A 57,671-nucleotide genomic window follows, 5' to 3' on the forward strand; every position below is an offset into this window, starting at 1 on the left:
GAACCATCATTTTCGATATCTCGGGTTCGAATCCCGATACCGCGGGGGCCAGATGTGCGAAAGGGGCCACTTGGGGCCCCTTTCTGGATCTGGCGGAGAGTGAGTCCGTCGATTTAGTGTCCGTGGAGCACATTAACGTCCTAATTCGCACTATTTGTCAGTTACTTGTGGCACAATTGGGTCCGAAGAGGTCCGCCGAGTTCCAAATTCATTGGGGGACTCTGTGGGGGACCATAAAGCAGGATAAGGACTCCACATGGCGCTCCACAAGCTAAGTGCACGGAAGGTAGACGCAGCCGCGCCCGGCAAGCATGAAGATGGCGGCGGCCTGCGCCTTGTCGTATCGCCAACGGGAGCCAAGAAATGGGTACTACGCGTAACCATCCGGGGCAAAAGGCGAGAGATGGGACTCGGCACCTATCCCGACGTAACGTTGGCCACCGCCCGGGATGAGGCCGTGCGTTTCCGCTCAATCGCCAAAGCCGGCGGCGACCCCATTGCAGAACGCACGGCAGGAAAACGGCAAACGCCTACCTTCACCTCGTGCGCCGCCCAGTACATCCGAAGTCAGAGGCACGGATGGCGAAACGCGAAGCACCAGCGGCAATGGGTACGGACACTGAAGACCTACGCGCGACCGGTGATCGGCAAAAGGCTAGTGAACGAAATCACCACCGAAGACATTCTCCAGATCCTCTCACCCATCTGGACAACCAAGAATGAGACAGCCAAGCGCGTGCAGGGCCGCATTGAGAACGTCCTGGATTTTGCCGCCGCTCACGGCTTCCGAGCCGAAAGCAACCCCGCACGGTGGCGCGGCCACCTGGACAAGCTCCTGCCCAAACCGACCCGCGTCCGCTCCGTCACTCATCACCCCGCGATGCCCTACTTCGACGTTCCCGCGTATATGGACGAGCTCCGGAGCATGGACGGGATTGCACCCAAGGCCCTCCGCTTTCTGATCCTCACCGCCACTCGAACCAACGAGGTACGATTTTCCACATGGGGCGAGATCAACCTGACAGACGGGACATGGATCATTCCTGCCGGCAGGATGAAGAGCCGTCGCGAACACCGCGTACCGCTCGCATCTGAAGCTATGGAAATCCTGGACGAACTGCCAAACCTACAGGACAACCCCTATCTCTTCCCCGGAATGCGCGAACGTCGCCCTCTATCCAACATGGCACTCCTGAATACAATGCGCAGATCTGGGTTTGGTGTGGGAGGTGTTCGCGGCAACTACGTACCACACGGCTTCCGATCGAGTTTCCGGGACTGGTCTGGCGAGGTTTCCTCCTTCCCACGGGATGTCGCCGAAATGGCGCTCGCGCACGTGATCCAGAACAAGGTGGAAGCAGCCTACCGTCGAGGCGACCTGTTCCAAAAGCGGCGCACAATGATGCAGGAATGGGCTGACTACCTGACCACCCGCGATTAGCACCGGCGCTACCGACGATCTCGAATCGACCAAGAAAAAACCCCGGCGCAAGCCGGGGCTGAAGGGAATGGATCAAGCTATTCCGCCTAACATCCGGAATATCGTGTCCGCGTACTGCTGTTGCTCTTCCGGGGAATATCTCCCGGCTGGTAGCCAGATCTCAGATGAGATCCACTGGTCGTCGTCATCATCCAGGTGCAAAACGAGTTGGATCTGGATGCCCACCTGCCTCCAGTCATCACTCGGAATCCGTCGGTCATAGACACTGATCCCATGCGCCTTGAGCTGGGCGGCGAATGCATCGGCCCTCCCACTGCTCAGCAACTGAGCACGAGCCAATCGCTCGACGAGTTCCCTGCGGGGGTGGGAAATGCCACGCAGTGACGATGATTCATTTGAACGCAAGCTTCTCATGAGTACTCCTCGGTTTGGGGGTTCATCCCCCTATGGAGGCCTCAGTGACAGCAGCCCTTACGAAACGGAAAAACCCGGGCAATGATGCCCGGGTTCGAATATGAACCTCCTGTTGGTCCGATGGTGAATTAAGCGGGTGCCAGCCCGCCAAGCGTCCTGGTTTACGTGCAGGTGCCAGCCTGCAAAACCGTTCAGTTGAATGCCTCTTGCTATACCAATCGACGGAAAATACCCGTCGCTTCCGCTGGTTCCTTTCGAGTGCCATCCTGGCTCCAGAGTCGCTTCGGTCATATCGCGACATCCGTCTGACTCTACTCAGAACCGCTCCCCTCCTTGCCTCTCGTCGGTGCCACCCGAGTCGAAGAGGGTTAGGAGTTCCCGCGTTAGCTAGCCTCTACTGCGCGAGCAATCGCCACCGTGCTCCGTCATCCAGATAACTAGTGCTATGCACCTCACCTCGCCTTTCGGTCGCGGTTTTCGGGGGGCCGAGATTCCAAAGCGCCTCCCCTACTCCCGGATCACTTCAACGCACATAACCAGGGCCCTCAGCCCATGGCTACTACTCGCTCTGCATAGCACCGTCCTGCGGTGCATTTACACGTTTGAGCTATACATCGACCTTCGCGGCTTGCGCCAGGAAGTGCCGCCGACCCGAGTTTTCACCTGGTCGGCTCAATACCGTTTCCGGCACTGCTGAAGCCATCGTGTGCAGCACGCGTTCGACTCTCTCGAGCCGCCCGCGGGGCGGACTGATTACCGCCTTTCGTCGACTAGCAGGGTCTTCTCCTGTCACCAGGAGCCCCGTTTCCGCGTCGCCCAAACTCACCCTGGGATTGGGTCGAACAGCGCATTGCAGCACTGAGCGCCCATCGCATCGCAGCGAGCCCAATTACGGGCACTGCGCTACAGCAGAACAAGCTATCCGGGTGGCGCCCGAATGCTTGTTGGTACAGCAAGCGGGGTGGCAGCCCCGAACTTCATGGGGGCTGGCACACCCGGCATTCACTCACCCTATGCGGAGTTGCGTGACAGCCATCGGAATCTCTAGACCTCCACACACAGCGTCCTGCGCGTAATCAGTTCTTATCCGATCACAGAGGTGTCATTCAGGCCTGCATAAGGAGAGCAGGAGTCGTCGTTGTTCTCCTCGCTCCCGCGGCTGGTTCACAACGTCTCCTTCGAGTGCGGCCGCCAATACCCGACGGCCTATGGACAACAACACGGAGGTAGCGCATGCATTCGCGTAAGACAGTAGTGATGCAGCGGCTTCAGGATCTGGTCAGGGTGGGATACAGGTACTGGACCAGCGGGACAATCCCTGCCGACAAGGTGAAGCACCTGAGGGTCAAATTTGACGAGAAATATGGAACAGAGGCGGACAGGGTTCGGCGGCAGCGTAGAAAACGACATGGAGTCGGGAATGCGTACCTAGTCGTCTGGTGCCCCAAGGGCTCAGTTCGAGCACGCTGGTGGTTACTGGCGGAGGACGGACACGCCGCTCTGGCGGTGGAACAGATGAACGATGCGGGCGAGCGCCCGACTCGCCTTACGATCGCGTCGGAGGTCGCCGGCACTGAACCAGACTACGAACTGGTACGAGTAGACGGACGCTGGACCTGGCGGCTTACCGAGTTCGCGATCAGTCGATGGCGCCGACGGATCCGAGAAGCCGTCACCGAGAAGGATCGAGAGCGACGCGCTCAACTGTGGCGGCAATTCTGCTGGTCGATCAGGCGAATGCCCGGGTTCCGAGGAGTTCGCCAGGGTGCCTGGGACGTTATCCGGCGAGCACGTGGCGAGTGGAAGCGTCACTGTCGCGGGGCGGCGCCATGCCAGCCTTCACTGCCAAGGTACTTGCGTCGCCTACCGCACCGCGTCGAGTAAAGCTGAAGCGTTGGCGACAAGCATTGGCGCCGCATGGTGTGCCGCCGCAGTCGGGTCGGAGCTTGAGATGCCGATAATGCATAATGCGGCGCATTACCGGAATCCCAGTCTCAAGGCCAAGGAATATCATGCTGAAGACCGTCAAAGACGCGTGCGACCTGCACCCCACGACACTCGGCTACCAGAGCGCGGAAGGTGTTGAAGAGCTCTCATCGACCATCTCCAGTGATGACAGAGGCACCGCGTTCTTCCAGCGCAACTACATGACTCGTGGCATGGAGGCCCTTCTGGACGGAGGGCTCCGCCGTCTGGCTGGCCAGAGCGGCCAAGCGGTCTTCGAGCTGGCGCAGGCGATGGGTGGGGGTAAAACCCACTTGATGAGCGCGCTGGGCCTGTTGGCGCGCTTCCCGGAGCATCGATCAGCAATCTTGCCCGAAAACACCCAGGAAGCAGTGGGTGATGTGACCGCGCGGGTCGCGGTGTTCGACGGGAGGAACAGCCATCCGAAGCACCTTTGGGGCACGCTGGCCGAACAGCTTGGAGGCCAGGCCACGGAGGTCCTCCGGCCCTTCTGGGAGGACAATGCCGCCCCCGGGAAGGATGATTGGCTGCGTGCCCTGGGTGACGAGCCAACGCTGATCCTGATGGACGAGATTCCTCCGTACCTGAAGTACATTTCGACTCGCACGATGGGCGCGGGAACCCTGGCCGATGTCGCCACTCGTGCGGTGGCGAACCTCTTCGAAGCGGCGCTGGCGAAGAAGAACTGTTGCGTCGTTCTTTCTAATCTCGTCAATACATACACCGACAACTCGGGGCAGATCGGCAAGTTGGTCAAGGACCTTCAGGCAGAAGCGAACCGGCAAGCCACCTCCATCACCCCTGTATCGCTAGACGGCGACGAGGTGTACGCGATCATCCGCAAACGTTTGTTTTCCGAGATCCCGGATGAATCCACGATCGGCGAGGTAGCAGAGGCATTTGCAGAGCAGGTGCGAAAAGCCGAGGACAGCGGCTATTTCAACGCCCGCTCCCTCGTTCAGATCGAAGAAGAGATTCGCACCACCTACCCCTTCCACCCGAGCTTCAAACACCTCGTTGCCCTATTCAAGGACAACCCCAATTTCCGCGAAACACGCGGGTTGCTCGAGTTTTCGGCCCGCGTCGTGCGCTCGGTGTGGAATCGCGACAGCAACGACGTCTACCTGATCGGCACCCAGCACATGGACCTGAACGACCCGCTGGTCTCCAGCCAGGTTGACGGCATTAATCGCGGCCTGAGAAACGCCGTAGCACGCGATGTAGCGGATAACGGGGCGTCCCACGCCGAAGCGATTAATGATCACCTGAACAGCGATGCGGGCACTCAAGTCGCCAACCTGATCCTTTCCGCTTCGCTCTCCGAGGCGGTTCACGGGCATTCCGGCCTGCATGAACATGAGGTCATCGAATACCTCATCGACCCGCAACGAAAGGCCGAGGAATTCAAGGCGGCAATCACCGAACTGCGAAAGACCGCGTGGTATCTGCATACCGACGCCAGCGAGAACCTGCTGTTCAAGGACACGGAAAACCTGATCAAACGGCTCCAGAAGGACGCCGACAACCTGCCTCAGGACCGGGTGGACGATCAACTGCGAAAATGGCTGGAGCGGGCGCTAGAACCTCGTTCGAAACAGGCGTACCAGAAGGTCCTGGTGATGCCGTCACTGGATGCAATTGCCGAGGAGATCAAGCATGGCCGCGTGCTGGTCGTAGCGAAACCCGACGGCAGCACGCCATCGGAGGACATCCAGCGGTTCTTTGACAGCGTGGAGCACAAGAACAACCTCCTGGTCCTGACGAGTCACGACAGTCATCTCCTTGGCGATGCAGAATCGCGTTTCCGCGAACTACTGGCCCTCAAGCGCATTCAGAAGGACATCCAGCGTGGCGGCAATGAAGCCCAGATCCGGGAGGCTGGGGACCTGAAGGAAACTACCGAAGAAGGGTTCATCCAAAGCATCCAGAGCGTGTTCAACCGCCTGTACTACCCGGGTACGGAAGGATCGCTGGACCCGGCCACGATCGACAATGGGCTGAAATTCGGAAAGGACGAGCAGGCACCCGAAGCGCAAATCGAGAAATATCTCGCCTCAACACGGTGCGACCAGAAGCTCATTACGGACCTGGATAGCGAAATCGACTCTGTGATCTCGATGGCTGAGGCGATGCTCTGGCGTGAGGGCCAGAAGCGCGAGCCGTGGAAAGATATCCGCATGCGTGCGGCGGCAAAACCCGAGTGGCCCTGGCTACCGGGAAGCAAGGGCCTCGACCAGGTCAAGGCCAGCGCGCTGGGGCGGGGTATGTGGCGCGAAGGTAGCGATGGCTATATCGAGAAAGGGCCTTTCGCGAAGGATAAAACCAGTGTCAGCGTGACCACGAAATCCACGGACGAGGCGACCGGCGAGCTAATCCTCCAGATTGTACCCAAACACGCCGGGAATACGCCTCGGGTTCACTATCGAACCGACGAGGAGGTCTCCGAACAAGATCCAGTGGCGGACAACCTCGAAGAGTTCCGAACGGCCGAGCCGACCCTGTATTTCCTGGCGATCGACCCGGACGGCAAGCACGAAACCGGTGATGCCACGCTCTGGAAGGCACCGATCAAGATCCGGCATGAAGTCCATAGCAAACCGGATCATCGCGTGGTCGAGCTTCAATCGACACCCAAGGCGGATCTCTACTACACCACGGACGGTTCCGGCCCGCGCGAGGGGTTTGAGTACACCGGTCCGTTCCCGATTGAGGACGGCCGTGTCTTGGTTCAGGTCTACGCCAAGGCCGGGGCAGCCGAGCAGACCGAGAAGTTCACGATCCAGCCCAGCGGCGACGACGATGGGCGCCCGGAGATTGATCCGCACCAACCCGTTCGGCTTCAAAACTCCAAGGTTCGCTTGGATACAACCCAGTCAGTCTTTCAAGTCCTCGTGGACTTCAAGGACCGGAACGTCAGCTTCACTCAGGTAAGGCTACAGGTTGGTGAGGGCGAGGAATCCATTGAGGTGAACTTCAACTCGCGGGCGGTCACGCCAGCGGTAATTGAGTCGACCATCGAATCTCTGCGAAAGGCCACTAACGATTCAGATGCCGAGGTTCAGATGTTCATTCGCAACGGCGGCGGAGACTTCGCCACGGGCGAGGACCTCAAACGCTTCGCGGAGATTGCTGGCCTTCAACTCAAGCACGACAACGTGAGCCAATAGGAAGGTTGTCATGGCCGCTGCAATGGAACAGGTGGAGTCGATGCCCAAGGGCAAAAAGACCAAGCAATATGCGCACGACACGGCCGGTTTCGGGGTCCCCAAGACGCTGGCACCACACCACTTCGTGGTCGAGATCCCGCGCGGCAATAGCCAGCCCGTTCTCATTACCGAGGACCTGGGTGTCGCGGGCGAAGCTCGCGGCCACGAAGTTCTGGACCGCGTGGTGGTCCCACGCCGCAACTGGACCGAAATCCAAGTGGCGGTAAAACGCGCATTCAATGAGCGTCTCAAGACGCATGACCTTGCGCCGTCGCAGTGGAAGGTCGGCACGACCCCCGTGGACCGCATGCTCGGCAAGGAGCTGTGTGTGCTGGCTTGGGCCATTGAGGACATGCCCCCGGAAGATGTGCCCTACGCGCTGCGGAACTGGCTCGCACTGCGCCCGGAAGAACGCTGGTGGCTGTTCGACATGGTCGCGGCCACCGTTGGTGGCCCGAATGGAAAAGGTCGCGGCTGGCGTATGGCGCTTCGGTACGCCCTAGGGGATACCCCCGAGGCCACCGTGCGCTCGGCGCGCTTCGGGGACGAGTCGAAATCTTCCATCAAGGCCAAGTCGGAACCAACCTTGGGCCTGTTCACGGATGACAAGGAATAAGCATGGACGCGAAGCAGGCCAATCTTGAACCCCTAAGCCTCAAGGACGCTCCGACGCTGATCGAGCGGGTATTTCCGGCGCAGAAGGTGTCGGCGGAGGCGCAAAAGGAGCGGAAAGCTGGACCTGGTAGCAACCTCACAACCTTGGGTTCCTACTGGAAGGGGCGCAAGCCGCTGATCATGGTCCGGGCCATTGTTCTCGCCAGCCTTCTGCCGGCGACCGAAGATGTGGAAGCCGACCTCGACATCTTCGAGAAACTGATGGCGATGGATGACGCGGCCTTCGGACGCCGGGAACCCAAACTGACCCCATGGGAGATCGCTGAAAAGGGCATCCTGCAAAACCCTTCGGTCTTCTTCGATTTCACGATCTCCGGCGATCAGATGGACGAGGACGACATCCGATATCTGTCCTTTCCGATCAAGCGAGATGATCATCCCGGCCTAAACATTCGCTGGAAGCGTGGGCTAGATGCAGATGCGAAGGCTGCGGTTCTTGTTCAGGCCATGGCAGGCATGCCCTACGAAGATAAGGTCGCGATGACCCGGCGCCCGGAGGAGGTGGATTCGGACACCCTGTACAGCCCCATCTGGCCGGAGGTGAACAAGCATTTCGGTCGTTTCGGGATCGAATCCCATTCCCACGACGAACTGGTTGAGCAGCTTGGCATCCTCCGTTACGGCCGTCGTCCGCGTGTCGGGGATACCTTTTGCGGCGGGGGCTCCATCCCATTCGAGGCAGCTCGTCTAGGCTGCGACGCGTATGCCTCGGATCTCAATCCCATCGCCTGCATGCTGACTTGGAGCGCCTTCAACATTATCGGTGCCGACGAGAATCAGCGGGCGCAGATCGAGCAGGAGCAACAGAAGGTTGCCGATGCCATCGACACCGAGATCACCAGCCTCGGTATCGAGCACAAAGAAAACGGGGATCGGGCTAAGGCCTACCTCTATTGTTTGGAGACTCGCTGTCCAGAGACCGGCTGGATGGTGCCTGTGGCGCCAAGCTGGGTGATCTCCAAGAGCCGCAATGTGGTCGCGAAACTCGTCCCCAATCGTCAAGAACATCGCTTCGACATTGAAGTCGTCACTGGTGTATCGACTGCGGAAATGAAGGCAGCCGAGAATGGCACTTTGAAGGACGGCAAGCTGGACTACGAACTGGACGGAAAACGGTACACGACGCCCATTTCCACGCTACGCGGTGACTATCGTGACAAAGACGGGGTTCGCCGCAACCGGCTCCGACAATGGGAGCTGCACGACTTCAAGCCCCGGGAGGATGACACCTTCCAGGAACGGCTTTATGCCATCCAGTGGATCAAGGCCGGCACCCTGGATCGCTCACGTCCCGAAACCTACTTCGCCTCGGTCACGGACGCCGATCTGGCGCGCGAGCGCAAGGTGGAGCGCATCGTCTCCGAGAACCTGGCGGACTGGCAGGAGCAAGGCCTGGTGCCGGATATGTCCATCGAATCTGGCGACAAGACGGATGAGCCGATTCGTACGCGCGGCTGGCGGTATTGGCATCAGTTATTCAATCCGAGACAGATCCTTCTCCACGGCCTGCAACGCAAACATTCAACGGCCGTAACTTATCCTAACTCCGCGAATGCGTTGAACTGGAATTCGAAGCTGAGTCGCTGGGACTCGTATAGAACCGGAGAAGTCAAAGACACTTTCTACAGCCAAGCAATTAACCCCTTGGCTACCTATTCCGCACGAGGGTGGTTTTATCAAAGCTACATGCTTCGTCCTTACTCATTTAACGCGCCAATCCGATCCGAACATGCAGAGGTATATAGCGAACCAGCCAATCAGCCATCTAGGAGCTCGGATATCTGGGTAACCGACCCTCCCTACGCGGATGCCGTCCACTACCACGAGATCACCGAATTCTTCATCGCCTGGCTGCGCAAGAACCCCCCCGCCCCCTTCGACGAGTGGAACTGGGACTCCCGGCGAGCACTGGCAATTCAGGGCACCGGAGAGGATTTCCGTCGCGCCATGGTCGAGGCCTACTCCGCTATGGCCGAGAACATGCCGGAAAACGGCCTCCAGTGCGTAATGTTCACGCACCAGGACACGAGCGTCTGGGGCGACATGATCTCGATCTTCTGGGCAGCCGGACTTCAGGTTGTCGGCGCTTGGTACATCGCCACCGAGGCGAGCACCGCCCTGCGCTCCGGCGCCCACGTCCAGGGAACGGTCACCCTGATCCTACGCAAGCGCGGCGAGGGTTCCGGCGAAGCCTTCAAGCGCCAGCTCTTCCCGAAGATCCGCAAAGAGGTCGATACACAGGTCTCGGAGATGATGCGCCTCAATGACCAGGCCAAGGCACACGGGCGCAGCGTGTTCAGCGACGCCGACCTCCAGATGGCCGGCTACGCCGCTGCGCTCAAGGTGCTTACCGGGTACACGAGGATCGACGGCAAGGAGGTCAATAGCTTTGCCCTCCAGCCCAAGCGTAAGGGCGAGAAGAACGTGGTCGACGAGATCGTCGAATACGCCTCCGAAATCGCTAACAATGCGCTCATTCCCGAAGCGCTGAAAGCAATCAACGAGGATACTTGGGAACACCTGTCGCCCATCGAGCGCTTTTACGTGCGGCTGCTGGCCATCGAAGCAGACGGCCAATTCAAACTGGACAACTATCAGAATTTCGGAAAGGCGTTCCGCGTGGACTATCAGCCATTGATGGCATCCATGAAGGCAGACAAATCCCGCCTCAAAGGTGCCGAGGACTTTAAAGGCCGGGAGCTGCTGAACGGCGATCTGGCCGGAACTCGCCTCGGGGAGGTTCTGCTGGCAATCCGCGAGCTGATGGATGACAAGGACCCTAAGACGGTGCTGGCGGAGATGCAGTCGAACCTTGGTGCCACCTACATCCCACAGCGCCCCCATCTGATGGCCATAGCCGAATTCATTGCCAAAATGGTCGCTGAACGGCGGCCCGAAGAAGCAGAAAAGGCAGAGATACTCGCGAACCGGATTCGGAACGAGGGCTGGTAAGGTATGACGGAGTCTCCGATCCGGCGCTACTCCACCCGACAGGACCCGATCGATGTGACGGTCCTGACAAACGAACTGCAACGGGCGCGGCGTTACGACCGGATCGCGGGGTACTTCACCTCGTCACTGTTCGAGATCGCAGGGGAGCAGCTATCCCGAATCGGGCAGGTGCGCATCGTCTGCAATGCCGATGTGGCCGCCGAAGACCTTCAGGTCGCCAAGAACCGGGAGGCGGCGTTGCTCGGCCGGCTCCACGAGGACCCAGGTCTGGACGCGCTGCTCCACCAGGATCGCTATCGTCTTCTGGATGAGTTCCTTCAAGCGCACCCCGATGCGATCCGTGTAGTGCCCAACACGGTCTGCGGCCTAGTCCACGGGAAAGCCGGGGTGATCGAGCGCGAGGACGGCAGCCAACTGGCATTCATCGGCTCGATGAACGAGACCCGCATGGGCTGGAAGGGCAACTACGAGATCCTCTGGTCGGATGAATCGTCCGACGGGGTCAAGTGGGTGCAGGACGAGTTCGACTGGCTTTGGGAGCGATCAACCCCCCTCCCCCGCGTCGTACTCCAGGAGATACAGCGCCGCTCGAAGCGCGTCGAGGCCTTGATCGATGATATCGAAGACCCCGAAGACATTGGGCCTGCGGCTGTCGTCGAATCGCCGATGTATCAGGAAGGGTTCTCTCTGAGCCCATGGCAGCGCTCTTTTGTCAGCGAAGCACTGAAGCACCGGGAATGGTTCGGCGTGGTCCGTCTACTTCTGGCCGATGAAGTCGGCCTTGGCAAGACGCTCTCGCTGGCAACGGCGACCATTGTGCTCGCCCTGCAATCCCATGCGGATAAGAGCACGCCGAAACGACGCCGGGCCAAGCCTATCGCGATCTTCGCGCCCGCCACTCTCACCGAGCAGTGGCAGGTCGAGTTGCTGGACAAGCTCGGCATTCCGGTAGGCCGCTGGAGTTCTTTCCACAAGGCATGGATCGACCCGCAAGGCCACATCGTCTCACCGAAGGGGCCAGAAGAGATCGCTCGTTGTCCATTCCGGATCGGGGTGGTCTCGACGGGGCTGCTTTCCCAGCCCACGAGGGAGCGCGAGATCCTGGAGAACCTCCAGTTTGAGACCGTGGTACTGGATGAATCGCACAAGGCCCGTGAGCGCCAGGGGCTTGGCAAGGGCGCAGGCGAAGCCAACGTGCTGCTTCAGTACGCCCGCCGGTTTGCCCAACAGGCCGACAACGTTTTGCTCGGCACCGCCACGCCCATGCAGACGGAGATCGCCGACCTGTGGGGTCAGCTCGGAGTTCTGCACCAGGGTAAAGGCCGGTTTGTTCTTGGGACCGATTTAAGCCCTTGGCATAGACCGGATCGCGTGATCCCGTTGCTCACGGGCCAGGAACAGCCGCTCGATTTCGAAGACGCCTGGTCCTACCTGCGCTCGCCTATCCCACCTACGGACAGTTCGCCGTTTGCCAGTTATCGGCTGATGAACGAGAAAATCCGGCGGGATCTCGAGATGAAGCTCCACGAATTTGAGCCACCCCGCAACACATCTGCGGCCGATCTGGATCGCGACACCAAAGAGAAGATCGAAGACGAACTCGAACGCCGAATCCACGGGACCACTTTTTTCCAACGACACAACCCAATCGTGCGGCATGTGGTCCTGCGCAAGCGAGCGGACTTGGAGGAGAAGGGCCTGCTTCAGAGGGTCGGGGTGATTCTCCACCCTGCCCCTGATCGAGTCACGCAAGAAAGTGGGTATTACGCGCTTTTCGAAGGCAATGCGCTGCGTACCCGCGACGCCTTCGACAATGCCTATGAAGCGGCAAACCGATTCGGCAAGGCTTACGGGCAGCGCAAGCAAGCCGCCGGATTCATGACCAACCTCATGCGCCAACGGCTCTGCTCCAGCCCTTATGCCGCTCGCACGACGGCCGAGAAGCTACTTAAGGGACAGGAACTCGAAGAGGATCTTCTGGAGGATGGAGAAACCGAAGTCGACATCCCGACCGACGAGGAGCGCGATGCCCTGACGTACCTGATCGAACAGGTGGACCTTCTGGGTGGCGAGGACCCGAAAGTCGCCGCCGTGCGCCACTACCTTGCAGACGAAGGCTGGGCCGACCTGGGATGCATCATCTTCTCGCAATATTACGACACCGCCGCATGGATCAGCAGCCAGGTTGCGGAGCTATTCCCAGATGAGCCGATTGGTCTCTACGCTGGTGCAGGCAAAAGCAAGCTCATTCGCGGTGCGCAATCCACTTCGGCGGATCGAGAAAGCCTCAAGCGGATGGTCAAGGAGCGTGAAATTCGGCTCATGGTCGCCACAGACGCAGCTTGCGAGGGCCTCAACCTCCAAACGCTCGGCACGCTGATCAACGTCGACCTCCCGTGGAACCCGGTCAAGCTGGAACAGCGAATCGGTCGAATCAAGCGGTTCGGACAAACCCGCGACAACGTGGACATGCTCAATCTGGTGTACCAGGACACGGTCGACGCCACGATCTATGACCGCCTCTCTGAGCGCATGCAGGATCGCTACGACCTGTTCGGTTCCCTTCCCGACACGATCGAGGACGAATGGATCGAAAACGAAGAACGGATGGCTGAAGAGATGGACAAGCGAATCGAGAACCGGAAGAAGGTCAATGGCTTTGACCTCCGTTACAACGACAGCGTGCTAGTCGCGGGAGACGATCCTTGGAGGGACTGCACAGCGGTCCTGTCCCGTACCGAGCTGGACGATATCATGCGCAACTCGTGGTCATAGCGAATCGAAGTACCAATCGTTTCGTAACGGGCTAAGAACAGGTTCTACCAACCCCGATCTGAACCACTCGCAATAACGCACTAAGCAGTTGCGTCGTTCTCGTGCCCACTACAAAACTATCGAACGATTCTCCTGACTTCCCAAGAAACGATCCACTCCTTAATGGTTGCATTATCAAATAATATTCTCGACATAGCGCCAGCCGCAGATAAACCACCCTGCATCGCCAAGGAACAAACACAAAAGGAAAGATTACCAAGATGAACAAGCAATGGGAAACTGACAATTGCGCGGAAATGCGCGCCCATTACACAGTCTACTCCATTCCGCAAGCCGCCGCCCTATGGTGCGGAATACCCGAAAATGAAGTCCTAGATATTCTCAACGAAGCCCAACAAATCTCTCAAACAGGGATTGGCAGGAGTATCTGGCGACATCCTTCAGTGGGTTGCCTGGAGCCGAGAAGCCGCGCAATTGCTGAAGCCATCGAGAGCGGTGAGATTCCACACGGCCGCGAGGACGGGAGACCCGTAGCTCCAGGGGAACACGTCGCACACGAGCGACGCCACTTTTTTGGTCGCGACTTAAGAAACTGGATTAAAGAAGCGTTTCCACTTGAAAAACCTGAGTTCCTCTTTTACGAGATTGAACGCAATACTACCTCCGACCTGACTATTGACAGCTACAACTCACTTAAAGCAGAAAACGAAATGCTGACCCGAAGAATAGAAAAGGCGGAAGAGGAATTTAGAAGTCTAAGGTCCGAGAAAGAGGAACTCGAAAAAGAGGTAGAGTCGCTGAGATCCCAATTCGAAGGAAACGAGCCACCAGAAGCCCGATCCGAGGTCGCGTACCAAATACTTATAGGCGCTCTCGTGCAAACCGTACTGGGCGACGGGCCAAAAACAAAAAAGCACCTGAAGTTAAAAAACCAGACCGCACTTATTAATTTTTTAATTGAAGAATATCCGAAAAAATTCGGGATATCCCAGAGAAACCTAGAGAAGAAATTCCCTCTCGCCCGAACCGTTCTCATGCAAGCTACATAGTTCCGCAATTGCGGTTTGGAGAGCCGCAATTACGATGTTTACTGCGGGAAGCTTCAGAATAATCCCTAGCCATGTCCAACAACGCCCAAGGAGGCACAGACATGGCTACGAAAATCCTCAGACTTCCCTCGGTAAAAGCCCGGACGGGTCTTTCCCGCTCGACGATCTACCTGCGCATCGCAGAGGGTAGCTTCCCTGCACCCATTCCCCTCGGTGGTCGCGCTGTCGGCTGGATTGAGGAAGAGGTCGACAACTGGATCAAGGAACGGATCTTGGCAACCCGCACTCACCTCGAAAACACAGGGGGTGCGCGGTGAGCGAAGGGACCCACGACACCCCGCTGGACCGCCTTCTACCGCGGCTGGAAGCGGTCAAACCAGCAGGGCCTAGCCGGTGGTCAGCTCGTTGCCCCGCACATCCGGATCGCACGCCGAGCCTCAGCATTCGAGAAACGGACGACGGCATCCTCCTTATTAAGTGCTGGGCCGGATGCGGTGCGGCTGAGATCGTCGAAGCGATAGGACTCGAACTTCGAGACCTTTTCCCCCAACCGTTAAACACGAGTCGGGCACCATTCCGCCCAGGCCAACGTTGGCTTCCAAAGGATGTGTTAGAAGCTGTTGCGCATGAAGCATTGCTCGTCATGGTCGTTGCAGAGGATGTCCACCAAGGTCTGCTCCCGACCGAAACGGACATGAACCGGCTCGCGCTCGCCGCACGTCGTCTTCGCGCCGCTGCGCGGGAGGTGGGCTGCAATGTCTGAACGCGGCATCAAATATCTCGACGAACGGGTGGCCGCATGCCGGCCTGAACCCGAAGAAACTCTGAGCGAACCCCTGGATTTGTTCGGAAACCTGGAACCGGGACCATTCCCTGTTTCGGTACTCCCCACCTGTATTGGCGAATTTGCGCATGACCAAGGCGAACTAATGGGAGTAGACCCAGGCGTAATCGGTATGGCGGCGCTGACCGTGGTGGCCGGGTGTACCGATGATCGCATCTATCTTCAGCCGAAACGCCACGACGACACGTGGGTCGAATCTGCACGGCTGTGGTTTGCCCCTGTGGGACCGCCTTCGGCGAAGAAGTCGCCTGCGCTGAAGAAGGCAATGGCGCCAGCGCGCGACGTAGATCATATCTGGCGCGAGGAATCCAACGAGAAGCAGCGACAATATGAGCGCGAGCTAAAGCGGATCAAGCGGGAGAAATCCGACGAAGTTGAGCCCACCCCGCCCATTCATAAGCGCCTGATCTTCGGAGACACCACCGTGGAAAAGATGGCCGCCGTAATGGCAAAGTGCGAGCCACGCGGCATGCTTGTTTTTCGAGACGAGCTCACCGGATGGCTCTCCAGCATGGACGCTTACAAGAACGGCAGTGGCAAGGATCGCGCCGACTGGCTGGAAACCTACAACGGCGATCCAAACTGCATCGACCGCCTGAGCCGCGATTCGTCATCCGTCAAAAACTGGTCCGCCTGCATCATGGGGGGAATACAACCGGCCGTCATCCACCAATACGCTGGGAACACTAACCATGACGGAATGCTGCAACGGTTCATGATCTTGTATGCCCGTGGCGCCCGGCAAGGCCAGGACCGCTCCCCAGACATGGCCGCGATTCGCGCCTATGAAAAACTGGTGCATCAGGTAGCGGACACCCGGGCCGGTGAGGTGGTTACGCTATCTGACGGGGCACACGACGCACGGGAGGGGCTGTGGGACCGAATACACGCCTTTACGCAAGCACACCCCAATCCATACCTGACTTCGGCACTGGGCAAATGGGAGGGCCTCTTTTCCCGCCTCCTGCTGACCTTCCACGTCACCGAATGTGCAGCCCGGCAAGAGCATCCGAGTTCCCTAATGGTGCCCAAGGATACTGCGGAGCGAGTCTCGACACTGATATGGGGCACCCTGCTGCCGCACGCGATCCGTTTCTACCAAGAGTTGGATGAAACCGAGGATCGCAGCCGAAAGGTCGCCGCATTGATCCTAGCCCGAGGATGGCAGCAGTTCACTGTGAAGCGCGACCTTGACAGGCACTTGAGCCAGTCGCGGCGGTGGAAACCATGGGAACTCGACGAGGCCATGCAACGCTTGGAGTCATTCGGTTGGCTGATCCCGAAGCCCGAACGGCTCAACGAACGCGGCCGTCCCTCCGCTTACAACGTGAACCCGAAGGTCCACGTGAGGTTCGCCGCGATCGCCGAACAGGAACGGCGCGACCGCCAGATCGTGGCTGACATGATGAAGGGAATCGGTCAGTGAATGTCGGATTTGTCGTACGCGCAGGCGAACAGAGTTACATCCTTCGCTTTTTTCCTCCTATAAGCAGACCACTTTTCAACTGCTCCGCGCGCGCGTACGACATTCGCGCGAACCTGATGCCCACGTTCGAACCCGTTGCGCGGAAAGATACGGTACCGACTAGTGTGCCGAAGTGGAGGTGGGACAAAGGATCGTTGGCGGGCCTTCCAAGCCACCCCACCCAGGAGGTGGAAGTGTTCACCCTGAAGCGTCGACGCCATAGCACTGTACAAACGGGACAAAGAGCCGCAGATAGGATGATGCGGCGCCGCCGAGGCCCCGCATAAGCGAAGCGGTAAAGCTGCATCACCCTCCATCTGGATGGGGTGGACCGAACGGCTTCAGTCTTCTTCCGGAGTTCGAAGTCGCTGTGATAGCCCAACCAGGCGTTCTACGACTTTCAGGGCGTGCACTGGCAATCGACCCGGACCACCACAGCCCGATCAGATCGACCTTCGCCGCTGTTCGCCTGCACATCGCCAGGACCCGGGCTTGCGTGACCCGCAGGACGACCATGAGCCTAGCGTTCAAGCTCGGCCAGAGCGCCCAGAAGCATTGGCACGGACTTCGGGGTTACGAGTGGCTGGACAAACTCGAGCGCGGGGTAACGTTCATCGACGGCGTCGAGCAGACCGACCCGACCAACGACGCCGCATCATCCATCACCGACCGGATCGCCGCCTGAACTCAAAGTCCCTCACACACCAGGCTTGCCAATCACTAGTACCGATTGGCTGGCCAGCTCAGTCACATTGGGCGTAATTCGAGTCCAAGCAGACTCGGGCACGGCGCTCGGCTTCTGCCACTTGACCCGGGGTCATATGCGGATCGAGCTCTTCTATTAAGCTGGTCACAATCCCTTGGGAGGCGGCTAACTCTGCCCACATATACGCTTGAACGAGCTTCCGGTCCAACGCGTACATTTGCCCGAGACTAGCCTGAGCCAAGGGATATCCTTGCTCAGCCGCCCGGCGATACCATCGGGCAGCTTGAGCCATGTCTTGAGGTACACCCCAGCCATTCTGGTGCAGAACGCCAAGGTTGTTCTTTGCAGACACGTAGCCTTGATCAGCGGCCCGGCGCAACCATCTCTCGGCCTCGACAAAGTCTTGGGGAACACCCAAGCCGTCCACGTACAACGTAGCCAAGCCCTCTTGCCCGGGCGCGTGCCCTTGCTCAGCGGATTGGCGGTACCATCGGGCAGCTTGATCAAAATCTTGAGGTACATCTATACCTCGCTGGTACAAATGACCAAGGTAAGCTTGAGCGGGAGCGTACCCTTGTTCTGCCAGCGCGCCGAATATTTCGTACGCCTTCTCATGCTCCCAGTCATGATATGCAGCGATTCCACGTGCAAGCTCATCTTCTGCGGAGGCGAACGCCACACCGCTGACAACTGCTGATACAAAAAGAGTTGCACCGGTGATCCACCTGCTCCCAACCATATTCTCCCTCCCCTTTTGAGCCGAACGCTAGCCCCGTGAACGATACCACGTGCTTCATCGCTGCTCTAGACAGTGAGAAATCCCGGGACCTCGCCTTTGTCCCTGCGCAGAGTGCACGGGGATGGTAGCCATATCAGCAGGAAAACCTCGGAGTCAGGGGCATTGCTGTCCCACTTAATTCCACCAGATAGCCCGATGTCTGGGCCGGAGCCTCAACGCCGTCGCCCCGCAGATCTTCGTGGCGCTTGGCGTCTACCTGCTAGTGGCGTTCCAGACGTTCGTCTCGCGCTCGGCCATGGGCATGAAGGCCGTGCTACGTTTGGTGCAATTGAACCCGTTCCATTGCAGCCCCCTGGTCGATGTACTCCGCGGTCGGAAACAGTATCCACCCGATGCCCAAACACCCCTGCGGCTGAGGGCCACCTAAGTGGGACCGCAGTGGCCCCATATCCTATCTTCCACAATGAGTGATTGAGCTTCCTGTTAGAGATTTGAGCAAGGGAAATACTCCGACATGACGAAGATCCGGGACCTCACCAATGCCGAGCACATCGTGAGCCCCATCGCTGGCGTCCTAGCAGCGGTGCACAACATCACACGGCCGCTCCAAGAGGCCCACAGGGCGATCATCAAGACTGCCGAGAGGAACCGGGAGCTGTTTGCAGATATTCAGCGCTCGCTGGATCAAATCTCGGTGTTTGCCGATGCCATCGAAAGAGAGGAACGACTGGGAGAGGCCGGATGGATTCCGCATCCGCTGCTCCCACTTAGTCAGGTGACGCCAGAGTTGATGGATGATCCCGAAAGACTCGATGAGTTACTTCTGACCCACCTGTTCGAACAGTGGGCCTCCGTCGAGGCCCAGCTTCTGGACGATGAGGTGTTCAGTGTTCTCGATGATGGGCACCGTGAGACGGTTCGCCAAGCGCTGGAAGCGCATCAGGCTGGGCTTTATCGCTGCGTGCCCCGCACCTTATTCGGCGAGATAGAGATGGCAGCCCACGGCGCGCTTGACGGTATCGAGCTGCCAGGGAAGATAACCGCGCAACTGCGACCAGTGTGGGCCCTCCTGGATAAGCTCCCCATATCGCAGCTACAGATTGGCGGAACGACAGGGATCGGCTACTTACTTGCAGAGAAGGCGGTCTACGGGGACACGCGAGCTGGGGGCGCCGATAGCCGATTGCCCAACCGCCATGACCAAGTGCACGGGTTCAGCCGCACCCACGCGACAGAGCGAGACAGCGCCAACACGCTGTTACTCGCAGACATGATGTTCCGCCTTCTTGCAACCCTGAAGGCGGAAGCCGAACAATTGGCCGAATTGGGCCATGGCGAGAATGGATCACCTGCGATCCACAGGTGACAACGTAGTGAGCCGCCTCACGTCACATCTCGATTCAGTCCGTCGACCGCTCCGAGCGGTGACCCAACATAATCACCTTGGGAAGCAAGGCGAAGGCATCGGCCCGATCAAGACCTATTTGCCGCATGCCGGAGGGACAGGCCTGTCGAGTCCGGCCTCCCCTTAAGCGCCCTCCTCATCTTTCTCTTTCATCACGATGCGGAGACGGATTGGAACATTGCCGGTCGAGTCGGTCCACACTTTCGTCCAGCGCCCATTTATCAAAACCTTCTCTGCCCGGATACCGTAGGTTTCTCGAGCCCAGTCTTCTACCGCCGAACGGCTCTTCGCATATCCCGCCCCAAATTCAGGCGCTGTCCCGCGCATTCCAGAAAGAGTGCGCGGAATGTGCCCCTCCTCTATCACGCGCAATTGATAGCTGCCAAAGCGTTTAGGAACCACCGATTCCGGTACGTGAATCTCCGGTAGCCGTGCATTATCCAAGCCATCCATATCCCTTCCTCCTTATATTCAATACCGTCGTTACTTGACTATTTTTCTACAAACCGAGCAACCTCTGTGATCGACCAGTAGAGGAAGCTTTCCATACCGCCTTAACCTACGGACGGAGAACCCCGTTACCGTTTTTGTACATTACCTATCCTAGACGATTTAGCCGGAACAAAAACTCGTAATTCACTGTTAATTACTGTCTGGTATAAGTTCAGGTTAGGGGTCGCCTGCGGATGGAATGCGATCATCCAGATCGGGAGTTCTCCGGGCCCTCTAGGGCCGAAGGCGTCAGAGCCGCGCCAGAGCCCGTTAACGAAAACCCAGATCATTCAGATCTCTGAGGCAATTCAATACCAGTGGAAGCGGCGATGTAGTGGCATGGAGGCGGCGGAGTCCACCGATTGAAGGAGCAGGTGGAGCACTATTCGGAGGGGGGCTTCGGCAAGCTGTTCAAATTGATCCAGCGGCGGGGCCTGTCCCGGATCCACAAGCGAGTTCCTCGCCCGGAATTTGCCCTGGAGCGAAAGCTGCGACGCAAGGACAAGCGTCGCTTGTCGCCACCGGAGCCAGGCCCCTTGACTTGTCGACGGAGGCCCACAACTCGCGCTGCTCAGGAGACTTCATTTCTGATCCGCGATGGAGCAGGGACGCTGACCACGGAGGCCGATCTGAGTCTGCCCGCACCGGGTGCTGGAGCGCATTGCCGCCTGGCGAGGCTATCCGTTGCAGCTCCGCCTTGATAATGGCCCCAAGTTCGTCTCGGCCACGATCGCCGACTGGGCCGAACAGCAGGGCGTGGAACTGAGCGTCATCCAGCCTGATAAACCGATGCAGAACGGGTTCATCGAACGATTCAACGGCAGCTACCGCCACGGGGGCGTGCATCTCTGCGTCTCCCGAACGCTGAGCAAAGCCCGGGGACACACCGAGCAGTGGCCGCAGGACTGCCACGAAACCATCCCTCACGAGTCGCTGGCGAATCTCACGCCGGTCGAGTACCGCAGCTACACGACCCCGAACGTCTCGTTATCCGTCGACTCAATCCGGCGCCGTGGACAAATGCGGAAAGTGGTCCGCCCTGTCTTTCGCCCACGTGCAGATATACGCTCTATGCCATGTCGCTGGACAATCGGACCCCTTACCGCAGATTCTCCAACGCGGTGTCACATACTCGAAGATGCCAATTGACTTGCTCTAGCAGCAGAAGGTCTCGCTCGGGCCATCCCCCGATGAACGCGGCCTCCAGCATCTCGGCTCTCGCTTTGTTGCGCGTCAAATGCTCATCGAAAACGAAACCCAAGTTGTCATCGCTCCTTCGGGCACCCATCAACCCAACAACCTCTGCCAGGCGGATCCGGCTGGCACGCCAAATATCCTCCGCTCGAAGGTGTTCAGCTCCTTCCATAACTGCGCTATAAACGAAGAAACAACGCGAGATAATCTGATCGCGCTCCACGAGCCAGGCTGTATTTCCTGGTTCAATCTCGCTCAAGAGCTCCTCTGCAGCCTCAAGCCCTTTATTGCTCGAACGAAGAAGCCAGTATTGCGCCCAATCTGGATCTTGCTGTACGCCGTATCCTTTGACATAGATCAGGCCGAGGTGGTACATACCCAGAACGTCGCCAAAAAAGGCTGCTTCAGAAAAAAGCTCCCGAGCTCGTGCGTAGTCTTTCGAAACGCCGCGCCCGGTTAGATAGAGGGTCCCCAAGTTTGTGTAGGCCCCTGAAAATCCCCCAGCCGCGGATCTTTCATACCATTTCTTCGCCATTTCGTAACTTTGCTGTACCCCCCGCCCGTTTGCATACATTACCCCAAGGTTGTATTGGGCAAGCGCGTTCCCCTTGCTTGCGGCGCGCCTGTAGAGAGAAACTGCCGCTAAATAGTCTCGTTGACCAGTCACTCCGTCTTCATGGAAACCCCCCAAGACAACCAATGCTTGTGCATGTCCTTGCTCAGCGGCTTTCCGATACCAGTGGTATGCGAGACGAAGGTCCTCTACCTCGCCATGGTGGTAACCCCTAGCAGTCCGGAAGTAAAGCGCTCCCAAGTCATCAGGCTCGCTCAAAGAGTCTTTGGATGTGAGCAACGGTAGGGCCGAAGATGAATGCTCAGATATGCCAGGTAAGTCAACGGATAGCTGTTGGTCCAATTCGCCTTGCGCCCAACTGTCCCCAGCAAGAACCGCCCACAAGGCTAGCGAAAAGCCCACGGCGCGATTCGCGAAGCCGCTCATTCGATTATCCACATGGGCCTCGAAAGAAGCCGCCTACCATCTAGTTTCATTCGGTGCATGGTTACCTCAGGCCGAGCAAGACTTAGTCAGTTGTTATGACTAGAAACGAGCGGTTGCCTGGCTGCAAGAAAGCTCTAGGTTTGCAGCGTTGTGAACCTCCGCATTCTGCCAACGATAGTAGCGCTTCTCCGGCGGTGTGGGGTTGAATGGATTATTTATTCGAGGGTGTTCTAATTCAACGAAGTCGGATCTAAACCAGCTTCTCGCATTGCTGAGAAGGTTGGGGCGAGCGCTGATGCGCCCCGAGTATAGCTCGACAGCATTATTGTGGATGATTCGGCAGAAAAGTTCGACCTCCCTCAGGGTTCTCGTCGGGTGCCTATTCGAAATTTCCAATGAGAGGCCGACCTGAGAGGTTCCGGTAAATGCTTGTTGATGGTGAAATTTGTAGTAATGAAATCCAACGTGTTCTCTGAAGCAGTCGGAGTTTAATGTAAGGCAGCTTAGATCTAGACGCGGAGAATCGGCGACCTCTAAGGAAAGGGTTGGCTGCGAGCGGGGGGCAGTTTGCTCTGTCGCGGATGCCGATTGGATGCCAGTGGTCCCAAACATAAGAATGAAGGGGGCACTCAAGATGGCCCTCTTTGTGATGGACAAGGGGGGGCGTCGACTGGAGATCATGGCGATTATCCAAGGTATGTGTGCGGTATCAGGGATTGTGCCCGTCGCTTCAGCAGCCGAATGATGGTCCTTCTATGGGCCATGGTCCCCAGGCTGAGAATATAACCCATGACGCAGGCGGACAAAGGGTGGACGGGCCTTGAGGGGCGGGCCAAGGTAAACCACGGAAAATGACATTGGGTCCAGTTGCGGCGTGGGAGCACGGTAACGCGCTGGAAAACGGGGAAATTGGGTCTGGCTGGCGCGAAATTCACGCTTATTGGGGTCATTTTGGCCATTAGCGCGGACACCGCGATCAGCAGGCCATCCGCCGAGAGCAGAGCCACTGCTCGGACTCGGACCCCTATCGCTTCCTGCCGCGGTGTCGGCGTGGTTGCCAGCCGCTTCGGGCAAATGAGGCCGACCTTGCACGTATAGCATAGCGCCACTCGCGCAATGTCATACGGATGCTGCCGTGGCGCCAGGCCCGCTCGGGGTCGTTCACGTTCGGCGGCACTTCCTGCAGCCCCCGCCGAATCTGGGGCGTGGTACGCGTTAGAACCGATCGTATTCGCCCTGTTCGGACCTGCCGCACACGATACTCAGCCACCCCCGAGCAAAAACAAAGGGGTGGCTTGTGGAGTGGTCAAGTGATTTTGGACGCCTCTATCGGTGTTTCGGCTGTCCATTTTCGCTCATAGGCGTTGCGCGACAGGTCGCCCAGGGTCGTGGTGCCTCAGCATTTTTGTCAAGGGCCCGGCGACGTTATTGGGGTGCCCCGGATGGCTTGGTCATGATGCACGTCGGCGGGCGCGGAACGCACTCCATCTTCAGTGCATGGAGATGCTGATGGGTGGCTGTTTGTTCAGGCTACCGTGTGGGCGGTGCCAGTTGTAGTCGTGGATCCACCGGGGCAGATGGCGTTTGCGTTCCTCTGACGTGGCGTAGGTGAAGGCGTAGGCCCACTCGCGCAGGGCGATCTGGATGAAGCGCTCCGCCTTGCCGTTGGTTCGCGGTGTATAGGGCCGTGTCCGGCGATGACGGATGCCCAGCCGACGGCAGGCCTGGCTGAACGCCCGGGCGTGATAGCAGGGCCCGTTGTCGGTCAGGACCCGCCGGATGGCGATCCCCAGGGTGGCGTAGTAGCGCACGGCCGCCTCCAGGTGCGCGATCGCGTCCTGGGCCCGCTCGGCGGGATGGATCTCACTGTAGGCGACCCGTGAGCGGTCATCGATAGCGACATACACGTACTCGTAGCCCACGCCGATCGAGTCCTTGGCGCGGACGCCGGTCACGCGGTGGCCCGGATGACGGAAGCGTGCCAGCTTCTTGATATCCAGATGGAGCAGATCACCGGGGTGTTCGTGCTCGTAGCGCCCAGGCGGTTCGACCGGCTCCAGTGCGCTCAGGCGGTTCAGGCCTTCGCGCCGCAGGATCCGGCTGACGCTGGCTCTCGAGATTCGGGTGAAGGTGGCGATCCGATCCATGGTCCAGCGCTGGCGCCGCAAGGCGACCACTTGGCGCTGGATCCGTTGCGGGGTTCGCCGCGGTTGGCGCCGCGGCCGGGACGAACGGTCCACAAGACCCGAACGGCCCGCCTTCTGGAACCGTTGGACCCAGCGGTGCACGGTCTTCGGATCCACGCCAACGGCGCGGGCCGCGGCCCGAAGGCTCTGGCCGTGATCTACGACCAGACGAGCCATCCGCTCTCGACCGCGGGGGCCCATTAAGGCATTTTGGTGAAGGTTCACGGGGCGTCCTCCTTGGGAATGGCTAAGTCCGCAAACTCAGCATCCTTCGGAGTCGTCCCGTGGACAACCTATTGAGAGATCACATCTAGGGATGTAGAAGACGAAACTTAAGCTCGGAAAATCGTGCTGGCGGGGCAAAAGGACGGCGGTCCCGTGTCGGAAGCAGGCGCACCGACCCAGGCAGATTGTAGATGCGCCCCTACAGGCAAACATCTCGCATTATGCCCCTAGTGGGGGACTAATCGGGGGACCGATATCCCGCTGACCTATATTTATTGAGGGCAATCAGCGGGTTACCGTTGAAAATGGCGGAGAGTGAGGGATTCGAACCCTCGATGGGCTTTTGACCCATACTCCCTTAGCAGGGGAGCGCCTTCGACCACTCGGCCAACTCTCCGGAATGCGCGGCACAGGATACGGACTTGTGCCCATAAAGAAAAGGCCCGGCGGCCACTGGGGCCGCCGGGCCTGGCAACCTCTGTCAGTCGTCGCGCGAGGAAGCGGCCACGCTCCCCCCCGGGGCGGACCCACCGCCGGACGAACCCTGATCGTCGCCCGCTACGTTGGATTCGCGCTGGATGCGCTGGAAAATCTCCTCGCGGTGGACAGCAACGTCCTGAGGCGCGTTGATCCCGATACGAACCTGATTGCCCTTGACCCCCAGGACGGTGACGGAAACGTCCTCGCCGATCATGAGGGTCTCGCCCACACGTCGAGTCAAAATGAGCATGCTCTTCTCCGCAGTGCCTGTGTCGGACGCAGTCGGTCGTCCGGTAACCGTTTTACGGTCTGTCATCCTTAACCGTCCTCCTGTTGACCGACAGGTTCCTGCTCAAGTTCAAAGGCATCATGCAGAGCGCGTACTGCAAGTTCGAGGTACTTCTCATCCACGACCACCGAGATCTTGATCTCGGAGGTCGAAATCATCCGAATGTTGATCGTCTCACGCGAGAGCGCCTCAAACATCTTGCTGGCAATCCCCGCGTGCGAGCGCATACCGACGCCGACCACCGAGATCTTCACGATGTGGGTGTCCCCGGAGACCTCACGCGCACTCAGCGCCCTGCAGGCATCCTGCAGAATCGCCAGCGCCTTGTCGTAGTCGTTGCGATGAACCGTAAAGGTGAAGTCGGTGGTCTGATCCGCGCCCACGTTCTGCACGATCATGTCCACCTCGATGTTGGCGTCCGCGATCGGGCCGAGGATGCGATGCGCGACCCCCGGTTGATCGGGGACGCCCTGAACCGTCAGCTGGGCCTCGTTCTGATTGAACGCGATACCCGCAACCAGCGCCTGTTCCACCTGCGCATCCTCCTCCGTGGTAATCAGGGTCCCCGGTCCTTCCTCGAACGAGGACAGCACTCTGAGAGGGACGTTGTACTTGCCCGCAAATTCCACCGCGCGGATCTGCAGCACCTTGGACCCGAGGCTCGCCATCTCCAGCATCTCCTCGAAGGTGATGCTGTGCAGGCGTCGCGCATTCGGCACCAGGCGCGGGTCGGTGGTGTACACACCATCGACATCCGTATAAATCCGGCACTCGTCGGCCTTCAGCGCGGCCGCGAGCGCGACCGCCGTGGTATCCGATCCGCCGCGGCCCAGCGTGGTGATCGCGCCGTGCTCGTCCACGCCCTGGAAACCGGCCACAACGACGATACGGCCGGCCTCCAGATCCGCGCGCACACGGGCATCGTCAATACTGCGGATACGCGCCTTGTTATGCGCGCTGTCGGTGCGAATCGTGACCTGGGCGCCGGTATAGGATCGCGCCGGGCAACCATGCGCCTCCAGCGCCATCGACAGGAGGGCAATCGTCACCTGCTCGCCGGTGGATAGGAGTACATCCAGCTCGCGGCCATCGGCCCGCGGGTTCAGCGCATGCGCGAGCCCCAGCAGACGATCCGTCTCGCCACTCATCGCGGAGACGACGATCACCACCTGGTGGCCCTCCTCGCGCAGCTTCAGCGCCCGCTCCGCGACCGCCTGGATGCGCTCGGTGGTGCCCACCGAGGTGCCCCCGAATTTCAGTACCAGCAACGCCATTGCACGATTCCATTCACCGCCACCCGGAAAGGCGGCGCATTAAACATCATTCAGTTCTTCATTGCGAGCACCCACGGGCACGCGCGTAAAGCGCCCCGAGGGTGGCGGACAGACATCCCCGCGGCGCTGGCCCCGCGGTGACGGATGGTCTTCAGGCGCGCTCGCGTACCCAGTCGGCGACCGAGGCCAGCGCGGCCTCAAGCTTGTCCGGGCTTTGGCCGCCGGCCATCGCCATGTCCGGGCGGCCACCGCCCTTGCCGTCCACCTGCGCGGCCACATGACCGACCAGATCGCCGGCCTTGAACTGGCCGGTCTCGGCCTTGGTGACGCCGGCCACCAGGCTGACCTTGCCCTCGCCGGTCGCGGTACCCAGGACCACCACCGCCTTGCCGAGTTTCTGCTTGAGTTGGTCGACCATGTCGCGCAGGGCCTTGGGCTCCACGCCCTCGACCTTCGCGGCCAGCACCTGCACGCCGCCGACCTCCTGCGCCTGCGAGGCCAGATCGCTGCCGGCCTGGCTGGCCAGCTTGCCCTTGAGCTGTTCGATCTGCTTTTCCAGTTCGCGCGAGCGCTCCTGCAGCTGAGCGACCTTATCGGCCGCCTCGCCACGCCCGGCGCGCAGGCGGTCGGCGATCGCATCCAGATACCCGAGCTGCTGGTCGACCCAGCGCAGCGCGACCTGGCCGGCGACCGCCTCGATGCGGCGGATACCGGCGGCCACCCCGCCCTCGGAGGTGATGCGGAACAACCCGATGTCCCCGGTGCGGTCCACATGCGTGCCGCCGCACAACTCCACGGAGGTGCCGATCTTCAGCACCCGGACCTGATCGCCGTACTTCTCGCCGAACAGCGCGACCGCGCCGGACTCCATCGCCGACTCGATGTCCATCACGCGGGTATCGGTGGCGTCGTTGGCCAGGATCTCCGAGTTCACCTGGGCCTCGATGGAGCGCAGCTGCTCGTCGGTCAGCGGCTCCATGTGGGTGAAGTCGAAGCGCAGCCGATCGGGGTCCACCAGCGAGCCCTTCTGCTGGACGTGGTCGCCCAGCTGGTCGCGCAAGGCCTTGTGCAGCAGGTGGGTCGCCGAGTGATGGCGGCGAATGTTCTCGCGACGCGGGCCTTCGACTGCGGCCTGCAGCGTCTGCTCGACCTCCAGCGTGCCGGCACGCACCTGGCCCACGTGGATATGTGCCGCGCCCTGCTTGCGGGTGTCGGCGACCTGGAAGCGCACGCCGGAGCCACTGAGCGTGCCGACATCGCCCACCTGGCCGCCGGACTCGCCGTAGAACGGCGTGCGGTCCAGTACCACCAGGCCTTCGGCGCCGACCTCGAGTCGTTCGACCGGCTCGCCGTTCTGGTACAGCGCGACCACGCGACCCTCGTCGTCGACGGTCTCGTAGCCGGAGAATGTGGTTTCGACGTCGACTTGCGGCAGGCCGCCGTCGTCCATGGAGAAGTGACTGGCCGCGCGGGCGCGGGCGCGCTGATCCGCCATCGCGGACTCGAAGCCCGCCATGTCCAGCTCCAGACCGCGCTCGCGGGCGATGTCACCGGTCAGATCCACCGGGAAGCCGTAGGTGTCATACAGCAGGAAGATGGTCTCGCCCGGGATCACCGTGCCCTTCAGGTCACGCAGATCGTCTTCCAGGATCTTCATGCCCTTGTCGAGCGTCTCCAGGAACTTGCGCTCTTCCTTCTCCAGCACCTGCTCGACCCGGGCCTGTGCCTCTGCCAGCTCCGGGAAGGCCTCGCCCATCGCGCGCACCAAATCGCCGACCATCTGGTAGAGGAAGGCGTCCTGCGCGCCCATCTTGAACCCGTGGCGTGCGGCGCGGCGGATGATGCGGCGCAACACGTAGCCGCGGCCCTCGTTCGACGGCAACACGCCGTCGGTGATCAGGAAGGCGATAGAACGGATGTGGTCGGCGATCACGCGCAGCGAGGCGGAGTCCTGCTCCTTTGCCCCGGTCACGCGCGCGGCGGCCGCGATCAGGTCCTGGAACAGGTCGATCTCGTAGTTGGAGTGCACGCCCTGCAGCACGGCGGCCAAGCGCTCGAGGCCCATGCCGGTATCGACGGACGGGCGCGGCAGCGGGTTCAGCGTGCCGTCCGCGTCGCGGTCGTACTGCATGAACACGAGATTCCAGATCTCGATATAGCGGTCGCCGTCCTCGTCCGGGGAACCGGGCGGGCCGCCCTCGACCTCCGGGCCGTGGTCATAGAAGACCTCGGTGCAGGGGCCACAGGGGCCGGTGTCGCCCATCTGCCAGAAGTTGTCGGAACCGCCGCCTGGCTTGTCGCCGATGCGCACGATGCGCTCGGCTGGAACCTGGATCTCGTTCGCCCAGACGTTGTAGGCGTCGTCGTCGGTCTCGTAGACAGTGACCCACAGCTTTTCCGGCGGCAGACCGATGGTCTCGGTCAGGAACTGCCAGGCGTAGTGGATGGCATCGCGCTTGAAGTAGTCGCCGAAGCTGAAGTTGCCCAGCATCTCGAAGAAGGTGTGATGCCGCGCGGTATAGCCGACGTTTTCCAGATCGTTGTGCTTGCCGCCGGCGCGCACGCAGCGCTGGCTGGACACCGCGCGGTTGTACGAACGCTTCTCGCGGCCGAGGAACACATCCTTGAACTGCACCATCCCCGCGTTGGTGAACAGCAGCGTGGGATCGTTGCCCGGTACCAGTGGGCTGGAAGACACGATCGTATGACCATGCCCTTCAAAGAATTCGAGGAAACTCCGGCGAATGTCGGCGCTTTTCATGCGGTTCCGATTGAATATGGGGTCAAAACCGGAATCCTATCACGCAAGCCCCCAACCCGCGTATTGCCGCCCCCGCCTTCGGGCCATGTTGCCTATCATCACCAGGCTCCGAAGAGGGTGTGGCAATCGGCTGGGCCTGGCCAGAATCGGGATCAGGTGGTTCCGTAGAGCGATTGCTTCGCTGCGCTCGCAATGACGGGACAAAAACGACGTCATTGCGAGGAGCAACGCGACGAAGCAATCGGCATCCACGGCCACCTGATCCAAGCGCCGAGTGACCCACCAACGACTGCCACGGTCCCTCCAACGCCTCGCAATGACGCACCATGATCGCGGTCATTGCGAGGAGCCCGGCGACGAAGCAATCGGCAAGTACCTCCCCAGCCGCGTTCAACCCACAATGTCGTCGAACAAATCCCGCCACCCGGGATTCACCTGCTCGATCAGCGCAACCTTCCTGCGCCGCGGACCCGCCTTCAACTGCTTTTCGCGTTCGATCGCGGATTCCATCTCCACGCATTGCTCGAACCAGACGAGCCGATGCAGACCGTAGCGGCTGGTGAACCCGGATACCTCTCCCGAACGATGCTGCCAGACCCGCTGCACAAGGTTACTGGTCACACCCACTTAGAGGGTCCCGTCACGACGGTTGCTCATCATGTAGACACAGGGTTGTTTCATCGCTCCCTCCGTGGGCGACTGCACATTGGTACTCAGCGGCCGAGAATCCTTTCGGCCATTCACCACCGGTGACACTCGCGTGTCCTCGATACCAGCACGTCATTGCGAGGCCCCGAAGGGGCAGTGGCAACCGCTGGTGGATCACTCGGCGTCTGGGCCGGGTGGTTCTGGACACAGATTGCTTCGTCGCAGGGCTCCTCGCAATGACGGGGTCAGAAATACGTCATTGCGAGGCCCCGAAGGGGCCGTGGCAATCGGCTGGGTCGGCACAGACCCTGAAACTGGTGGTTGCGCCCAGAGATTGCTTCGTCGCGTTGCTCCTCGCAATGACGGGTTTGGAGCAACGCGACGAAGCAATCGGTCAGGAACCGCCAGCGTCGTCTTTCCAGGCGGCGAGGGCCTGGTGGGCGACACCGCCGGGGAAACCGCGCCCGGCGAGGTGGCGCAGGTAGCGGGCCTCGTCCTCGCGGGTCTCGGGGGGGTGGCGGAAGTGGCGTTCGAGCTGGCCGCGGGCCTGGTCGGTCCAGTCGACCTCCAGGGCGTCGATGGCGGCATTGACGGTGTCGCTGCCGATGCCGTTATGGGCGAGTTCGGCACGGATGCGCTGCTCGCCGTAGCCCTGCTCGGTGCGGTGGCGGGCGATGAAGTCCGCGTAGCGGGTGTCGCTCAGGTAATCGAGCTCGCGCGCACGCTCAAGAGCGGCATCCACCGCGTCGCGCTCGAACCCGCGCTCGGCCAGCTTGCGCGCGAGCTCCAGCGCGGAGTGCTCGCGCCGCACCAGCAGCCGGAGCCCGGCCTCCAGTGCGGCGTCCGGATCAGCCGGGTCAGCCCTGCTCCTCGACCGGGGCATCGACCGGCTCGTCCTCCACCGCAGCCTTGTTGCGCTTCGGCAGCAGGCGTTCGCGCAGGGTCTTTTCGACTTCCTCGGCGATGTGCGGGTTGTCCTTCAGGTACTGGCGGGCGTTTTCCTTGCCCTGACCAATCCGCTCGCCGTTGTAGCTGTACCAGGCGCCGGCCTTGTCGATCAGGCCTTCCTTCACGCCCATCTCGATGATCTCGCCGACCCGCGAGATGCCCTCGCCGTAGAGGATCTCGAAGTAGGCCTCGCGGAACGGGGGTGCCATCTTGTTCTTGACGACCTTCACGCGGGTCTCGTTGCCGATCACCTCGTCGCCCTTCTTGATCGCGCCGATGCGGCGGATGTCCATGCGCACCGAGGAGTAGAACTTGAGCGCGTTGCCGCCGGTGGTGGTCTCGGGGCTGCCGAACATCACGCCGATCTTCATGCGGATCTGGTTGATGAAGATCACCAGGGTGTTGGAGCGCTTGATGTTGGCGGTCAGCTTGCGCAGGGCCTGCGACATCAGCCGCGCCTGCAGGCCGACGTGCGAATCGCCCATCTCGCCCTCGATCTCCGCCTTGGGCGTCAGCGCGGCCACGGAGTCGACGATGACCACGTCCACCGCGCCGGAGCGCACCAGCATATCGGCGATCTCCAGCGCCTGTTCGCCGGTATCCGGCTGCGAGACCAGCAGGTCGTCGACGTTCACGCCCAGCTTCTCGGCGTAGGTCGGGTCCAGCGCGTGCTCGGCGTCCACGAACGCGGCGGTGCCGCCCAGCTTCTGCGCCTCGGCCACCACCTGCAGGGTCAGGGTCGTCTTGCCCGAGGACTCCGGGCCATAGATCTCGACCACGCGCCCGCGCGGGACGCCGCCAATCCCGAGCGCGATATCCAGCGCCAGGGAGCCCGTGGACACGGCCGGCACATCCACCGCCTGCTGATCGCCCATGCGCATCACCGCGCCCTTGCCGAATTGGCGTTCGATCTGCCCCAGTGCGGCGGTCAGGGCCTTCTTGCGATTCTCGTCCACGGTATGCCTCCCGATACTTGCAGCGATGGTTTCCGATCCGTTGCGGGGCGGATACGGGGCCGCAGTATCCCACAGGGCGGGGAGCGACCCAACCCGGGTTCACGGCTCGAAGGGGATCACCGGGGCGCGATGCCCCGGGGAATGGTCGACGCGTCAGGCCGCCTCGTGCGCCAGCAACGCACTGAGCGCGTGCAGCATCGCCTGCAGGCGTACATCGTGGCGCTCGCCATCGAAATGTTGGGTCTCGACGCGCGCGTCCCGCCCGCGCTCCTGCCAGCCGAAGCAGACCGTACCCACCGGCTTGTCCGCGCTGCCGCCACCGGGCCCGGCGATGCCGGTCACCGACAGCGCCAGGTCGGCATCGCAGTGGGCAAGCCCGCCCTCGACCATCGCGCGCGCCACGGCCTCGCTGACCGAGCCATGCTGCTCGATCAGTTCGGCCGGCACCCCGACCATCCGCGTCTTGGCCGCGTTGGAGTACGCCACCCAGCCGCACTCGAACCAGCCCGAGCTGCCCGGGACATCGGTAATCGCCTGGGCAATCCCGCCGCCGGTACAGGACTCGATGGTGCACAGCTTGCGTTCGCTGGCGAGCAGCCGCTCGCCCAGGTCGTAGACCAGCGCCGAGAGCCCGGCCAGATCAGCCTCGCGCGGGCTTGCAATCAGAGTCGATTCCGCTTCCATGTCCGGATCATCCCTCGCTGTCAAAGGCTATGGCCACACGCCAGATCACCCGCTCTTCGCCCAGGGGCTCGCTGCGCACCACCTGGCCGGCCCGCTCCAGGGAGGGCAGTCGCCCGTCCGGGCTGTTGACCGCGATGCTCACACGCTCGCCCGCCTGCGGTGCATGCGGCCAGCGAAAGGCACAGCCGCTGGCCGAAAGGTCCTCCAGCCGCACCTCGTCCGCCGCACCAGTCGCCATCCAGGTCACTCGTGCGGGGGTGTCGACCTGCATGCGCCGGAAGCCCCGGCGGTCATCTTCTCCCAGCATGCGCATCCTCCATGACTCCACCCGAGTGTGGCACATCACGTCTCGTGATGGTGCACGTGCCACACGGGCCCGCGCATCCGTATACTGCGCGTTTGCCCGGATCGACCGCAGCCGAACCGATGAGCACCGCCGAGCCCCTCTCCGCCCATACCCCGATGATGCAGCAGTACCTGGCCATCAAGGCCGAGTACCCGGATACGTTGCTGCTCTACCGCATGGGGGATTTCTACGAGCTGTTCTACGACGACGCCGAGCGCGCCGCGGGGCTGCTCGACATTACCCTGACCCGGCGCGGCGAATCAGCCGGGGCGCCGATCCCGATGGCCGGGATCCCCGTGCACACGCTGGAGAGCTACCTGGCCCGCCTGCTGAAGATGGGCGAGAGCGTGGCGATCTGCGAGCAGACCGGTGCGGTGGGCGCGCAAAAGGGCCCGGTCAAGCGCGAAGTCGTGCGCATCGTGACTCCGGGCACGGTTACCGAGGAGGCCCTGCTGGATGCCCGCCAGGTGAACCGCCTGGTCGCCGTCTGCCCGGCCGCCTCCGCCGCCGTAAAGGGCCGCAAGACCGGCTACGGCATCGCCAGCCTGGAGTTCGCCAGCGGCCAGTTCCGCGTACTGGAGGTCGGCGACGAAACCGAGCTGGCCGCCGAACTGGCGCGGCTCGACCCGGTGGAGCTGCTGATGCCGGATCAGGCGGGCGCGATCCCGGGCACCGAGTCCTTCGCCCCCCAGCGCCACGCCGACTGGCATTTCGACGCCGTGTCCGCCCATCGCCTGCTGATCACCCATTTCGGCACCCGCGACCTGTCCGGCTTTGGCTGCGAGGGGCTGGACCTGGGCATCGCTGCCGCCGGGGCCCTGCTCGCCTACGTGCAGAACCGCCATCGCGGCGATCTCGCCCACATCACCAGCCTGGCGCACGAGCAGCGCAGCCAGATGCTGGTGTTGGACCCGGCCACCCGCCGCAATCTCGAACTCACGCGCACCCTGACGGGCGAACGCCGCGGCTCCCTGCTCGCCCTGCTGGACACGACCCAGTCCGCGATGGGCGCCCGCCGCCTGATGCAGTGGCTGCACCAGCCGCTGCGCGAGCGAGCGATCATCCGCGAGCGCCAGACCGCGATCACCGCCCTGCTGGAGCAGGAGGCCGTCACCCCGATCCGCGACGCCCTGGCCGGCAGCGCCGACAGCGAGCGCATCCTCTCGCGCATCGTGCTGGGCAGCGCGCGCCCGCGCGACCTGACCGCCCTGCTCGCCAGCCTGGAGCGCCTGCCGGCCCTGCACACCGCCCTGGCGCCGCTGGCCGATGCCGCCGAGCGCCTGTCCGCGCTGCATGCCGCGCTCGCGCCGGAGGATGAGCTGACCGCGCGGCTCGCCGCGGCCCTGGTGGAGGAGCCACCGCTGCGGGTGACCGACGGCGGCATGATCCGCGCGGGCTACGACCCCGAGCTGGATCGCCTGCGCGCGCTGGAAAGCGACGGCGACACCTTCCTGCGCGAGATCGAGGCCCGCGAGCGCGAGGCCACCGGCATCCCCACGCTGAAGGTCGCCTACAACCGCGTGCACGGGTACTACATCGAGGTCTCGCGCAGCCGCTCGGCCGAGCTCCCCGGCCGCTTCATGCGCCGCCAGACGCTGAAGAACACCGAGCGCTATACCACCGAGGAGCTCAAGCGCTTCGAGGACGAGATCCTCTCCGCCCGCGAACAGGCCATGCTCCGCGAGCGCGCGCTGTTTGACGACCTGATCGCCGACCTGCAGGCGCGTGCGCCGCGTCTGCGTACGATCGCGGACGCCGTGGCCGAACTGGACGTGCTCGCCTGCCTGGCCGAGCGTGCGGCCCGCCTCGACTGGCACTGCCCGGAGCTGGTCGGCGAACCCGGCATCCAGATCGAGCAGGGCCGGCATCCGGTGGTCGAGTCCGGGCTCGACACCCCATTCGTCGCCAACGACACCGAGCTGGACCCGGAGACGCGGCGGCTGCTGGTGATCACCGGCCCCAACATGGGCGGCAAGTCCACCTACATGCGCCAGACGGCGCTGATCGTGCTGCTCGCCTGCATGGGCAGCTTCGTGCCGGCCGCGCGTGCGCAGATCGGCCCCGTGGACCGCATCTTCACCCGCATCGGCGCCTCCGACGACCTGACCTCCGGACGCTCGACCTTCATGGTGGAGATGACCGAGGCCGCGAACATCCTGCACAACGCGGGCCCCGAGAGCCTGGTGCTGATGGACGAGATCGGCCGCGGCACCAGCACCTTCGACGGGCTGGCGCTCGCCCTGGCCTGCGCCGAGCGCCTGACGCGCCACAACCGTGCGCTGACCCTGTTCGCCACCCACTACTTCGAGTTGACCGCGCTGGCCGAACGCGAAGCGGCCGTGGCCAACGTGCACACCGACGCCATGGAGCACGAACACAGCATCGTGTTCCTGCACCAGGTCCGTGAGGGCCCGGCGAATCAGAGTTACGGGTTGCAGGTCGCGCAGCTGGCCGGGGTCCCGGCCGACGTACTCAAGCTCGCGCGGGAACACCTGCGCGAACTGGAGGACCGGGCCGCAGCAACGGACTCGCCGCAACTGGGCCTGTTCGCCCCCGCCCCGGACGCAACGACCGCGGCCCCCGAGTCGGTTGCCGAAGACCGACCTTCGGAAGAACGGGCCCTGAAGGCCCTGTTCGACACCTTGGAGCCGGACGAGATGAGCCCACGCGAGGCCCTGGATGCCCTCTACCGCATGAAGGACGCCCTGCGCGATCCGCGCTAGGGGTCCCGGCGGTCACTCGTCCGAATCGGCCGGAACGATGATTTGTTCCTCGGCCTCCGCCTCGGCGACATCCGGATCGCCGTCCTCCAGCACATCATGCGGAATGGCGGCGCTATCCCAGCCACCGCCCAGGGCGCGGAACAGTGTCGCGGTGGCCGCCAGGCGATCGCGCGAGGCCTCGGTCAGCGTCAGGCGCGCATCCAGCAGGGCCCGCCGCGCATCCAGCACCTCCAGATACCCCACGAACCCGCCCAGATAGCGGCGCTCCGCGAGATCCAGGACCTCGACCCGCGCCCCGACCTCGCGCTGGCGCACCTCCACCCGTTCGTGCGCTGCATTCAGCACGCTCCAGGTGTTGGCGACCTCCTCCAGGGCCTCCTGAATCGCCGCGCGGTATTCCAGCTCGGCGATATCGCGCTCGGCCTCCACGCCTTCAATGGTGGCGCGCCGACGGCCGAAATCGAGAATCGGCACCGTGGACTCCGCCAGGAACTCCCAGAAGAACGAATCACTGGAGGAAAACTGACTGACCCGGCTGACCTCCTGCCCGAACAGCGCGGCCAGGTTCAGGCTGGGCAGCCATTCCGCGCGGGCCACACCGATATCGGCATTGGCCGCAATCAAGCTGGCTTCCGCCGCGCGGATATCCGGCCGGCGGATCATCAGGTCCGACGGCACCGAGTGCGGTAGTCCGGAGATCGTGTCCGGCAGATCCTCCAGGCCCTCGTCACCGAGCCCTTCCAGGCCCTCGACCACCGCCTCGGTATCCCCCACCAGGACTGCCAGCGCCCGGCGCTGCTGTGCGGCATCGGCGCGTAGGTCGGGCAGGCCCGCGCGGCTGGTCTCCAGCTCGGCCTGAGCCTGGCGCACGGTCAGATCCGTCGTGGCACCGCTCTCGAGGCGCGAGCGCTCCAGCTCCAGGGCCTCGATCTGGGACAGGATCGTCGCCTCGGTGGTCTCGATCTGCTCCTGCGTGGCGCGATAGTCGAAATAGGTACTGACCACATCACTCACGACCGCCAAACGGGTGGCATCACGGGTAAACGCGGTGTTCAGCAGCTGCGCGCGGGCCGCTTCTTCCGAACGCGACAGCCGGCCCCAGAGATCGACCTCGTAGCTTAGCAGGGCCCCAATCGTCATCTCGGTCTCCGGGTCGGCATCCCCCGCGGGGTAGTCGCGCTCGACCGACGCCATGCCTTCCAGTTGGGGAAACTGCTCGGCACGGCTCAGGCCCAGCACCGCGCGTGCCTGTACCACCCGCGCCGCGGCGATCTCGGCATCCACGTTGTTCTCCAGCGCCTCGCGCACCAGACGATCCAGCAGCGGGTCCTCGAACATCTCCCACCAGAACTCGGCATCGGCGTAGTCGGCATCCATCTGGTCACCGATCTCCTCCGGCCACTCGTCCGGGAGCGTGACCTCCGGGCGCTCGTAATCCGGCCCGACTGCACAGCCCGCCAGCAGCGCGGCCGCAGAAACCCCCAACAACGTCCTACGCATGCGTTCCGGCCTCCTTCGAGTCGTCCGTGTCGCGCGGGCGCTTGTGCAGGCGCTCCAGGCCACTGGAAATGACGAAATAGAACAGGGGTACGAACAGCAGCGCGAGGAAGGTCGCGCTCAGCATGCCGCCGATGATGCCGATACCGATCGCGTGCTGGCTGTTCGCCCCCGCCCCGGAGGCCAGCGCCAGCGGCACCGCGCCAAGGATGAACGACATCGCCGTCATCATGATCGGCCGGAAACGCAGCCGGGCCGCCTCCACCGAGGCATCGAACAGGCTCAGTCCCTCTTCGCGCTTGTTCTGCGCAAACTCGACGATCAGGATCGCGTTCTTGGCCGCCAGCGAGATCAGCACCAGCAGGCCGATCTGGAAGTAGATCCCGTTCTCCTGCCCGGTCAGCCAGATCGCCACCAGGGCCCCGAAGACCGCAAAGGGCACGGCCATCAAGACCGCCAGCGGCAGACTCCACCGCTCGTACTGTGCCGCCAGGATCAACACCACGAAGACCACACCCAGAACGAACGCGAGCACGGAAGTCCCGGCCGCCTGCTGTTCCAGATACTCCGCACCGGTCCAGTTCAGCAGGTAGTCGTCCGACAGGGTCTCGTCGACCACCTCCTCCAGCGCCTGTATCGCATCGCCCGAGCTGTAGCCGGGTCCCGGATCGCCCATGATCCGCGCGGCCGGGAACACGTTGAAGCGCTCCACCTCGTCCGGCCCCTGTACCCGCTCGACCGACACCAGGCTGGACAGCGGCACCAGGTCGCCGGCATCCGAGCGCACAAAGATGCGGTCCAGGTCATCCGGGCTCCGGCGATAATCGGCCTCGGCCTGCATCTGCACCTGCATCACCCGGCCGAACAGCGAGAAGTCGTTGATGTAGACCGCACCGAAAGTGCTCTGCATCGCATCGAACACATCCGCGAGTGGCACTCCGGCCGCAAAGGCGCGTTCGCGATCCACATCGGCGTCGTAACGCGGCACCTCGACATTAAGCGAAGTACGCACATCCGCCAGCTCCGGGCGCTCCGCGGCTGCCTCAATGATCTCTTCGGCCCGCGCCCGCATGGTCTCCGAGTCATCCCCGACCCGGCTTTGCAGGTAGGCCTCGAATCCGCCGGTAGTGGAGATGCCGGAGATCGGCGGCGGATTGAACGCACGGATCGTCGCCTCCGGCTGGCGCTCGCCATCGGCGACCAGGCGGTCGATCACCGCATCGCTGCTCTGATCATCGCCGCGACGCTCGGACCAGTCATTAAGCGTCACATAGGCCGCGCCGGCATAGGTCTTCATGCCGTCCGACAGCAGGTCCATCCCGGAGAAGGCCACGACATCCGCGGTGTCGTCGTACTCCAGTGCCTCCTCGCCCAGGCGATCCATCACGCCACGGGTACGCTGCAGCGAGGCCGCGGCGGGCAGTTCGGCTGCCGCGAACACATAGCCCTGGTCCTCCTGCGGCACCAGCCCGCCCGGCACGATCCGGAACAGCACCACGATCGCCACCAGCAGCAGCGCGAACAGCCCCATGCCCACAAAATTGCGTCTCAGCAGGAAGCGCACCCCCACCATGTAGGCGGCGGTGAAGCGGTCGAACGCGCTGTTGAACCAGCGAAACGGAAGGGCCGGGCGGCGTGGCTTGTCGGACAACAGCCGCGCGCACATCGCCGGGCTCAAAGTCAGCGCGACGATCCCCGAGATCCCCACCGATACCGCGATGGTGATCGCGAACTGCTGGTACATCTGCCCGCTGAATCCGCCGATAAAGGCCACCGGCACGAACACCGCGATGGTGACCAGCGTCATCGCGATAATCGGCGTGGCCACCTCGTCCACGGTCTGATAGGCCGCATCGACCGCCTTCATCCCCTGCTCGCGCATTAGCCGTTCGGTGTTCTCGAGCACAATGATCGCGTTGTCCACCACGATCCCGATCGCCAGCACCAGCCCGAACAGCGTCAGCATGTTCGCGGAGAAGCCGAGCACGTACATTCCAGCCAGCGTCCCGATCAGCGACACCGGTACCGCGATAATCGGGACGGCCGTGGCCCGGAACGTCTGCAGGAACAGATACACCACCGCGACCACCAGGATCAGCGCCTGCACCAGGGTCAGCAGTACGCGCTGCACCGACTGATCGATGAAGATCGTGGTATCGAACGGGATCGAGTATTCCAGCGAGTCCGGGAAACGTGGCTCCAGCTCCTCCAGGATCTCGCGCACCCCGCGCGCCGTCTCCAGCGCGTTGGCGCCGGGCTCCAGGTAGATCCCCACCGGCACCGTGGACTGGCCGTTGTGCTTGGCCTCGAAGTTGTAGAAGTGCGCGCCCAGCTCCACGCGCGCCACATCCCCTAGCCGCAACGCGGAGCCGTCCGGTGCGCTGCGCAGGATCACCTGCTCGAACTCCTCCTCCTCGGAGAACCGTTCGGGGGTCGTCACCGCGTAGGTAAAGTCGATCGCGTTGTCCATCGGCTCGGCCCCGAACTGGCCGGCCGCGTACTGCTCGTTCTGCTCCTGGATCGCGGAACGGATGTCACTGGCGGTCAGGTCGTACTCCGCCATCTGGTCCGGCTGCAGCCAGATCCGCATCGAATAGATCTGCGCGCCAAAGAAGGTCTGGTCGCCAACCCCCGGCGCGCGCCGCAGCTCGGCATAGACATTGCGCCAGACGTAGTCACTGATAAAGCGGTTGTCGAGGCTGCCGTCCGACGAGGTGAACGTGATCATCTGCAGCATCGACGGGGCACGTTTCTCCACCGCGATCCCGGCGCCGGTCACCGTCTCCGGCAGGCGCCCCATCGCGCCCTCGACTTCGTTACTGACGTTGATCGCGGCGATATCAGGGTCGGTCCCCACCTCGAAGGTGACGATCAGCTCCATGTCGCCATCATCGGTGGACTTCGAGCGCATGTACGCCATGTTGTCCACGCCATCGACCGTCGCCTCGATCGGGGCGGCCACCGTCTCCGCCACCGCCTCGGCGCTCGCGCCCGGATAACTGGCGGTCACGATCACCTTCGGCGGCAGGATGTCCGGATACTGATCCACCGGCAGCAGCAAGGCCGAAGACAGCCCGGCCAGCACGAACAGGATCGAGATGACCGAGGCCAGTACCGGCCGGCCGATGAAGAAGCGCAGCATTAGTCGGACGCCTCGTCGGCGTCGGAATCATCCAGACCCGGCTCGGCGCCATTGCCCAGCCCATCCAGGATGTCCTCGACCGCATCGGCCTCGGTCTCCGGATCCATCACCTCATCCAGCAGATCCGGCGCCACCTCCGGCAGCACGCCCGGCGACACGGGTTCTTCCGTCTCGCGCGGGGCGTCCTGGGGATCGATCCGTTCGCCCTCCTCGACGCCCTCAACGCCCCGGACCACAATCCGGTCACCATCGCTCAGCCCGGCGGTGACCAGAAAGTCCTCGTCGAGGTCCATGCCAATCTGGATCGGCCGCACATGCGGGATGTCATCGGCGTCGACGACATACACCGCGGCCCCGTCAGAGCCCTCGATGACCGCGGCATGCGGCACGCGCATGCCATGCCCCACCATCAGCCCGCTCAGGGTCACGCGCACGAACTGCCCCGGCAGCAACTGGACCTCGCGGTTGGGGAACAGCGCGCGTACCTCGACCATGCCCGTGGCCTCGTCCACCGCGGCCTCGGTCACGTCGATCTGCCCCTGATGCGGGTACAACGAGCCATCCGGCAGGGTCAGCACTACGGTCAGGCCAACGCCGGAACGGATCTGCGGCCCATAGGCCGTCAGATGGCCCTCGGGGATCGCGAAGTCGGTACGGATGGGGTCGAGTTGGGTCACGGTGGTCAGCAGGTCACCCGCCTGCAACAGGCTGCCTTCCGGGCGCTCCTCCAGCCCCGCAACCCCTTCCAGCGGCGCCGTCACGGAGGTGTAGTCGAGATCCAGCTGGGCCTCCGCCAGCGCCGCCTCGGCCTCAGCGACCGCGGCGTCACCCAGCTCCAGTTGCGAGCGGGCCTCATCGCGCTCACGGCCACTGGCGGCGTTGTCCTCGTACAGGTCCAGCACGCGCTCCCACTCGCGCTCGGCCTGGCGCTTCTCGGCCTCGGCGCGTTCAAGGCTGGCCTGCGCGCTGCGCACCTGGACGGCATAGGGCGAGGGGTCGATGCGGAACAGCTCGGTACCGCGCTCCACCATCTCGCCCTCTTCGTAGCGCCGGCTCTCCAGCACGCCCGCGACCCGCGCGCGCACCTCCACCTCGCGCGGGCTGCGGGTGCGCGCCGTATAGGTTCGGGAGATCGAGACCAGTTCGCTCTCCATCTCCCGTACCGGCACCTCGACCGCCTCGGGTTCAGCATCGTCTTCGTCGTCGGATTCCGCCGCGCAACCGGGCAGGACAAGGGCCAGCAAAAGGGCCAGTAGAGGAATGCTCAGGGCCGAAAGGGGGGCGGCCAGTCGCAGGTGGTGCATGAATGCTTCTCCCGCTGATCCGGGCGCGCCCGGAGTCCACCCCCGTCAGGGGCGCAAAACTGTGATTTCCGTCACGCCAAAAAGTCGCAGTCGTCGAAAATATGGGCCGGCATACGATCGTTACCCGGCCGAAACGGCGCCATGACGGTGCTTGGAACCACGGTAGCGTGCCCCGATGTCGCACGTAAACAACCCTTGTTATTGCGCACCCACTCCAGAAAGGGCCGCTACAGCCAGGTCAGCAAGCCGCCACTGCGCCGGGTCGGTTGCCGGCTCCCCCCCCGCCGCACCCCCGCCTGTGGCTCGAACAGGCTCAGCCAGCCGCTCGCGCGCGTGATCGCGGTGTAGGCCAGCTCGCGCGTCAGCAGCGGGCTCTCCGGCGGGGGCAGCAGGAAGGCCACATGCTCGAACTCCGAGCCCTGGGACTTGTGCACCGTCAGCGCGAACGCCGTCTCCACGGACTCCAGGCGCTGCGGGATCATCCAGCGCACATGCCCGTCCGCCGCGACGAAGGCCACCCGCAGGGCCGATTCCGCCGCATCGTCCGCGCCCGGTTCGGCATCACCCCGGGCCAGCCAGGCGGGCACGCGCAGGGTCACGCCGATATCGCCGTTGATCAGCCCCAGCGCGTAGTCGTTGCGCGTGACGATCACCGGGCGCCCCTCGTACCAGGCACCCTCCGCCTGCAATACACCACGGGCCGCCAGCGCCCCGGCGACTCGGCGGTTCATCCGGTCCACACCCCAGGGCCCCTCGCGCACAGCGCACAGCAACTGGAAGCGCCCGTGCTCGCGCAGCGTGCCGCGCGCCCATTCCTCCCACGTGCCGCGCGCATCGCGGGATGCCGGGCGTCCGGCCGTCAAATGCTCCAGATAGCGGACGACCCCGAACGGTGCCGCCTCGGCATGCCCGGCCCCGTCCAGCGCGCGCCGCAGCAGGGCTGGATCGTCCGGGCCCTGCAGCACCGCCGCGTGTACATCCTCGCCCGGGTGGCCCGCCACCTCGGCCGTGCCGTCGTTCACCGCCGCGGCCAGACGACCGATCCCGCTGTCCGCGCCGAATCGCCGGCTGCGGCGCAGCATCGCCACGTGCTGGTCCAGTGCCCGCCCGTCCTCGTCCACGTAGCCGGCCGGCAGCGCCAGCCCGGCTACCTCGCGCAGCCAGGCCGCCGTCTGCGGTGTGTAATGCCCGCCGTCCGCCCGCGCGCACAGCTCGCCCAGCACCGCCCCGGCCTCTACCGAGGCGAGCTGGTCGCGATCCCCCAGCAGGACCAGCCGCGCATGCGCCGGCACCGCGGCCATCAGGCTGGCCATCAGCTCCAGATCCACCATCGAGGCCTCGTCCACCACCAGCACATCCACCGGCAGCGGATTGCGCGCATCGTGGCGGAAGCGCCGGGTATCGGGTCGCGCGCCCAGCAGGCGGTGGAGCGTGACTACCTCGCGCGGGATCGCGGCGCGCAGGCGCTCGCCACCGGGGAAGCGTTCCAGCCCCAGCGCATCCACCGCCCCCGCGACCGAGGCATTCAGCCGCGCGGCGGCCTTGCCGGTCGGCGCCGCCAGGCGGATGCGCAGCGGCTCGCCCTCCCCCTGCAGGCCCTGCAACAGCGCGAGCAGTTGCAACACCGTGTAGGTCTTGCCGGTACCCGGCCCGCCGGTGATCACGCTGAACGCGGACCCGGCCGCCAGTACGCAGGCCAGACGCTGCCAGTCCGGTTCGCCGTCGCCCTCCTCGGCCGGACCGAACAGCCGATCGAGCCAGGTGCGCAGCGCATCCGTATCCAGCCCGTCGCGCCAGGCGGGCTGCTCGCGCAGGCGTCCGGCCACCGCCTCCCCGATCCGGCGTTCGGCCTCGCGGTAGCGGCGCAGGTACAGCCGGTCCTGTGCCCGCACGAGGGGGGTCCCCGCGTCCGCGTCGACGCCGCAGATTCGATGGCCTTCCAGCGCGGTGTCGAGTGCCGCACGGTCCAGGCCGCGCAGGACATCCGAGGGCCGCGGCAGTCCCCGCTCCGCGCCCTCCGGCGGCAACGACAGCATCCGGTCCGGGGCCTCCAGCAGGCCGTCGAGGTCCAGACAGACATGCCCGCGCCCGGCCTGGTGGCTGGTCAGCGCCGCCAGCAGCAGTGTCAGTGGCGGTGCGGCGGGCACCTGTTCGCGCAGAAAACGCACCAGCACGCGGTCGACGCCGCGCACCCAGCCGGCATGCTCCCACTCCCCGAGCAGATCCAGCAGCGCCCCGGTGTCCTGCAATGCACGCTCGGCCGTCATGCCCGCGCCTCCTGCGGCCGGTCCGGCCCCTCGGCGAACCAGTCGTCCAGTTGTTCGATCAGCGCCCGTGGCGGGCAGTCGTGGAACACGCCGCGCCCCGGCGCATCGATCCCGCGCAGGAACAGGTACACACCGCCCCCCATGTGGCGGTCGTAGTCGTATCCCGGCATCCGCGCCTGCAACTGGCGATGCAGGGCCAGCGTGTAGATCACCAGCTGCAGGTCGTAGCGGTGTTCCAGCACCGCGTCGCGTAGGCGCTCGGGCACATAGGCCTCGGGGCCGGGCCCCAGCCAGTTGGACTTGTAGTCGGCGACGTAATAGCGGCCCTCGTGCTCGAAGATAAGATCGACAAAGCCCTTGAGCATCCCGTTCAACAGCCGGTCGCCCGCCGGCGGCCGGGGCTGTCCGGGCAGCAACTGCTCGCGCACGGCGGCATCCAGCCGCCGGCTCTGCAGCCAGCGCGTCTCGAACAGGAACTCGAGCTCCGGCTGATACACGCCCAGCCCATCCAGGCGGAACGCGCCACCGGAGGCCAGCGCGTACTCGGCCGTGATCAGCCGGCGCATCCAGTCCTGCACGACGGGGGCCCAGTCGCCCCAGTCGCGTTGTTCGCAGCGCTTTTGCACCTCGTCGTCCAGCCGGGCGCGATCGGCGACCACGGCCGACCAGCCCTGCTCGGCCGCCCACTCCAGCAGGCCGTGCAGGAAGGTCCCCGGCGCCGGCCCGCGCGGGAAGTCGTGCAGACCTCCGGCCACCGGTACCTCGGGCAACGGGTCATGCCCAGTCCCGGGGTCGGCCGCGCTCTCGCGCAGCATGTCCTCCAGCGCGGAATCCGGGGCCACCGGGTCGGCGACCAGCGGCGCCGGCGCATCCGCCTCGTCCGGGTGCGCAATCGCGCTGTAGCTCGCCACCCACCAGGGCTCGCGTACCGGGCGGGTCGGGGTACGGGCGCGCCCGGGGGCTGCCATCTGCTGTGCCAGCCGCACGCCCGCGCCCGTGATCTCGGGCAGGGGTTCGATCGCAATCGCCGCCTCGTCGCCTCGGGCCGCCTGCAGCCGGTCCTCCAACTCGCCGTTCGGCATCGGTTCCGGGCCATTCAGCAGATAGCCGACCGCACTGCGGTGCAGCTCGTTCTCCTTGCTTCGCCCCGACACGATCGGCACCAGCCCCATCCAGCAGGCGTGGCGCGCACGGGTCATGCCCACATACAGCAGGCGCAGGTCCTCGGCCAGGCGCTCGCGATCGGCGCGCTCCTGGGCACGTGTATCCATACGAAAGATCCAGCGCGGCCTGCCGCCCGGCGGGCGATCGATACGCGGCACATCCTTCTTCGGGTCGACCGCGCGAAACGCGCAGACAAACGGCAGGAACACCAGCGGGTACTCCAGCCCCTTGGACTTGTGCAGCGTGACCACCTTGACCAGGTCCTCGTCACTCTCCAGGCGCAGCACCTGCTCCTCCGCGGTCGCGCGCTCGCCCTCGCGGTGCTCCACCAGGTGCCGAATCAGGGCCTGCTCGCCATCCAGCTCCGCGGCCGCGCGCTGCAGGAGTTCGCTCAGGTGCAGCAGGTTGGTCAGCGCGCGCTCGCCATCGGCACTGGCCAGCAGCCGGCGCGGCACGTCGAAGTCGTGCAGCAGGCGGCGCAGCATCGGCAGCACACCGCGCGTCTGCCACAGGCGGCGATACTCGCGGAACTGCTCGACCCGGTGCTCCCAGCGCAGTTCGTCGGTGGTCAGCCGGTGCAAGTCGGCCAGCGACTGCCCCAGTGTCGGGGTCGCCAGCGCCGCGCGCAGCAGGCGCTCGCTGGTCGGCTCGGCACAGGCCCGCAGCCAGCGCAGCAGGTCGCCCGCCTCCGGGGTCACGAACACCGATTCGCCCTCGGACAGGTACACGCTGCGCACCCCCCGCGCGCGCAGCGCCTCCTGCATGATGCGGGCCTCCACCTTGCTGCGCACCAGCACGGCGATATCCCGCGGACGCACCGGCCGCAGCGCGTCTGAATCCCGAAAGCCGCAGGTCCCGTCCGTCCCGCCATTGAGCACGCGCACCATCTGCTCGGCCGCGGCCGTGGCCATCTGTTCGCGATAGACACCGGTGCCGACCGGTGTGCCCGGGTCCATGCACCACAGGGTCAGCGCCGTCACCTCGGCGCCGTCCTGTTCCAGGCGCTCGCCGCGATCCTGGGCATCCACCGCGTGGAACGGCAGCTCGCCGTCATCGCCCTGGCCAAACAGGAACGCACCCTCCGACCAGCCGTCGGCATGGGCGAACAGGCGGTTCACCGCGCCGACCAGGCGCGCGGTCGAGCGGAAGTTGCGCGGCAGCGTGTAGTGACGCCCGGCGGTCGCGCGCCGCGCCTTCAGGTAGCTGTGGATGTCCGCTCCACGAAAGCCGTAGATCGCCTGCTTCGGGTCGCCGATCAGCAGAAGCCCCTGCTCGGCCGGGTTGTCCTCGATGCGGTAGACGCGCTCGAGGATGCGGTACTGCACCGGGTCGGTGTCCTGGAATTCGTCCACCAGGGCGACCGGGAACTGACGCCGCAGCGTCTCGGCCAGCGCCTCGCCGCCGGGCCCCTCCAGGGCATCGCGCAGGCGCAGCAGCAGGTCGTTGAACCCCATCTGCACCCGCACGCGCTGGGCCTGGCGGAACTGGAGATCGATCTCCACCGCCGCCGCCTGCAGCAGGCGTTCGCTGTCGTCCGCGCAGACCTCGGCGGCGGCATTGAGCGCGGTAAACGCCGGGTGCAGGTCGTCCGGCAGGGACTTGCCCTTCTTCAGCCGCTCGGCCATCCCCGCCGCGCACATGCGCTCCAGCACAGGCGTCGTGCCGACCTTGTCCGGCAGCAGTGCGGCCGGGTCCTCGGCCCAGGCGCGCATCACTTCGATCAACTCGTCCGACTTCTGGTACTTCGTGCCGAGCAGCACGTTCGCCAGCAACTCGCGGAACTGTCGCTCCACCTCGGCGGCATCCTCACGCCAGACGGCCTTCAGCTCGGCCAGGCGTGCGAGGCGCGTGGCCAGCTCTGCATACAGCCCGTCCGGCGTGCGGTAGGGCTCCAGCCCCGCCGTGTCTGTCAGATGGCCGAGAAGCGGCCGCACCCGGGCCTGCAGTTCGTCGGGTCCTTCGCCAAAGGCCTGGCGCAGCAGCTTCAGGTGATCCGCCGGCTGCGGGTAGACAAAGCGACGCCAGTAGTCGCGTGCCGCCTCGGCCTGCAGCTCGCTCTGGTCCGCCTCCAGGCGCTGGTTGAACAGGCTTCCGCTGTCGAACGCATGCTCGCGCAGCATGCGATAGCACCACGAGTGGATGGTCGAGACCGCCGCCTCGTCCATCCACTCGGCGGCCAGCTCCAGCCGCCGCGCGGCCCCGGCCCGCGCGGCCGGCTCCGGGTAGGCGGCCAGCAGCGCCGGCCACAACGCCTCGTGGGCCGGGGCCGGTTCGCCGCGCAGGATGCGCGCCCCGCGCGCCAGCACCGCGCGGATGCGCTCGCGCAGCTCGCGGGTCGCCGCCTCGGTAAAGGTCATCACCAGGATCTGCGGCGGGGTCAGCTCGCAGGTACCCTCCGGCAGCTCGCCGTGGCCCAGCACCAGCCGCAGATACAGCGCGGCGATGGTGTAGGTCTTGCCGGTGCCGGCACTGGCCTCGATCAGGCGGCTGCCGTGCAACGGCAGTTCCATCAGCTCCAGCGGCTGCGCACCTGCACTCATTCCATCTCCTCCCCGGCGGCCAGCGCCTCGAACAACGGCCGGTACAGCCGGTCGCGCCAGTGCCCGAACGCCGGGTCCTGCAGCAGCGCCTCCGGGTCCGGCCAGGCACGCGCCAGGGCCGGGCTGCGCGCCCATTCACCGGGGCTGAAGTCGTCCCCGACCAGCACCTTGCGCGCCCGCGCCAGTGGGTCGGGGTCGTCCTTCGCCTCGGCCTGCAGCCAGGCGAAGGCAGTGGCGCAGGCCACCGGCAGCGGGCGTTCCAGCCCGGCCACCCAGCCCTCGACCAGGGCCCCAAGGTGCTCGCGGGCCTGCTCCGGCCCCACGCCCGGCAGGCGCATCCCGGTATCCAGCCCGATCACCTCGGTCGCGACCCGGCCGCCTTCGCCCGCGCCCTGGTTCGCCAGCAGGTGTTCGAGCCAGGGCTTGGCCACCTTGTCCACGCGCCAGTCCTTTTTCTGTTTCAGCCGGCTCACGGTGTAGTCCAGCAGCACGGCCTGCCCGGCCCCGCCGCGCAGGGGCGGGGCGGCACCCTCCAGCATCCAGCCACCCTGCCCCAGACGCACGGCGGGCGATGGCGGCAGCCGTTCCGGCCAGACGGCCAGACGCAGGCCGATGCGCTCCAGCAGACGTGCGGCCTCGGCGATCATCGCCTCGCGTTCCAGCTCGCCAGCCGCGCCGAGCGGCAGCGCACCGGCGCGCTGCAGCCGCGCGGCCTCGGCCTCCAGCACCGGGCCCCAGGTCTCGGGGTCCTCGCCATGGTCCAGCGCGGCCGCGACCAGGGCCTCGCGCACCTGCCACTGTTCCAGCCCGGCCAGGGTGAAGGGCTCCAGGTCCTCGCTCGGGGCCTCCTCGCGATCGAACACCACGCCCAGCCGGTGGCGGAAGAACGCCTCCGCCGGATCGCGCAGGAAGCGCATCAGCGTATCCGGGCCCAGCACGCGTTCATCGTCGGCTTCGTCCGGCGGCGGCAGTTCGAGCGCGTCCGGCGCCGGGGTCTCGTCGGCGTGGTGGACCGCCTCCCACTCGCGCGCGTAGGTGTAGTGCCGGGCGTGTGACGGGTCGGGCGGGAAATTGGCCGGCGAGAACGGCTGCAGAGTGTGCACGGTGGTCAGGTGATCCAGCAGCGGGTCGTCCTTGGTCGGCTCATCGACCTCCTCCGCACCCTGGAGCCGCCAGCCGGCGGCCAGGTGATCGCGCAACTGCGCGACCAGCACCGAGGGCGGCTGCGACTCGTTGTCGCGCGCGCTGTGGCCGACCCAGCTGACATGCAGCTGTCGCCGCGCGGACAGCAATGCCTCCAGGAACAAGTAGCGATCGTCCTCGCGCCGCGAGCGATCGCCGGGGCGGTAGTCGCGGCGCATCAGGTCGAAGTCCACCGGCGTCGGGCTGCGCGGATAGTCGCCGTCGTTCATGCCCAGCAGGCAGACGATGCGAAACGGGATCGCGCGCATCGGCATCAGCGTGCCGAAGTTGACCGAACCGGCCAGGAAGCGCTGCCCCAGCCCGCTGTCCTCCTGGCTGGCCAGCCACTGCTCGCGCACGACACCCAGCGGCAGGGGGTCGTCCAGCTCCGCCTCTGCGCAGTCGGCCTGCCACTGGTCCAGCGCCTCGCGCAGGCGTCCCAGCGTGAACAGCTCGGCATCGGTCTCGCCGGCGAAGAAGGTATCCAGCAGCTCGCGCAGCCGGGTGTTCCATTCGCCGGGGGTATGGGCGTGGCGCAGCCAGCCCCAGGCCTCCGCCAGCGCGGTGATCAGGTCATCCATCGGGCCCAGCAGCACGGCATCCAGCCCGCCGATCTCGTCGAACGGCTCCAGCCCCTGCCAGGCCCCGCCCCCCCCGGACGCATAGCCCAGCAGCATCCGCCGCAGGCCGAAGCGCCAGGTGTTCTGCTCCAGCCCCTCCGGCAGCCCGAGCCCGGCGCGCTGCTCGGCATCCAGCCCCCAGCGCACGCCCGACTCCTCGGCCCAGCGGTGCAGCGTGGTCAGGTCTTCTTCCGCGATCCCGAATTGCCGGCGCAGCGCGGGCACATCCAGCAGGTCCAGCACCTCGGCCACGCCCATCCGGCTCTCCGGCAGCGACAGCAGGCGCTCCAGCGCGATCAGCACCGGGTCGCGCCCGCGCGGCCCCTGGTCGGACAGGGTGTAGGGGATGTAGCGCGGGTCGTCCGGCGGGAGCTGGCCGAACACGGCCTCGATATGCGGGGCGTAGGCGTCGATGTCCGGGACCATCACGATCACGTCGCGCGGGCGCAGGTCCGGGTCGGCGTCGAAGTGCGCGAGCAGCCGGTCGTGCAGGATCTCCACCTCGCGCAGCGGGCCATGGGCGACATGGAACTGGATGGAGTCGTCGTCCGCCACCACCGCCGGCCAGGCCCCACGGGTCTCGCCCAGCGGGCGCAGCTCGCGGATGTCCTCCTGCAACTGATGCAGCAGGCAGTCGCCGCCGTGCGGCTCGAAGTAGTCGACTCGCTTCCAGGCGAGGGTCTGCAGCACCGCGTCGTAGGCGGTGGGGTCGTCGTGTTCGTCCAGCAGGCCGATGTAGTCGCGGCCCTGCTTGCCCCAGGCGGCCAGCAGCGGGTGCGCGTGCTGGTGCAGCTCGGCGTCGTCCAGCACGCTGGGCATGCCGGCCTTGCGTGCCTGACGCTGGCGCGTCGCGCGCAGCAGGTCCTTGTCGGCGACGATATCGGCCCAGTAGTGCTCGCAGGGGTTGTGCACGCAGACGAGGATCTGGCACACGCCGGCCAGCCCCTCCAGGGCTTCCAGGATCTGCCCGGGCATGGAGGAGATGCCGAACACGATCAGCCGCCGCGGCAGCCCCGCCGGGCGCTCGCTCAGGCCCTGCACGGCCTCGCGATAGCGGGCGTGGACCGTGGCCCGGCTGGTGTCGGCCGCGCCCTCGCCGATGTCCTCGCGCAGCAGGCGCCACAGCGCGGCCTGCCAGCGGTCGTCCTCCGAAAGCGGGGTCTCGCGGCCACGGGCGTCGCGCAAGACATCGCGCCCGGCGGCCCAGGAGGTCAGCCAGTCGGCGCGGTAGACCTGATACTGGTCGAACAGGTCGGCCAGGCGCTCGGCGAGCTGGTGGCGCTTGCGCAGATCGCCGCCGTCGCGCGGGTCGTCATCGGCGAGAAACCGCGCCAGCGGGGCGAACTCGGGGCGCGTCAGACACTCCGGCAGCAGGCGCATCAGACGCCAGATCAGCGGGCGCTTGGCATACGGGGATTCCAGCGGCACGGCCTCGAGCCCGAGCACCGCGCGATAGGCCGACCAGACAAAGCGCGACGGCAACTGCATATCCAGCGCGGCGGCGATGCCGCAGCCGGGCGGGTCGGCATCCGGGTGCGCGGCCAGGGCATAGCGCAGCCACTGCGCCATGCCGTTGCTCTGCACCAGCAGGGTCTCGTTCTCCAGCGGGCCGAGCGGCGCACGCTGCATCCAATCGACCACCAGGGCACGCAGCGACTCCAGATGGTTGCCGTGCAGCACCACCATCCCTGGCTGCAAATCGCCGGACTGCGTCACCCCTGCTCCTTGTGCCCCATGTGAGCGCCGTGTAATGGGCCTACCCTACCAATGTGCACGCCCCTGCGCCCGCCCCCATTGGCATCCGAGCCAAAGCCGGTATCCTGTGTGGTTTTTGAACGCCGTCACAGAATAAAGGAAGGCGCATGCTCGCACTGCAAGCCGGGCTGGGACTGCTCGTATTCGTGGCCATCGCCTGGCTGCTGAGCGAACACAAGACACGCTTCCCCTGGCGCGAGGTGCTCGCCGGGCTGGCGTTGCAGTTCGGTATCGCCGTGCTGCTGTTGAGCGTCCCCGGTGCGCAGCATGCATTCCTCTGGCTGAACCAGGTCGTGATCGCACTGACCGACGCCACGCAGGCCGGCACCTCGTTCGTGTTCGGCTATATCGGCGGGGACGACCCGCCGTTCGCGGTCGACGACCCGGCCAACAACTTCATCCTCGCGTTCCAGGCGCTGCCGCTGGTGCTGGTGCTCTCGGCCCTGTCGGCGCTGCTGTTCTACTGGCGCGTGCTGCCGGTGCTGATCCGCGGGGCCTCGCTGGTGCTGCAGCGGGCGTTCGGCATTGGCGGGGCCCTGGGCGTGGGCACGGCGTCGAACGTGTTCCTCTCCATGGTCGAATCGCCGCTGGTGATCCGCCCGTATCTGCGCCAGATGAACCGCAGCGAGCTGTTCGCGCTGATGAGCGTGGGCATGGCGACGCTGGCCGGCACCATGCTGGTGCTGTACTCGACCATCATCGGCACGGTACTGGACGACGCGCTGGGCCACCTGATCGTCGCCTCGCTGATCAGCCTGCCGGCCGCGCTGCTGATCGCCACCGTGATGATCCCGCCGACCGCGCCCTCCACCGCCGGCGATCTGCTCCCCGAGACCGAGGGCGCGACCAGCGCCATGGACGCGATTACCCGCGGCACCCTGCGCGGGCTGGAACTGCTGCTGCAGATCATCGCGCTGCTGATCGTGGTGATCGCCCTGGTCGCGCTGGTCAACGTGATGCTGGGTGCGCTGCCCGAGGTCGCCGGGGCCGCGCTGAGTCTGGAGCGCATCCTGGGCTGGCTCTTCGCCCCGCTGGCCTGGCTGATGGGCATCCCCTGGGCCGAGGCCACCACCGCCGGCTCGCTGCTGGGGGTCAAGACCATCCTCAACGAGATGGTCGCCTTCCTGCAGATGGCGGAGCTGGGGGACGATGCGCTGTCCGCGCGCAGCGAGCTGATCCTGATCTATGCGCTGAGCGGCTTCGCCAACCTGGGTAGTCTCGGCATCCTGATCGGCGGCCTCGGCGCGCTGGTGCCGGAGCGGCGCAGCGAGATCGTGAGCCTGGGTATCCGCGCCATCGTCGCCGGAACGCTGGCCACGCTGATGACCGGCGCCGTGGTCGGCATCGTGCATATCGCCTGACACGCGGCAGGGTCTGCCAAACGGTTGGCAGCCGGAGGCCGTTCCGGTGTAGGCTTCTGCCTGTCGATATGCAAACTGAAATATAACGACCCGCATATCCCCAGCCTCACCGTCACTGCGAGGAGCACCGCGACGAAGCAGTCGCCGAACGAAACGACCCGAGCCAACCACAACCCGCACCCACAGGGAACTATCCCCACCCATGCACCTGCGCGCCCTCCTCCTGACCCTGCTCCTGCTGCTGCCCGGCCTGGCGCATGCCTCCGGCCCGCTGACCATCGCCGCCGCCTCCGACCTGCGCTTTGCCCTGGACGAGATCGTGGAGGCCTACCGCGAGGCCTATCCGGACGACCGCGTGCGCGTGACCTACGGCTCCTCCGGGCGCATGACCACGCAGATCCTCAACGGCGCGCCCTACGACCTTTTCTTCTCCGCCGACATCGCCTACCCGAAGCGGCTCCACGCCGAGGGTGCCGCCGTCACCGAGCCGTCCGTCTACGCGATCGGCCGCATCGTGCTGTGGAGCAATCGCATGGATGCCTCCGAGCTGAGGCTGGAAGACCTGACACGCGACGACATCCGCCGCGTGGCCATCGCCTCGCCCACGCACGCCCCCTACGGCGTGCGCGCGAAGGAGGCGCTGAAGGCCGCCGGCGTCTGGGACGCGCTGCAGCCCAAGATCGTCAACGGCGACAACATCGCCCAGACGGCGCGCATGGTACAGGGCGGGGGCGCGGACATCGGCATCATCGCCCTGTCACTCGCGGAGTTTCCCGATCTCGCCGAGCACCCGCACTACCTGATCGACGACGCGCTGCACGAACCGCTGACCCAGGGCTTCGTGATCACCCGTCGCGGCGCGGACAAGGACACCGCGCACCGCTTCGCCGGGTTCATGGGCCGCGACACCGCCCGCGAGATCATGCAGCGTTACGGCTTCGAGATGCCCGGGAGCGAATAGCAGAATGCTGGACCTGAGCCCCACGGACTGGATGGCGATCGAGGTCACCCTCAAGCTCGCGCTCTACACCACACTGATCCTGCTGGTCATCGCCACGCCGATCGCCTGGTGGCTGGCCAACGGGCGCGGCTCCCCCGGCGTGCGCACCGCGGTGCAGGCCCTCGTCGCCCTGCCGCTGGTGCTGCCGCCCACCGTGCTCGGCTTCTACCTGCTGGTGCTGCTCGGCCCGGCCGGGCCGGTCGGCAGCACGCTGGAGAGCTGGGGCCTGAACCACCTGGCCTTTACCTTTCAGGGCATCCTGATCGGCTCGGTGATCTACTCCCTGCCGTTCGCCGTGCAGCCGCTGCAGCAGGCCTTCGCCAACCTCGGCCGCCGCCCGGTGGAGATCGCCGGCTCGCTGGGCGCCGGGCGCATCGACCGCTTCGTGACCGTGATCCTGCCGATGACCCGCGGCGGCTTCATCGTCGCCGCCACGCTCGCCTTCGCCCACACCCTCGGCGAGTTCGGCGTGATCCTGATGCTGGGCGGCGCGATCCCCGGCGAGACCCAGGTGCTGTCCATCCTGATCTACGACCACGCCGAGGCGATGGACTTCGACTCCGCCCACCGCCTGTCCTTCGGGCTGCTGATCTTCGCCTTCGCCGTGCTGTTCATCGTCTACGCGATCAACCGCCGCTTCGAGACGGTGCGCCTGTGACCCGGCCCCAGTCCGACACCCTGCGCATAAAAGCCCGGCTGGAACGCCCCGGCTTCGCCCTGGACGTGGACACCGCCTTCCCGCTGGAAGGCGTCACCGCCCTGTTCGGTCGCTCTGGCTGCGGCAAGACCACGCTGCTGCGCATCATCGCCGGGCTGGAACATCCACCCGGCGGCGAGGTGCACTTTCGCGATACCGCCTGGCAGTCCGGCAAGACCTTCGTCCCACTGCACCGCCGCCGCGTCGGCCTCGTATTCCAGGAATCCACCCTGCTCCCGCACCTGTCCGTGCGCGGCAACCTGCTATACGGCTACAAGCGCACGCCGGAGCCCCTACGCCGCCTGCACCTGGACGAGGTCGCCCACCTGCTCGGCATCGACGACCTGCTGGAGCGCCGCGCCGACCAGCTCTCCGGCGGCCAGCGCCAGCGCGTCGCCCTCGGCCGCGCCCTGCTCACCAGCCCCGACCTGCTGCTGCTCGACGAACCGCTGAATGCCCTGGACACCCAGACCAAACGCGAGATCATGCCCTTCCTCGCCCGCCTGTCCGAAGAGACCGGCATACCCAGCCTGCTCGTCACCCACGCCCCGGACGAAGTCGAACGCCTCGCCACCCGCGTCGCCTTCATGCACGACGGCCAGCTCGAACGCCTGGAACCCCTGCGCCACGCCCTCGCCCGTGCCGACTCCCCCCTGTTCCGCGACGAAGGCGCCGTCTCCGTCCTCCAAGGCACGCTCGGCCCGGCCGACGCTCACGGCCTGCACCCGTTCGGCCCGCCCGAGGCCCGCTACCACGTACCGTCCACCCCCGGCGCCACCAACGGCGCCGGCCGCCCGGCCCGCCTGCGCATCGACGCCCGCGACGTCTCTATCGCCCTGTCGCCGCCCCAGGACGTCTCCATCCTCAACATCATCCCCGTCACCATCGAGTCGCTGGACGAGGCGCCCGGGCACCACGGGCCCGCCCGCGTACTTGCCGTGTGCCGGCAGGACGATGGGCAGACGTTGATGGCGGAGTTGACGCGGTTATCCACGGATCGGCTAGGCCTCCGGCACGGCACCCACGCCCATGCGCTCGTCAAATCCGTCGCCTTCCTCGACTGAACCGCCTCGCCTGCAGTGCGAATCGCCCCGACATAGACACGTTCGAAATACCAACACAGGCTGTGCCACAATCCACTCGATGACCATGGAAGGCTGCGCAGACTCGACCTGCCGACTCCCGCACGCTATCTACGCCGCAACATATCCAACATCCATCGTCGCCTATGCGGCCTTAACCCGCTGAATAAATGCCCCTTCATAAGGCCACCCTCTCCAGGAAATATGGCGCGCATTTTTAACCAACATCCGTCGGCGCCCCTAATCACTGTTATACGGCCCCACATAGTCGCCCTTTCTCACAAAAGACTGACAACCATTAACCGCAGAAGGACGCAACTTACAGCGAAACCCCACTTCTACAAGAGCGAAGAAGGCCAATGGACGCTAATAACCTTAACTACAATTCATTCTCTGCGAAGGAACTCAAAACATACGAGAAGCGGGCCCCCGACTTCTCCGGCCGGTTTATTAGATGGTTCTTGGAGAATATATATCGATTGGAAGAAACTGATGCCGATGATGCGTGCGTGGATGACAAGCACGATAAGGGTGTAGACGCGATCTATGTCGACGATGTGTCCGAGACTGTGTATATACTTCAGTCGAAAACCAAGACAAAAGACGACGCTGAGTTTGGCGATACTGACATCAAAGAGTTCTACGGGACCCTTCAGCAATTCGATAGCAAAGATAAGATTGACCAAATTTACAACGAAACTAAAAACGATAAGCTCAAAAAAACCATTGCCCGCACGCACCTTTCCCCCAAGGTGGATAGTGGATATGACGTACTCGGTGTTTTCATAAGCAACGCGCGCGCAAACGACGATGCAAAAACAATCCTCACCAAACTGAACAAAATAAACCTTTTTGATGCGGAAGCGATCGCCAATAATTATGTCGACTTAGACGTAGATGGAGGTATAAAGGGGAATTATTACTTCGATGTTTCCGACTCTGATGTAATCGAATATGAGGCTGGTGGGGCCGCTGCCCGCCTTTTTTTGGCTCCAGCCCTTAATCTTCTAAAAATGAATGGAATATCTGATGGGAGTCTATTCGAGCAGAATGTTCGGCTGGCCCTGGGAAACACTAAAGTCAACAGAGGACTAAGGCAAAGCATAAAAGAAAAGAGCGAGCACAAGAATTTTCCGCTGTATCACAACGGGATCAACGTGCTGTGCCGCGAGATAGTTTCTGAATGCGACGAGCGTATCGAGGTGAAGGACTATGTTGTCGTCAACGGTGCACAGAGTCTTTCTTCATTGACCTCCGAAAAGTCGAAAATCACAGACGACCTTAAGATTTTGGTGAAGCTGATAGAGACAAAGGATGACTTAGCTCTTTCCCAGCGGATCACCAAAAACAGCAATAACCAAAACGCAATAAAGGCGCGTGATTTGAAATCCAACCATAATATTCAGCAACGACTTAAGGCTGAAGTGAGCGCGATCAGCAATGAGACTCTTGCATACGAGATTAAGCAAGGGGAGCCCAACAAAGGGAAAACAGTCCTTAAAAATGAGTCTGCAGGGCTGATTTTATTGGCGATGGATCTTGCACAACCATGGAGCTGTCACCAGAAATATAAAGTCATGGACGAGCTTCACTCAAACATATTTGGTCGACCTGAGGTAACTGGCGCAAGAATTGTGGGTTATTGGGAGTGCTTCAAGTCGGTTGAGTCGGCGCTTGACGCCATCGACGATAAACATTTTGCCTATTACAATCTTACGAAATACTTTTTGGTTTACGCCGTTGTCAGTCTAATTCGAACTAAACCGGAGGGCGTGGCAATGTTAAATAATATGGAAGGGATAATTAAGTCTGAGCAACAAAAGGCACTTCTCGATGTTTTTGGTTCGCTCGCCAGTTCACTCGCTTTTGATCTCAACGCTGAAATTGTAGACCAGGATGCGGATTCATTTGATTATAAAAATGAGCTTAAAAGTCCCAATTGGTGCAAAAAGACGTCAGCAAGATTAGTCGCACAATACTCTAAAGACGTAATGCGCAAAAAAGCTGATCCAATTAGTGAGCTATGCTCGGACCTTGCGAATGCGCATTGAATTGTCTCTGCGTACATCACGGAACGGGGGAGAAGAGGACACCCACATTCTTCTGGCCGTGTAGTGGTCAAGTGATTTCGGGCCAAAGAAGGGGACACCCATCTTCTTGATGCTGTAGCTACTCGTTCTTCAAGGCCAGCCGCCCCCTCACCTGACGGCAGACAAAC

Annotated in this window: 36 protein-coding genes and 1 tRNA gene; 17 read left to right on the plus strand and 20 right to left on the minus strand. The window is 63.7% G+C overall.

Features of this window, described 5'->3' with window-relative positions:
* Positions 1 to 256: 256 nt before the first annotated feature.
* The 7 genes from F468_RS0110845 (at position 257) to F468_RS0110875 (ending at position 14,794) form a co-directional block, all read left to right on the plus strand.
* On the plus strand, positions 257 to 1,441 hold the full coding sequence (locus tag F468_RS0110845; protein ID WP_026296532.1) for an integrase arm-type DNA-binding domain-containing protein: 1,185 nt from the start codon (positions 257 to 259) through the stop codon (positions 1,439 to 1,441).
* A gap of 2,426 nt (positions 1,442 to 3,867) precedes the next feature.
* A complete protein-coding gene (locus F468_RS0110855; RefSeq protein ID WP_018995154.1) occupies positions 3,868 to 6,987 on the plus strand; it encodes an anti-phage-associated DUF499 domain-containing protein in 3,120 nt (1,039 codons plus the stop codon).
* A gap of 10 nt (positions 6,988 to 6,997) precedes the next feature.
* A complete protein-coding gene (locus tag F468_RS0110860; protein ID WP_018995155.1) occupies positions 6,998 to 7,642 on the plus strand; it encodes an anti-phage-associated DUF3780 domain-containing protein in 645 nt (214 codons plus the stop codon).
* 2 nt (positions 7,643 to 7,644) lie between these two features.
* Positions 7,645 to 10,653, plus strand: coding sequence for an anti-phage-associated DUF1156 domain-containing protein (locus tag F468_RS0110865; protein ID WP_018995156.1), 3,009 nt, complete (start codon positions 7,645 to 7,647; stop codon positions 10,651 to 10,653).
* Between the two features lie 3 nt (positions 10,654 to 10,656).
* Complete coding sequence (locus F468_RS0110870; RefSeq protein ID WP_018995157.1) at positions 10,657 to 13,428, plus strand: phospholipase D-like domain-containing anti-phage protein; 2,772 nt, start codon at positions 10,657 to 10,659, stop codon at positions 13,426 to 13,428.
* Positions 13,429 to 13,688: 260 nt separating this feature from the next.
* Entirely contained in the window at positions 13,689 to 14,477 is a 789-nt protein-coding gene (locus F468_RS14520) for a hypothetical protein (RefSeq protein WP_155997846.1), read from the plus strand.
* Between the two features lie 101 nt (positions 14,478 to 14,578).
* A complete protein-coding gene (locus F468_RS0110875; protein WP_018995158.1) occupies positions 14,579 to 14,794 on the plus strand; it encodes an AlpA family transcriptional regulator in 216 nt (71 codons plus the stop codon).
* A gap of 293 nt (positions 14,795 to 15,087) precedes the next feature.
* On the opposite strand, the gene F468_RS14525 is transcribed toward F468_RS0110875, so the two are convergent.
* The gene (locus F468_RS14525; protein ID WP_018995159.1) at positions 15,088 to 15,249 is read right to left on the minus strand and encodes a hypothetical protein; all 162 of its coding nucleotides are present in this window, start codon (positions 15,247 to 15,249) and stop codon (positions 15,088 to 15,090) included.
* Between F468_RS14525 and F468_RS0110885 the strand changes: the two genes are divergently transcribed.
* Entirely contained in the window at positions 15,233 to 16,747 is a 1,515-nt protein-coding gene (locus F468_RS0110885) for a DUF3987 domain-containing protein (protein ID WP_038049214.1), read from the plus strand. The two genes, F468_RS14525 and F468_RS0110885, sit on opposite strands and share 17 nt — an antisense overlap.
* Positions 16,748 to 17,300: 553 nt before the next feature.
* Positions 17,301 to 17,471, plus strand: coding sequence for a hypothetical protein (locus F468_RS14680; RefSeq protein ID WP_018995161.1), 171 nt, complete (start codon positions 17,301 to 17,303; stop codon positions 17,469 to 17,471).
* A 58-nt stretch (positions 17,472 to 17,529) separates the two neighbouring features.
* Here F468_RS14680 and F468_RS14770 read toward each other — a convergent pair whose 3' ends face one another.
* Entirely contained in the window at positions 17,530 to 18,231 is a 702-nt protein-coding gene (locus F468_RS14770) for a tetratricopeptide repeat protein (protein WP_081616980.1), read from the minus strand.
* Positions 18,232 to 18,745: 514 nt separating this feature from the next.
* Between F468_RS14770 and F468_RS0110910 the strand changes: the two genes are divergently transcribed.
* Positions 18,746 to 19,597, plus strand: a complete 852-nt coding sequence (locus F468_RS0110910) for a hypothetical protein (protein ID WP_018995165.1) — start codon at positions 18,746 to 18,748, stop codon at positions 19,595 to 19,597.
* A 162-nt stretch (positions 19,598 to 19,759) separates the two neighbouring features.
* On the opposite strand, the gene F468_RS14530 is transcribed toward F468_RS0110910, so the two are convergent.
* Entirely contained in the window at positions 19,760 to 20,089 is a 330-nt protein-coding gene (locus F468_RS14530; protein ID WP_155997847.1) for a hypothetical protein, read from the minus strand.
* Positions 20,090 to 20,884: 795 nt separating this feature from the next.
* Between F468_RS14530 and F468_RS14310 the strand changes: the two genes are divergently transcribed.
* A complete protein-coding gene (locus F468_RS14310; protein WP_369773908.1) occupies positions 20,885 to 21,277 on the plus strand; it encodes an integrase core domain-containing protein in 393 nt (130 codons plus the stop codon).
* On the opposite strand, the gene F468_RS14315 is transcribed toward F468_RS14310, so the two are convergent.
* The 11 genes from F468_RS14315 to F468_RS0110965 all read right to left on the minus strand — a co-directional run bounded on the left by F468_RS14315 (position 21,228) and on the right by F468_RS0110965 (position 33,080).
* Complete coding sequence (locus tag F468_RS14315) at positions 21,228 to 22,334, minus strand: tetratricopeptide repeat protein (RefSeq protein WP_155997848.1); 1,107 nt, start codon at positions 22,332 to 22,334, stop codon at positions 21,228 to 21,230. The two genes, F468_RS14310 and F468_RS14315, sit on opposite strands and share 50 nt — an antisense overlap.
* Positions 22,335 to 23,812: 1,478 nt before the next feature.
* Complete coding sequence (locus F468_RS13805; protein ID WP_081616983.1) at positions 23,813 to 24,733, minus strand: IS481 family transposase; 921 nt, start codon at positions 24,731 to 24,733, stop codon at positions 23,813 to 23,815.
* A 306-nt stretch (positions 24,734 to 25,039) separates the two neighbouring features.
* Positions 25,040 to 25,130, minus strand: a tRNA-Ser gene (locus tag F468_RS0110925).
* An 84-nt stretch (positions 25,131 to 25,214) separates the two neighbouring features.
* Positions 25,215 to 25,463 (minus strand): carbon storage regulator CsrA, encoded by a 249-nt coding sequence (gene csrA, locus F468_RS0110930; RefSeq protein WP_012982990.1) that lies wholly within the window; start codon positions 25,461 to 25,463, stop codon positions 25,215 to 25,217.
* Positions 25,464 to 25,531: 68 nt separating this feature from the next.
* Positions 25,532 to 26,776 (minus strand): aspartate kinase, encoded by a 1,245-nt coding sequence (locus F468_RS0110935; RefSeq protein ID WP_018138521.1) that lies wholly within the window; start codon positions 26,774 to 26,776, stop codon positions 25,532 to 25,534.
* A 151-nt stretch (positions 26,777 to 26,927) separates the two neighbouring features.
* Positions 26,928 to 29,537: an alanine--tRNA ligase gene (gene alaS / locus F468_RS0110940; RefSeq protein ID WP_018995168.1), complete on the minus strand. Its 2,610-nt coding sequence runs from the start codon at positions 29,535 to 29,537 to the stop codon at positions 26,928 to 26,930.
* Positions 29,538 to 29,927: 390 nt separating this feature from the next.
* Positions 29,928 to 30,164: a GIY-YIG nuclease family protein gene (locus F468_RS0110945; RefSeq protein WP_018994155.1), complete on the minus strand. Its 237-nt coding sequence runs from the start codon at positions 30,162 to 30,164 to the stop codon at positions 29,928 to 29,930.
* A gap of 415 nt (positions 30,165 to 30,579) precedes the next feature.
* Positions 30,580 to 31,068 carry a regulatory protein RecX gene (locus tag F468_RS0110950; RefSeq protein ID WP_018862893.1) on the minus strand — a complete coding sequence of 163 codons (489 nt, stop codon included), beginning with the start codon at positions 31,066 to 31,068 and terminating at the stop codon, positions 30,580 to 30,582.
* Positions 31,043 to 32,089 carry a recombinase RecA gene (recA, locus tag F468_RS0110955; protein WP_018138517.1) on the minus strand — a complete coding sequence of 349 codons (1,047 nt, stop codon included), beginning with the start codon at positions 32,087 to 32,089 and terminating at the stop codon, positions 31,043 to 31,045. Before recA ends, F468_RS0110950 begins: the two co-directional genes overlap by 26 nt.
* A 153-nt stretch (positions 32,090 to 32,242) precedes the next feature.
* Complete coding sequence (locus F468_RS0110960; RefSeq protein ID WP_018995169.1) at positions 32,243 to 32,773, minus strand: CinA family protein; 531 nt, start codon at positions 32,771 to 32,773, stop codon at positions 32,243 to 32,245.
* 7 nt (positions 32,774 to 32,780) lie between these two features.
* Positions 32,781 to 33,080: a PilZ domain-containing protein gene (locus F468_RS0110965; protein WP_018138515.1), complete on the minus strand. Its 300-nt coding sequence runs from the start codon at positions 33,078 to 33,080 to the stop codon at positions 32,781 to 32,783.
* Between the two features lie 119 nt (positions 33,081 to 33,199).
* Here F468_RS0110965 and mutS point away from each other — a divergent pair, with 119 nt between their 5' ends.
* Complete coding sequence (gene mutS / locus F468_RS0110970) at positions 33,200 to 35,842, plus strand: DNA mismatch repair protein MutS (protein WP_018995170.1); 2,643 nt, start codon at positions 33,200 to 33,202, stop codon at positions 35,840 to 35,842.
* Positions 35,843 to 35,854: 12 nt separating this feature from the next.
* Here mutS and F468_RS0110975 read toward each other — a convergent pair whose 3' ends face one another.
* The 6 genes from F468_RS0110975 to recC all read right to left on the minus strand — a co-directional run bounded on the left by F468_RS0110975 (position 35,855) and on the right by recC (position 51,244).
* On the minus strand, positions 35,855 to 37,327 hold the full coding sequence (locus F468_RS0110975; RefSeq protein ID WP_018995171.1) for an efflux transporter outer membrane subunit: 1,473 nt from the start codon (positions 37,325 to 37,327) through the stop codon (positions 35,855 to 35,857).
* Between the two features lie 7 nt (positions 37,328 to 37,334).
* Positions 37,335 to 40,481, minus strand: coding sequence for an efflux RND transporter permease subunit (locus F468_RS0110980; protein ID WP_018995172.1), 3,147 nt, complete (start codon positions 40,479 to 40,481; stop codon positions 37,335 to 37,337).
* Entirely contained in the window at positions 40,481 to 41,785 is a 1,305-nt protein-coding gene (locus F468_RS0110985) for an efflux RND transporter periplasmic adaptor subunit (RefSeq protein ID WP_018995173.1), read from the minus strand. The genes F468_RS0110980 and F468_RS0110985 overlap by 1 nt, the downstream gene beginning before the upstream one ends.
* Positions 41,786 to 42,012: 227 nt before the next feature.
* Positions 42,013 to 44,052, minus strand: coding sequence for an exodeoxyribonuclease V subunit alpha (gene recD / locus F468_RS0110990; protein ID WP_018995174.1), 2,040 nt, complete (start codon positions 44,050 to 44,052; stop codon positions 42,013 to 42,015).
* Complete coding sequence (recB, locus tag F468_RS0110995) at positions 44,049 to 47,756, minus strand: exodeoxyribonuclease V subunit beta (protein ID WP_018995175.1); 3,708 nt, start codon at positions 47,754 to 47,756, stop codon at positions 44,049 to 44,051. Before recB ends, recD begins: the two co-directional genes overlap by 4 nt.
* The gene (gene recC, locus F468_RS0111000; protein ID WP_081616985.1) at positions 47,753 to 51,244 is read right to left on the minus strand and encodes an exodeoxyribonuclease V subunit gamma; all 3,492 of its coding nucleotides are present in this window, start codon (positions 51,242 to 51,244) and stop codon (positions 47,753 to 47,755) included. The genes recB and recC overlap by 4 nt, the downstream gene beginning before the upstream one ends.
* A gap of 176 nt (positions 51,245 to 51,420) precedes the next feature.
* Here recC and F468_RS0111005 point away from each other — a divergent pair, with 176 nt between their 5' ends.
* The 5 genes from F468_RS0111005 to F468_RS0111025 all read left to right on the plus strand — a co-directional run bounded on the left by F468_RS0111005 (position 51,421) and on the right by F468_RS0111025 (position 57,504).
* Entirely contained in the window at positions 51,421 to 52,674 is a 1,254-nt protein-coding gene (locus F468_RS0111005) for a NupC/NupG family nucleoside CNT transporter (RefSeq protein ID WP_018995177.1), read from the plus strand.
* 202 nt (positions 52,675 to 52,876) lie between these two features.
* On the plus strand, positions 52,877 to 53,635 hold the full coding sequence (gene modA / locus F468_RS0111010; protein WP_018995178.1) for a molybdate ABC transporter substrate-binding protein: 759 nt from the start codon (positions 52,877 to 52,879) through the stop codon (positions 53,633 to 53,635).
* A 4-nt stretch (positions 53,636 to 53,639) separates the two neighbouring features.
* Entirely contained in the window at positions 53,640 to 54,332 is a 693-nt protein-coding gene (modB, locus tag F468_RS0111015; protein ID WP_018995179.1) for a molybdate ABC transporter permease subunit, read from the plus strand.
* Positions 54,329 to 55,435, plus strand: coding sequence for a molybdenum ABC transporter ATP-binding protein (modC, locus tag F468_RS0111020; RefSeq protein WP_018995180.1), 1,107 nt, complete (start codon positions 54,329 to 54,331; stop codon positions 55,433 to 55,435). Before modB ends, modC begins: the two co-directional genes overlap by 4 nt.
* Before the next feature lie 497 nt (positions 55,436 to 55,932).
* Positions 55,933 to 57,504 (plus strand): AIPR family protein, encoded by a 1,572-nt coding sequence (locus tag F468_RS0111025; protein WP_196801187.1) that lies wholly within the window; start codon positions 55,933 to 55,935, stop codon positions 57,502 to 57,504.
* Positions 57,505 to 57,671: the final 167 nt, after the last annotated feature.

This window comes from Thioalkalivibrio sp. ALJ2, from assembly GCF_000378325.1.
In the GTDB taxonomy this organism is placed as follows: domain Bacteria; phylum Pseudomonadota; class Gammaproteobacteria; order Ectothiorhodospirales; family Ectothiorhodospiraceae; genus Thioalkalivibrio.

What these genes read in the sequence shown, in the direction of transcription:
- F468_RS0110845 (WP_026296532.1), top strand. Translation starts at nt 257, where the DNA reads ATGGCGCTCCACAAGCTAAGTGCACGGAAGGTAGACGCAGCCGCGCCC.
- F468_RS0110855 (WP_018995154.1), top strand. Translation starts at nt 3,868, where the DNA reads ATGCTGAAGACCGTCAAAGACGCGTGCGACCTGCACCCCACGACACTC.
- F468_RS0110860 (WP_018995155.1), top strand. Translation starts at nt 6,998, where the DNA reads ATGGCCGCTGCAATGGAACAGGTGGAGTCGATGCCCAAGGGCAAAAAG.
- F468_RS0110865 (WP_018995156.1), top strand. Translation starts at nt 7,645, where the DNA reads ATGGACGCGAAGCAGGCCAATCTTGAACCCCTAAGCCTCAAGGACGCT.
- F468_RS0110870 (WP_018995157.1), top strand. Translation starts at nt 10,657, where the DNA reads ATGACGGAGTCTCCGATCCGGCGCTACTCCACCCGACAGGACCCGATC.
- F468_RS14520 (WP_155997846.1), top strand. Translation starts at nt 13,689, where the DNA reads ATGAACAAGCAATGGGAAACTGACAATTGCGCGGAAATGCGCGCCCAT.
- F468_RS0110875 (WP_018995158.1), top strand. Translation starts at nt 14,579, where the DNA reads ATGGCTACGAAAATCCTCAGACTTCCCTCGGTAAAAGCCCGGACGGGT.
- F468_RS0110885 (WP_038049214.1), top strand. Translation starts at nt 15,233, where the DNA reads ATGTCTGAACGCGGCATCAAATATCTCGACGAACGGGTGGCCGCATGC.
- F468_RS14525 (WP_018995159.1), bottom strand. Translation starts at nt 15,249, where the DNA reads ATGCCGCGTTCAGACATTGCAGCCCACCTCCCGCGCAGCGGCGCGAAG.
- F468_RS14680 (WP_018995161.1), top strand. Translation starts at nt 17,301, where the DNA reads ATGAGCCTAGCGTTCAAGCTCGGCCAGAGCGCCCAGAAGCATTGGCAC.
- F468_RS14770 (WP_081616980.1), bottom strand. Translation starts at nt 18,231, where the DNA reads ATGGTTGGGAGCAGGTGGATCACCGGTGCAACTCTTTTTGTATCAGCA.
- F468_RS0110910 (WP_018995165.1), top strand. Translation starts at nt 18,746, where the DNA reads ATGACGAAGATCCGGGACCTCACCAATGCCGAGCACATCGTGAGCCCC.
- F468_RS14530 (WP_155997847.1), bottom strand. Translation starts at nt 20,089, where the DNA reads ATGGATGGCTTGGATAATGCACGGCTACCGGAGATTCACGTACCGGAA.
- csrA (WP_012982990.1), bottom strand. Translation starts at nt 25,463, where the DNA reads ATGCTCATTTTGACTCGACGTGTGGGCGAGACCCTCATGATCGGCGAG.
- F468_RS0110935 (WP_018138521.1), bottom strand. Translation starts at nt 26,776, where the DNA reads ATGGCGTTGCTGGTACTGAAATTCGGGGGCACCTCGGTGGGCACCACC.
- alaS (WP_018995168.1), bottom strand. Translation starts at nt 29,537, where the DNA reads ATGAAAAGCGCCGACATTCGCCGGAGTTTCCTCGAATTCTTTGAAGGG.
- F468_RS0110950 (WP_018862893.1), bottom strand. Translation starts at nt 31,068, where the DNA reads ATGCCCCGGTCGAGGAGCAGGGCTGACCCGGCTGATCCGGACGCCGCA.
- F468_RS0110960 (WP_018995169.1), bottom strand. Translation starts at nt 32,773, where the DNA reads ATGGAAGCGGAATCGACTCTGATTGCAAGCCCGCGCGAGGCTGATCTG.
- F468_RS0110965 (WP_018138515.1), bottom strand. Translation starts at nt 33,080, where the DNA reads ATGCTGGGAGAAGATGACCGCCGGGGCTTCCGGCGCATGCAGGTCGAC.
- mutS (WP_018995170.1), top strand. Translation starts at nt 33,200, where the DNA reads ATGAGCACCGCCGAGCCCCTCTCCGCCCATACCCCGATGATGCAGCAG.
- F468_RS0110980 (WP_018995172.1), bottom strand. Translation starts at nt 40,481, where the DNA reads ATGCTGCGCTTCTTCATCGGCCGGCCGGTACTGGCCTCGGTCATCTCG.
- F468_RS0110985 (WP_018995173.1), bottom strand. Translation starts at nt 41,785, where the DNA reads ATGCACCACCTGCGACTGGCCGCCCCCCTTTCGGCCCTGAGCATTCCT.
- recD (WP_018995174.1), bottom strand. Translation starts at nt 44,052, where the DNA reads ATGACGGCCGAGCGTGCATTGCAGGACACCGGGGCGCTGCTGGATCTG.
- recB (WP_018995175.1), bottom strand. Translation starts at nt 47,756, where the DNA reads ATGAGTGCAGGTGCGCAGCCGCTGGAGCTGATGGAACTGCCGTTGCAC.
- recC (WP_081616985.1), bottom strand. Translation starts at nt 51,244, where the DNA reads ATGGTGGTGCTGCACGGCAACCATCTGGAGTCGCTGCGTGCCCTGGTG.
- F468_RS0111005 (WP_018995177.1), top strand. Translation starts at nt 51,421, where the DNA reads ATGCTCGCACTGCAAGCCGGGCTGGGACTGCTCGTATTCGTGGCCATC.
- modA (WP_018995178.1), top strand. Translation starts at nt 52,877, where the DNA reads ATGCACCTGCGCGCCCTCCTCCTGACCCTGCTCCTGCTGCTGCCCGGC.
- modB (WP_018995179.1), top strand. Translation starts at nt 53,640, where the DNA reads ATGCTGGACCTGAGCCCCACGGACTGGATGGCGATCGAGGTCACCCTC.